Here is a 45,342-nt window from a genome sequence, read left to right as displayed (position 1 = left end):
TGGAGTCGACGGCGCGGTCGGTGAGGATGACCGGGATGCCGGCGTCTTTGGCTTCTTCGAGGACGGTGTCCCAGCCGGACTCGACGACGGGGGAGAAGGCGATGACGTCGACTTTTTGTTGGATGAACGAGCGGATCGCCTTGATCTGGTTTTCTTGTTTTTGTTGGGCGTCGGAGAACTTCAGTTCGATCCCGGCGGCTTTGGCCGAGTCCTGGACTGATTTGGTGTTGGCGGTGCGCCAGCCGCTTTCGGCGCCGACCTGGGAGAACCCGAGGGTGATCGTCCCGTCGTCGGAGCCGCTGCCGGAGCCGGCACCGTCACCGCCGCCGCAGGCGGCCAGGGGGCCGGCGAGTATGCCGGCCATGAGCACTATCGACAGCTTCCTGAGCATCCAAACTCCCGATCATCGCTGTTAGCGCTAACATCACCGCGACCGTGACGGGTCGAGGGGACGGGGATGGTCGTGTTTGCGAGAGTGTTAACGCTCACGTCGCCTGGCGTCAAGACCTTCACACAATCGTGACGTCGCTGGCATGGATAGGTGCAGATCGACTTAAGTCAACCCCTTGACAGCGCTGGTGTGAGCGCTAACACTGCGTCTCACGGTCCGGCCGGAGGGAGGTCCCCATGCGCGGTGCGCGGCGGCTGCGATGCCGACCGGTGCTCACGGGTGTCGCCCGGCTGACCGTCATCCCGCGCCGCACCGCCCCGCCGGCGCAGGTCGACGGCGAGGCGCACGTGTTGGGGCTGGTCGCGTTCGACACCGCGCTGCTCGGTCCGACCTGGACGGTCCGCGCGATCGAGCGGGCCGCCCGCCACGCCGGCCACTCCCTGGCCGTCGCCCGCGCCAGCTCGCTTGATGGCGGCTCGGTCACCGGCGCCATCGCGAGCCTGCGCGCCCGGGGCGTCGAGGGCATCCTCGCCGTGACGCCGACCGACTCGGCGCTCGCCGCGCTGGAGCGGGTCGCGCCGGACGCGCCACTGGTGGCCGTGGGCGTCGGCGACGCGGATGGCGTGCCGATGGTGGGGGTCGACAACATCGCCGGCGCGGCGATGGTGACCCGGCACCTGCTCGACCTCGGGCACGACACCGTGCACCACATCTCCGGTCCGGTCGGTTGGCCGGAGGCGCGCGAGCGGCTGGCCGGCTGGCGGGCCGCACTGCGCCAGGTGGGCGCGGTGGAGGGGCGGCTGCTGCCCGGTGACTGGGGCGTGCGCTCCGGCTTCGAGGCGGGTCGCCGCATCGCCGCCGACCGCGACGTCACCGCGATCTTCTGTGCCAACGACCAGATGGCCCTCGGCGCGCTGCGCGCGCTGCACCTCGCCGGCCGCGCCGTGCCCGGTGAGGTCAGCGTCGTGGGCTTCGACGACATCCCGGAGGCGCCGTTTCTGCGGCCGCCGTTGACCACCGTGCGGCAAGACTTCGCGGCGGTTGGCCGCGCCGGTGTCGACCTGCTGGTGCGGCGGATCGTCGCCGACTCGGCGGCCACGCCGCCTGGCGGCGCCGCGCCGCGGGGGCGCGTGCGGTTCGTGCCCGCGCTGGTGGTGCGGGACAGCAGCGCGCCGGCTATGTGAACGCTAACAATGCTAACCTTCGATGAAGGAAGGTGGGTCGCGATGGACCATCCCCGGGCCGGCACCGGCTGGCGCTCGCAACACTCGCGCGCCGGCCACAACACCGGCCAAGACACCCCACGAAGCTCCGCCTCCCGAGCCGGCAGTGCGACTCGCGCCGCGCGGGTCGGGCGTCACAAGCGTCGCGGCGACCGCGGCCGTGCGAGGTTCTGGCTCGCCGCTCTCACCGCCGTGCTCACGGTCTTCGCCGTCGGCGTGGCACAGCCCGCCCAGGCGGCCCCCGGCCGGCCGTACAGCAATCCGATCAAGTCGCAGAAGGGCGCCGATCCCTGGCTCCAGTACCACAACGGCAGCTACTACCTCATCACGACCTCGTTCACCAACACGTTCACGATGCGCAAGTCGCCGACCCTCGCCGGGCTCGCCACCGCCCCGAGCGTGCAAATCTGGCAGGACACCACCGCCTCCCGGGGCACCAACTTCTGGGCACCGGAAATCCACTTCCTCAATGGACGGTGGTACCTCTACTACTCGGCCGGTGCGGTCGGCGCCGCCTGTTGCGACACTCAGCGGACGCACGTGCTGGAGAGCGCCGGCTCAGACCCGCTCGGGCCGTACACGTACCGCAACATCCTCACCGGCTCCAACCTCCAGCCCAGCGGATGGCTCATCGACGCCAGCGTGCTCCAGCGGGGCGGATCGCTCTACCTGATGGGCAGCGGCTCCATCGGCGGGAGCACGCAGAGCCTGGTCATCGCGCCGATGAGCAACCCGTACACGGTCAGCGGCTCGTTCAGCCTCATCTCCTCGCCCACGCTCTCCTGGGAGCGGCAGGAGGGCAACGTCAACGAGGGGCCGGAAGCGTTGCAGCGCAACGGGCGCACCTTCATCGTGTACTCGGCGAGCGCCTGCTGGGGCCCCAACTACAAGCTCGGCCGGCTCACGCTCACCGGTACCAACCCGCTCAGCGCCTCGTCCTGGACCAAGAACGCCAACCCGGTCTTCCAGCGCAACGACGCCAACGGGGTCTACGCGCCGGGCCACAACGGCTTCTTCACCTCGCCTGACGGCACCGAGAACTGGATCGTCTACCACGCCAACAACTCGTCCTCCGGCGGCTGCGACAACAACCGTACGACGCGGGCGCAGAAGTTCACCTGGAACTCCGACGGCACGCCCAACTTCGGCGTGCCCATGCGGCTGGGCACCACGGCCGACGGGCCAGCGGGGGAGACGGCGAACACGCCCACGTCGTACACGATCGTCAACCGCAACAGCGGCAAGTGCCTCGAGGTGGCCGGTGGGTCCACAGCGGACGGAGCCAACATCCAGCAGTGGACCTGCAACGGCGGCAACAACCAGCGGTGGCGCATCGAGGACCAGGCCGACGACACCAGCCGGTTGGTCAACGTGGGCACCGGCAAGGTGGCCGACGTGACCAACTGCGCCTCGGCCGACGGCACCGACATCCGCCAGTGGTCGTGGCTCAACAACACCTGCCAGCGCTTCCGCCTCGTGCTGAGCGCCGCGGGCGGATGGGTACGGCTTACCAACCAGGCCACCGGCAAGGTCGCCGACGTCGCCAACTGCGGCACCGGCGACGGTGCCGACGTGCGGCTGTGGTCGTGGCTCAACAACAACTGCCAGCAGTGGCAGCTCCAGCCGGTCTGAGAGAGGAAGCCATGCGCAGAGTCGCCACCATCGCGGTGCTCGTCGTGGCCGCGAGCCTGCTCGTCGCCACGCCGGCGACGGCCGCGCCCGCCGTGCAGTACACCAACTCGCTCGTCGCGCAGCGGGCCGATCCGCACATCGTCAAACACACCGACGGCTACTACTACATGACCGCGACCGCCCCGGAGTACGACCGCGTCGTGCTCCGCCGCGCCACCACGCTCCAGGGGCTCGCCACCGCCTCCGAGTCGGTCATCTGGCGCCGCCACACGAGCGGCGAGATGGCCGCGCACATCTGGGCGCCGGAGATCCACTACATCAACGGCCGCTGGTACATCTACTTCGCCGCCGGCCGCAGCGACGACGTCTGGGCGATCCGGATGTACGTGCTGGAGAACGCCTCCGCCAACCCGCTCACCGGCTCGTGGACCGAACGAGGGCGGATCGTCACGCCCCTCAACACGTTCTCGCTCGACGCCACCACGTTCGTCCACAACGGAACGCGCTACCTCGCCTGGGCGCAGAACGATCCGGCCGTCGGCAGCGGCACCAACCTCTACCTGGCCCCCATGTCGAACCCATGGACCATCTCGGGCACGCCGGCGCGGATCAGCGTGCCCACGTACTCATGGGAGACGGTGGGCCACCGGGTCAACGAGGGGGCCGCGGTGATCCAGCGCAACGGCCGGGTCTTCATGGCTTTCTCGGCGAGCGCCACCGATGCCAACTACTGCATCGGCCTGCTGACCGCCTCGGCGACAAGCAACCTCATGAACCCCTCGTCGTGGACGAAGAGCCCTCAGCCGGTCTTCCGCAGCAACGACGCGACGAGCCAGTACGGCCCGGGGCACAACTCGTTCACCGTCTCCGAGGACGGCCAGAGCGACATCCTCGTGTACCACGACCGCAGCTACCGGAACATCAACGGTGACCCGCTCAACGACCCCAACCGCCGTACGCGCGTCCAGAAGCTCTACTGGAACGCCGACGGTACGCCCAACTTCGGCATCCCGGTCGCGGACGGCATCACGCCGGTCCGGCTGCGCTCGCACAACTTCGCCGACCGGTACATCCGCCACTGGGACTACCGGGCGCGGGTCGAAGCCAACGTCACCAACCTCGCCGACTCGCAGTTCCGGATTGTGACCGGGCTCAACGGCGGCGGCTCGGTCTCGCTGGAGTCGACCAACTTCCCCGGGTACTACCTGCGGCACCGCAACTTCGAGATGTGGGTCGAGCGCAACGACGGCACGGCGACCTTCCGCGCCGACGCGAGCTTCCAGCGGCGGGCCGGGCTCGCCGACTCCGCGGGAGTGTCGTTCGAGTCCGTCAACTTCCCCGGCAGGTACATCCGGCACTCGTCGAATCTGCTGTACGTGCAGGCGGTCAGCACGGCGACCGACCGCGCCGACGCCACGTACCACCTGGAGTAGGACGAAAATGGAGGCCTGACGGGGACCACCATCCCCGTCAGACCTCCACGTCGAGTGGGGCTCAGCGTCGAGTGGGGCTCAGCGCTGGCCGTACACGTTCTGGTAGCGGTCGTAGAGCTTGTCTATGTCGGACTGTGCGATGGGGAGCGGGTCGCCGAGCTGGCGGGCGATGTGGACGGTGCGCGCCACGTCTTCGCACATGACCGCCGCCTTCACCGCCGCCCGTGCGGTCTTGCCGATGGTGAAGACGCCGTGATTCCGCATCAGCACCGCCGGCGAGCGGTGCCCGCTCAGCGTCGCCACGATGCCCTTACCGATGTCGTCGTTTCCGATGAGCGCGAACGGCCCCACCGGGATCTCCGCGCCGAACTCGTCGGCCATCGCGGTGAGCACGCACGGCACCGCCTCGCCGCGGGCGGCCCACGCGGTCGCGTACGTCGAGTGCGTGTGCACGACGCCACCGACCTCGGGCATCTCGCGGTAGACGTACGCGTGCGCGGCGGTGTCGCTGGACGGGGAGTACACGCCGTCGACCAGCTTGCCGTCCAGGTCGCAGACCACCATCGACTCCGGCGTCAGCTCGTCGTACGAGACGCCGCTGGGCTTGATGACGAAGAGATCCTCGCCGGATACGCGCGCGGAGACGTTGCCGGCGGTCCACACCACCAGCCCCCATCGGATCAGGTCCTCGTGCAGCCCCACGAGGTCCTTCCGCAACTGGTCTACATTGGTCACGGCTTTCCTTTCGTTGGCGACCGCGGGGCTCGCCGGCGGACCTCCGCGAGCGGTGCGGGCCGTCGAAGCCGACTCCTCGCGCTCACAGCCCGCTAGCCTCGTTTCGGATCCGCCGCAGCCGGTGCAGCACGTCGTTCTCCCCGCGCCCGAAGTAGTCGTGCAGGCGGCGGTACTCCTCGTAGAGCGCCTCGTAAGCCTTGGTGCGCGCGGCATCCGGCTCGTACACGCGGCGCTCCACACGCCCCATCGCCTCGGCGGCGGCGGGCACGTCGGGGTAGGCGCCGGCGGCCACCGCCGCGTGGATCGCCGAGCCGAGCGCCGGGCCCTGCTCCGAGCCGATCACCGAGATCGGGCGGCCGGTGACGTCCGCGTACACCTGCATGAGGAACGTGTTCCTCAGGAGGCCGCCGGCCGCGACCAGCTCGCGCACCGGCACGCCCGATCCCTCGAACGCGTCGATGATCGTGCGCGTGCCGAACGCGGTGGCCTCGACCAGCGCGCGGTAGACGTCTTCCGGGCGCGTGGCGAGAGTCTGGCCCACGATCACGCCGGAGAGCTCGTGGTCGACCAGCACCGAACGGTTGCCGTTGTGCCAGTCGAGCGCGACCAGCCCGTGCTGCCCGACGCGCTGGGCGGCGGCGAGCTCGGTGAGGTACTCGTGCGCCCCGAGGCCACGCCGCTCCGCCTCCGCGCGGTACTCCGCCGGCAGCGACGAGTCGACGAACCAGGCGAAGATGTCGCCGACCCCGCTCTGGCCGGCCTCGTAGCCGTAGCCGCCGGCCACGATGCCGCCCTCGACCACGCCGCACATGCCGGGCACCTCGGCGAGGCTCTCGCCGTTCATGACGTGGCAGGTCGAGGTACCCATGATCATGACGAGCTGGCCGGGGGAGATGGCCTGTGCCGCCGGAGCGGTGACGTGCGCGTCGACGTTGCCCGCGGCGACCGCGATGCCCTCGGGGAGGCCGGTCCAGGCGGCGGCCTGTTCGGTCAGCCCGCCGGCCCGCGCGCCGAGCGGCAGCAGTGGATGCTCCAGCTTGGCGACGAAGCCGGCGAAGTCGAGGTGCAGGGCGGCCAGGAAGTCGGCGCTGGGGTAGGAGCCGTCCTGGTAGATGCCCTTGTAGCCGGCCGTGCAGACGTTGCGCGTCTCCTCGCCGCAGAGCTGCCACACGATCCAGTCGGCCGCCTCGATCCACCGCTCGGCACGCGCATAGATCTCCGGGTCTTCCTCGAGCAGTTGGAGGCCCTTGGCGAACTGCCACTCCGAGGAGATCTTGCCGCCGTACCGGTTGATCCACGGCTCGCCGCGCTCGTGTGCCAGCGCGTTGATGCGGTCGGCCTGGGCCTGGGCGGCGTGGTGCTTCCACAGCTTCGCGTACGCGTGCGGCCGCCCGGCCAGCTCCGGCAGCCGGCACAGCGGCGTGCCGTCGGCGAGCGTCGGGATGACCGTGCACGCGGTGAAGTCGGTGGAGATGCCGATCACCAACGCCGGGTCGATGCCGGCGTCGGCGATCGCCGCGGGCACGGCGGTACGCAGGACGTCGAGATAGTCCTCGGGCTCCTGGAGCGCCCAGTCGGGCGGGAGCGCGGCACCGGTCGCGGGCAGGGCACGGTCGATGACACCGTGCCGGTACTCGTGCACGGCGGTGCCCATCTCGGCGCCGTCTTCGACCCGGACGACAAGTGCCCGTCCGGACAGGGTGCCGAAGTCGACGCCGACGACGTACCGAGGGGGTTCGTTAGCGTTAACAGCGGGGGGCATGGGCTACCTCAGCGGGGGGCGCGGGTACTTTCACGGACAATGAACTCCGGTGGGATGACAATACGTCGGCGCGACCGGGGCGCCCCTTCGACCTGCTCCATCAGCAGGGCGAGGCTCTGCCGGCCGACCTCGCCGAACTCCTGGCGCAGCGTGGTCAGCGGTGGGGTGAAGAACTCGGCCTCCGGGATGTCGTCGAAGCCGACGATGCTCACCTGATCGGGCACGCGGATGCCGGCCTCGGAGAGGGCTCGCAGCGCGCCGATCGCCATCTGGTCGTTGGCCACGAAGATCGCGGTGAGGTCGGGCGTGCCGATCAGCTTGCGGGCGGCCTCGTAGCCGGAGCGAGGGCTCCAGTCGCCGCGGACGACATCGGGGGCCTCGCGCTCGGCGTCGGCGAGCGCGTCACGCCAGCCGCGCTCGCGCTCCTGGGCCTCGTGCCAGTCGCCGGGGCCGGCGATGTGCGCGACCATGGCGTGGCCGAGCGAGAGCAGGTGCTCGGTGGCGGTGCGGGCGCCGAGCCGCTGGTCGACCGCGACGGTGGGCACCGGCGCGCGGCCACCTTCGACGGCCACGACCGGCACGTCCTTGGGCACGTGGCGCAGCGCTGTGGTGGTCGAGGTGTGCGGCGTGATCGCGATGATGCCCTCGACCGCCTGCGCCATCAACGCCTCGAACGCCTCGCCGAACGAGCGGCGGTCGACATTGGGCAGGCTCGCGATGCTGATCGCGTATCCGATGTCGCGGGCGGCCCGCTCGATGGCGAGCAACATGGAGGCCGGGCCGTAGAGCGTGGTGTCGATGCTGATCACGCCGAGCGTGCGGGTGCGGCCGGTGACCAGCGCGCGGGCGGCCACATTGGGCCGGTAGCCGAGCTCGGTCATCGCGGCGAGCACGCGCTGGCGGGTCACCTGACTGACGGTCGGCTGATCGTTGATTACGCGCGAGACCGTCATGTGGGAGACTCCAGCGAGGCGGGCCACATCGACCATGCCGACCTGCCGTCGCGGGCCACGCCCCGATGGGGTCACCGCGTCTGGACGCCGCTGCGGCATATGTCTGGGCCCCGTTTCTCACCCCGGCGATCCAACTCGCCTGTTCACGTTAACAGGCATATTCCGGCCTACACCGGTTGCGTGTCAAGGGCTACGAAAACCTTTCGACACCGTGTTTCGACAGCAGCGGTCCCGATTCGGGCTCAGGCGCCGTGGTTTTTCGCCCGCCCCGCCCTGTGTGTTTCGGATACCGCCGCCGCGACGCAAACGCATCAGATCTCCGCATTCCGAGGCGGCGACACTCCTCGGCGGCGATACCGAGGTTTGTTCCGACGCGCCGGCCCGGCGCGGTGCGCCGCTCGGCCCGCTCGCTCGCGTGGTGTCCCAGGTCACGCCCCACGCCGACGTGACCGCCGGGCGCCAGCGGCGGATACTCCGAGATGTCCCGGAAGTCCTCGTCGTCGAGATCCTCCTCGACGTGGAGTGAGATTCCGTAACGTCCCTCAGGCGGCCCGACCGACACTCACCGGATCGCGGCCACGCCGTCCACTTCGACCGCACCAAGAAAATGCTCGATTTCTTTACGGCGTCGCAATGCCCCCACCGCGAACGAACGAGGCCGAGCCGTACCTTTCCGCTGTGCGATAGCCGCGCGCCATTTCGGAGTGGACGCGGGCCGCGCCAATACGGACCGGCTCCGGCGTCAACCGGTCGCGAGTTTCAGGCCGAAGCCCACGAACAGTGTCCCGGCCACCGACGTCGCACCGGCGGCCAGTCGGCGGCGCCGGCGGAACTGGGCGGCCAGGTAGGTGCCGGCGAAGATGAGCAGGGTCAGGTACAGCGTGCTGGCCAACTGCGCGATCAGGCCGAGCAGCAGGAACGACAGGGCCGGATACGCGTACGCCGGGTCGACGAACTGGATGAAGAACGAGATGAAGAACAGGATCGCCTTCGGATTGAGCAGGCTGATCACCGCGGCCCGCCGGAAGGGGTGGAACGCCTGCTCGTCCGCGGCCGGGGCCGGCGCCGGGGCGGGGGAGCGCCACCGCCGCCAGGCGCCGCGGATCATCGCCAGGCCGACGTAGCCGAGGTAGAGCGCGCCGGCCCACTTGATGGCGAGAAAGACCGGCGGGTACGCCGACAGGAGCGAGGCGACGCCGGCGGCCGAGAGCACCATCAGCACCGTGTCGCCGACGAAGACCCCCGCCGCGGCCCGGTAGCCGGACGGCACACCGCGCCGGGCCGCCGTGGAGAGCACGAAGAGCGAGTTGGGCCCGGGCAGCAGGACGATGGCGACCGTGCCCAGCACATAGGTCCAGATGTCGGTGATCCCCAGCACCGGGCCATCCTCACCCCACAGCCGCGGGCGCGCGAAGCTTTTCCCGCAGCCGGTTTTGTGCCGCTGGCCACTCGTCGACGGTCATCGCGTACTGCACCGTGTCGCGCCAGGTGCCGTCGGGCCGGAGGCGGTGCATCCGCAGCACGCCCTCGCGCCGCGCGCCGAGCCGCTCGATCGCCTTCTGCGAACGGTCGTTGCGGATGTCGGTGTGCCACACGACCCGCACCGCGCCCAGCTCCTCGAAGGCGCGGGTGAGCAGCAGCAGCTTGGCTTCGGTGTTGACCCCTGTGCGCCAGTGTCGGCGGTTGAGGAACGTGTGGCCGATGGCGACCGCGCGCCGCCCCTCGTCGACCTCGTAGTAGGAGGTCGTGCCGATCACCTCGCCGGTGGCCGCGTCGCGCTGGACCCACGGCACGCGCTCGCCCGCGTGGTGCGCGTGCAGCGCGTCGGCGACGATCTCGGCCATCTCGTCGCGATGGGCGGGCTGGCGCACCGACAGGTGGGTCCACACCTCCGGGTCGCGAGTGGCGGCGAAGAGCTCGTCTACGTGTGCCATGTCGAGCGGCTCGAGGATGACGTGGTCGCCGCCCATCGGCTCGGGCGTGACCCAGGGTGAGCGGGGCGGCCGCAGGTAGTGGGGGAGCGGCACGGTCACGCCGAGGTCGGGCTCGGGCAGGCCCGGCACGAGGCGGAGCGGCACCACGCCCGCCCAGTAGGGCAGGTCGAGGTCTTCCTCGTCCTCGGAGACGCCGCCGGCGCGTGCCTTGACCGACACCTCGCGCAGCGGCAGCGCCAGGAACGTGGTCTCGGCCAGCTCCTTGCGGCTCGGCGGGCGGGTCTGCGCGGCCCGGCCGCGTCCCACCTTCTCCACCAGGGCGGTGCAGACGGCCAGCTTCTCCTCCTCGGAGGTGACCAGCCGGGCCACGCCGTACGCGATCACCGAGCGGAAGTTGGCACTGTGGTGGAACTGCGAGCGGGCCAGCACAAGGCCGTCGAGCTGCGTCACGGTCAGGCACACGGGCAGGCCGGCGTCGCCCCGCGCGGCGAGCAGCGGCCGGCTGCCGGTGGAGCCGTGCACGTAAACCGTGTCGTCGATCCGCACGTGGAGCGTGGGCAGGACCCGCGGCTCACCGTCCACAGTGAACCCGAGTGCGCAGTGGTATGCCTCGTCGAGGATCGCGTGAGCGGTGGCGCGCTCATAGGCCATCCGGCTCCGGTTGCGGCTGGCCGTCGTCCGCGCGGTCTGGTCGTACATCACGCGCCCTCCCCCGAGGTTTGTTATAGTACAAAGCTATGACTGTGCCAGCACATTATCAGGTCAGTGGTGCCACGTCAGCCGAGATTTCGGCGAGTGTGGAGTCCGGCGTGCGCACCGGCGAGCTGCCCTCCGGGGCGCCGCTGCCGGCCGTGCGGGCGCTCGCCGACGAGCTCGGGGTGAGCCCTGGCACGGTCGCGAAGGCATACCAGGTGCTGCGGCAGCGCGGCGTGATCGAGACCGCGGGGCGCAACGGCACGCGGATCCGCCCCCGCCCGCCGGTCACCGCCTCCCGCGCCGACCTGCGCCCGCCGGTCCCGCCGGGCGCGCTCGACCTCTCCGCCGGAGAGCCGGACCGCAGCCTGCTGCCACCGCTCGGTCCGCACCTCGCCGCACTCGCCGCCGAGACCGGCCGCCCGATCGGGTACGCGGAGGCGGGTGTCCTGCCCGAGCTGGCCGACCTGCTTCGCGAGCGCCTGGCGGCCGACGGCGTGGCGGCTCCGGCGGTCATCGTGACGTGCGGGGCGCTCGACGGTGCCGAGCGCCTCCTCACCGCCCACCTGCGACCCGGCGACGCGGTGGCGGTCGAGGACCCGGGTTGGGCCAACTTCCTCGATCTGGTCGCCGCGCTGGGGCTGCGGGCCGTGCCCGTACCCGTGGATGGTGCCGGACCCACGCCGCACGGCCTGCGGGCCGCACTCGCTGCGGGCGCCCGGGCGGTGGTGGTGACCAGTCGGGCGCACAATCCCACCGGCGCCTACGTCACCGCCGAGCGCGCCGCCGAGCTGCGCGAGGTGCTCGCCGGCCAGGATGGCGTGCTGCTGATCGAGGACGACCACGCTGGCGAGCTGGCCGCCGTACCGCTGCATCCGCTGGCTGGCGCGACGCGGACCTGGGCCTTCCTCCGTTCGGCCAGCAAACCCTACGGTCCGGACCTGCGGCTCGCCGCCCTCGGCGGCGATGAGGCCACGGTGGCCCGCGTCGCCGGACGGATGCGCCTCGGCGCCGGATGGGTCTCCACGCTGCTCCAGCGCCTGGCGATGGGGCTGTGGCAGGACCCTGCGGTCGCGGCCGGAGTGGCCGCGGCGGGGCGGAGCTACGATCATCGCCGCGACGCCCTCCGCGCGGCGCTCACCGAGCGCGGGGTCACCGCACACGGGCAGACCGGCATCAACGTCTGGGTCCCGGTCCCCGACGAGACGCGCGCGGTCACGGCGCTCCGCGACGAGGGGTACGCGGTGGCGCCCGGCGCGCTCTACCGGCAGGCCACGCCGCCCGGCATCCGGATCACGATCAGCCCGCTGGCGGAGTCGGACATACCGCCACTCGCGGACGCGGTGGTGGCCGCCGCATCGTCGACGCCCGGATGGGGTAGAACAGTGCGGTGACGACAGCCCCGGAGTTCGTGCCGGCTGGGCGAGACACATTCGCCCGCTGCGCCGGATCCGTAGCTTGGTCGTTCCTTACCTGCCGGCGACCACCGACGTACGGCTCGGACGCGACGGCCGCCTCAGCGACCTGATCCGGGTACCCCCGGGCGGCGGCGACCACCCGGCACGCGTACGCCAGCTGACCCAGGACAACCCGATTCCCGACCGCCGCACACCTGATCTCCTGGGCCAAGTTCGTCCCCGGCGTCAATGAATCAGCCGGCCGGACCAAGGGCAACAGCGCCACCGGCCACGGGAACCGCTACCTCGCCCGGGCTCTGGGCGAGGCCGCCGTCGCCGCGTCACGCACACCGACGTTGCTCGGCGAACGCTACCGGCGCATCGCCCGCCGCCCCGGCAAGAAGATAGCCGTCGTCGCCGTCGGGCGATCCATCCCCGTCATCATCTGGCACCAACTCGCCGGCGAACACGCCGAATTCACCGACCTCGGCATCGATCACCACAGCACCCGCACCGGCACACAACGCGCCATTCGCGGCCACGTCAAAGCCCTCGGCTACCACGTCGACCTACGACCAGTCGCATAACCACACACAACCATCCCGGCTCCGCCGAGAGCTACCACCTGCCACACACCGTTCATTTCGGATTATTGGTGGGGCGGAGAGGCCGCCGGTGGGGCTGAAGGTTCCCGGCGGGCCGTGTCGGTGACGGCGGCCACAGGCCGGCACCCCGAACGGTGTTTGCTAGTTGAAGAACTCTTCAATTGGTTATGTTGATACTTCGTCAGATTGGAGGCTCGGTGCCGGTACCGCTGTACCAAGCGAAGGCGGAATTTTTCCGGATGCTGGGGCATCCGACGCGGATCCGGGTGCTGGAGTTGCTGGGGGATGGGCCGAGGCAGGTCAAGGACCTGCTCGCCGACCTCGGTATTGAGGCGTCGAATCTCTCCCATCAACTGGCGGTGCTACGCCGCGCGGGCATCGTCGTGTCCGCCCGGGAGGGTTCCACGGCGACATACGCGCTGGCCGGACCGGACGTGGCGGACCTGATGAGGGCCGCCCGCCGAATACTGACCGAGATGCTGGCCGGGCAGGTCGAGCTTCTTGACACGTTGCAGGACGCCCAGACGGCCGCCGAACCGGAGCGATTGTGACCGTCGATGGGTCGGGGTCGTGGTGGACCCGTGTCGGTGACCTGCTGCCGGGCCGCGCCGACCTGGCGGCGATGCGTCGTCAGCCGGGCCGGGACCTGATCGCGGGGCTGACGGTCGCCGTGGTCGCCCTGCCGCTCGCGCTCGGGTTCGGGGTGGCGTCTGGCTTGGGCGCCGCTGCTGGACTGGCCACCGCTATCGTGGCCGGCGCCGTCGCCGCGGTATTCGGCGGCTCGAACCTGCAGGTGTCCGGTCCGACCGGGGCGATGACCGTCGTACTCGTGCCGATCGTGCACCAGCATGGCCCGAGCGGTGTCCTGACCGTGGGCCTGCTGGCCGGGCTCATCCTGATCGCGCTCGCCGTGGCACGCGCCGGCAGCTTCGTCCGGTACGTGCCGGCGCCGGTGGTCGAGGGTTTCACCGCCGGCATCGCGGCTGTCATCCTCCTTCAGCAGTTCCCAGCCGCTCTTGGCGTGTCGGCAGAGGGGGAGAAGGTCACCACAGCCGCCTGGCGAGCTGTAGTCGACTTCGCCTACGACCCGAACTGGGCGGCCATCGGCCTCGCCACCGGGGTTGCCGCCGTGATGCTGGCCGGTGCCCGGTGGCGGCCCACCATCCCGTTCTCCCTGCTCGCCGTCGCCGCGGCGACCGTGCTCACCTGGCTCACGGACCTCGACGTCGCCGTGATCGGGACCCTGCCGGCCATGCTTCCCGCCCCATCACTGGGCTTTGTCGACCTGGGGGCGGTCCCGAGCCTGGCCACCGCGGCGGTGGCAGTAGCCGCGCTCGCCGCGCTGGAGAGCCTGCTGTCGGCCACCGTCGCGGACGGCATGACCGTCGGGCAGCGGCACGACCCGGACCGGGAGCTGTTCGGCCAGGGCTTGGCCAACCTCGCCACGCCGCTTTTCGGCGGTGTCCCGGCCACCGCGGCGATCGCCCGCACCGCCGTCAACGTCCGCTCCGGGGCCGCCTCCCGCCTGGCCGCCCTCACCCACGCCATCGCGCTCGCCGCCGTGATGCTCGCCGCCGCACCACTGGTCGCCCACGTCCCGCTCGCTGGGCTGGCCGGCGTGCTGCTGGCCACCGCGGTCCGGATGGTCGAGGTTTCGTCGCTGGCCGCTCTCGGCCGCGCGTCTCGCTCCGACGCGCTGGTCATGACACTCACCGCCGCCGCGACCCTGGCCCTCGATCTTGTCGCCGCGGTGATACTCGGGCTCGTCGTGGCTGGCGCCTTGGCTCTACGCAAGATCGTCCAGGCCGCACGGGTCGAGGAAGTACCGCTGGACACCAGCGACCACCACGCCGAGGAACACGCCCTGCTCGCCGAGCACATCGTGGCGTACCGGATCGACGGGCCGCTGTTCTTCGCCGCCGCACACCGCTTCCTGCTCGAACTCACCGAAGTCGCCGACGTCCGCGTCATCATCCTGCGGCTGTCCCGCATCAGCGCCATCGATGCCACCGGCGCGCTCGTCCTACGCGACGCCATCGACCGCCTGGAACACCGCGGCATCACCGTCTACGCCTCCGGGCTCCGCCCCGAACACGCCAAGACCCTGACCGCCGTCGGCAGCCTACGCCGCCTCCAGGACGCCGGCCGCCTCTTCGACACCACCCCACAAGCCATCGCCGCCGCCCGCGACCACCTACACACCGCCGGCCTCCTACCCACCACCCGACCTGCCTCCGAACCCGCCTAACCAGGCCAGGCAGGGTGGCCCAGGTCGTCGGCCCGTACGAGTGTGCGATCGTTGTTGGTCGCTACCGGCCGGTCGCAGCCGACCGCCAGGACGTATCCGATCCCGCGGGCCTCCAGATCCGTGCGTAGGCCCGGGTCGGCGCCGTAGACCTCGTCCCCGGTGAACCAACCGGCCTCACACGCGTTGACACTTGGCGTGGGCGAGCGCTGAGACTTCCGCTTCGTTTAGCCTCGTCGGGTGGTTGAGCGGTGGTCGGTTGTGACGGATGCCGAGGCGCTGTCCCAGGCGGGGACGCCGGCGCAGACGCTGTCCGCGGGCGATGTCACTTACGTGGTCGGGCCGTTAGCGATGCTTGTCATCGTCGAGGCTGGTGACCGGCCCGACGGGAGCGCAGTGCAAGCCTTCGACAGGTTGGCGCTACGCGAGCCGTTCCCCGAACTCGTCGAAGCGCAGCTGCAGAATTCCGGGACTCCACGTCTGGGATTCGTTCGGTGTGGTGGCGGTTGGCGGCGGCGATGTATCGATTGACCAGTGACCGGGGGCCCAGCGGGCCGGGTTACGCGGCGAGCTGTTGTGGTGGCTCGGTGGCCGGGGTGTCGGGTTGCCCGTCGATGAGGGGTCAGGCGGCGATGGTCGGCGCGCGCAGCGGCTCGGTACTGCAACGTGGCGGACGACAGCACACGTCAACACGGCATGAGGGAACTGATGGGCCGGCGGAACGTACGGATCTGGATCGCGGTAGCCGCGGGCGTGGTGGTCATCGCGGCGCTCGGCGGTCTGGCCGTGTACAAGCGGCCTGGTGGGGACTGCACGGTCGAACGCCTGGCGTTGCCGTCGCCCGACGCGTACAGCGTCGTGTTTGCCATGGAGCCGGGCGGGCGCCATATCGTCGGCCGGACCGGCAGCATTGGCCGGACCGGCAGCGTTGATCTCGATCTGCTGATCTGGACCGACGGCCGGCCGCGCCTGGTCGACCTGCCGGGTGAGAGTCAGCTGCCGCACGACGTCAACGCGGCCGGGGTCGTGGTCGGTTCGACGGTCTTTGGGGCGATGGGCGGTCCGCAGGAGATTCGGGCGTGGGTGTACCGGGACGGCGCCGTGGCGATTCTGCCCGGCACGCGGGGCACCGAGGCGTTCGCGGTCAGCGACGACGGCACGGTGGTCGGCACGGTCGAGGGTCGTCCGGTGCTCTGGGATCCGTCGGCGAACAAACCGTCGAGTCTGCGCATGCCCGAGGCCGGGTGGAAGGGGAAGGCCATCGACATCTCGGCCGACGGGCAGACGATCGTGGGCCAGTTGACTCCCGATGTCAAGTCTCGGCCGTACGTGTGGTCGGCCGACGGGACACCGCGGGAGTTGCCCCTGCCGACAATTGATGGTGAAACCGCGATGACGGCCAGTGCGAAGTCGATCACCGGAGAGTGGGTCGCCGGATTGGCCACGTCACGTCATGACGACGGCGGCGTGCCCGTGCGGTGGAACCTGCGTACGGGCGAGGTGAGGGTCTTTCCCAAGTACGGCCTCGTCGGCGCCTCGGTCAGTACCGACGGCCGGATCACCGCCAAGGGTGACGGTGGACGTGCGGTGGTGCTCGGCGGACGGAACACGCTGACGCTGCGCCGTCTCGATGACAACACCGGTCTGCACGACACGACCTACGGGATCAGCTACGACGGACGGACCATCGCCGGCAACGCGGCATCGGCGCGGTCCGGGACCGCACCGGTTGTCTGGCACTGCACCTGAACAGCGGACCGTTCGGCTCGTGGGCATGATGGTTCGCCGCTGAAGGCGCCCAAGCGGCGCTATGAAATGTTCGGGACGCCGCGCACACCGTCCCGGGGGTACCGCATAAGCCGCTCATGACCTCTACCGGCAATTCACGGCTGTCGCTGTGGTCCACCGACTCCTCGCTGCACCGCCCGCGGACGGCGACCGGCATCGACGCCACGCCTCGCGCGCTGTTGATCGCGTCGGGTGCGAACGGTAGGCCGACTAAAGCCTCGGCGCTAGCGATGAGCAGGCCGTCTTGTTGGGTTGCTGTCCGCTGATCTGTCACTCTGTGCGGGGCCAGGCGGTGACAATGCGGTTCGTGGATTGCTGGCCGGCGATCCGTTCGAAGGTGGCGTTGGGGACGGGTGACTCGGGTGCGACGATCTTGTATCCGACGGTCGAGAGCCCACAGTGTTAGGCGCGCCGAGGATGATCTCCCCGCCGCGTACCGCCACTGGTCGGCCTCCCTAACGGCGCCAACCGTAGGGTAACCGACTCGACACCGGCGATCTCGAGCGCCAGATCGTCGATGTCGATGGATCCCCGATTGGACATACGCCGGTACCGGCCTTGCTGAAGTTGTGGCTGAACGGCCTCCCGGCTGCGTCGGCCTGCCTCAACGATACGTTCACCTGCTCATAGCTGGTGTCGAGGCTCGAGGTCCGCTGGTCGGCGTCGCGGTAGGTTCGGACCCCGAGCCGTCAGTGGCCGGGGCGGTGGGCGTGGATTGTGAGGGATCGGGTAGAACGGCGGTATGGCGACAGGGCAGGCGCCGGTAGGGGCGCAGGAGTTCGTTCCGGCGAGGGCGCGCAGTCTTGACCAGTTGAAGGCCGCGGCTGCCGGGTGTCGTGGGTGTGAGCTGTTCGCGGATGCGACGCAGGTGGTGTTTGGTCGTGGTGCGGCGCATGCTCGGTTGGTGTTGGTGGGGGAGCAGCCGGGGGATGTGGAGGATCGGAAGGGTCTTCCGTTCGTGGGTCCGGCTGGCCGTCTGCTGCGTGGAGCGGTTGATGATGCGGGTATCGATCCGTCGATCATTTTCTTGACCAACGCTGTGAAGCATTTCCGCTTTGAGGTGCGGGGTAAGCGGCGAATCCATCAGACGCCGGATCGGGTGCATATTGAGGCGTGTCGGCCGTGGTTGGTGGCGGAGTTCGCCCAGCTGAAGCCCGAGCTGATCGTCGCGTTGGGGGCAACCGCGGCGAAGGCGTTGTTCGGGCCGGCGTTTCGGGTGACCCGTTCGCGTGGCCGGTTGTTGCCGTGGCCGGCGTCGGCGCAGCGTCCGGAGGATTTCCCGGTGGCGGAGATTCAGGCCCTCGCCACGATCCATCCGTCGGCGGTGCTGCGCGCTGATGACCAGGACGCGGCGTACGCGGGCTTGGTCACCGACCTGAAGATCGCCGCCGACGCGCTCGCACGGTGAGGCAAGGGCGGCCTGCGGCGGGCGGTGGTCCTGGTTTCACAAGGCGTTGGTGTGCTTTGGCGGCGGTAGGTTGGGTCAGGTGGCGGCGTGGTCGTTCATCCCGCAAACGCGGCCACGTCGCCCCACGAGGATCGCGACGGATTGAACCTACACGTTAGTGCAGCGGCAGGATCCGCTGTTAATTCCGTAGTTCAGCCGCGCAAAGGCGTTGCCCTCCCGGAGTGAACGCTCGGTGATCGAGGCGTCGTGCACGCCGTCGATTTCGTCGCCGCCCGCCAGCCACCGGGCCAGAAACTCGCCGACGACCTGGCTCACCTCGCGCCGCGATCAAGAGGTCGTACTGGATCGGTGGTTACCCCGCCGTCGGCGAGGTGAGCAGGGTCAGCCCGAGCGCGGAGAGCGGCACCGTGACCGGTTGGAAGAAGGTCACGCCGCCGACGCTGCAGTTGCCGGATCCGCCGGATGTCGTGCCCTGCGCCTGGTAGCCGGCCATGAACGGGCCGCCTGAGTCGCCTGGCTCGGAGCAGACGTTGGTCCTGGTCAGCCCGTAGATGACGCCGTCGGCGTAGTAGACGGTCACGTTCTTGGCCAGTACGGTGCCGCAGTGCCAGCCGGTGGTGTTGCCAAACCGGCAGACGGCGGCGCCGACCGGGGCGGAGGTCGCGCCGGCCACCGGGATGAGCGACGCCCCCACGCGGATCTTGCCCACCGGGGTCCAGCCGGGGTCGAGCCGCACGAAGGCGTAGTCGGAGGTGACCGGGCCGATCGCGGCGACCTGGCCCATCCGCTGGCCGCCGAGCGTGTACACCGGCTCGCCGACCCGGCCGACGCAGTGCCGTGCGGTGAGGAAACCGCCGACCACGGTGAAGGAGGCCGAACACCGGATGCCCAGCGACGTGCGGAACGGGTCTCCACCGTGGACGTTGGCGCGCGGAGCGGGTCGCTCGTACTCGGTGACGACCTTGACCACGGCGGGGGCGGCGCCGGCGGCGGTGGCGAAGTCGTGTGCGGCGGTGGCCGTGCCGGGTAGCGCGGTCACGACGACCCGGTTGGTGGTCAGGTCGGCGTACCAGCCGGTGACGGTCTCCGGCGCGGTGCGGGCGGCGCGGTCGAGCCGGGCGGCGGTGGCCGTGAGTTCCACCTCGGTGTACCGGACGAGCCGGGCCCGGGCGCCGGTGGCTCGGGCGGTGGCGAGGTCGGCCGGATCGGTGACCGCGGCGACCGGATGGCCGGCCGGGTCGACCCAGGCACCGCCGAACCGGTCGTCGAGGGCGGGGCGCAGGACAGCCTCGGCGCGTGCGGTGACCGTGGCGGCGGTGAGGTGCCGGTGGGCCTGGGCGGCGTCGAGCCCCAGGTCGCGCGCCATCGCGGCGAGCAGCCCGCGCGCTTCGGCCGGGTCGGGGGTCGCGGAGCCGGATGACGGGCCGGCTGGGCCGAGCAGGCCGGCGGTGGCCAGTAGAGACGCGGCGGCGACGTGAGCGAGCCTGCGCAGCATCACCTCCGGATAGGCGTAACGCATCGAAGTAAATACATAAAGGATTTGTCATATCACCGTGCCACGCTCAGCAGGTCGAGTGAAAGAGCCCCGCGACGGCGGCTTCTGTGCTGGCGATGTTGTTGTAGATCTGGACGGCTTCGGTCGTCTCCGCCACGTGTACGGTGATGCCGCGCTCGTCGAGCAGGTCGAGCGTGCGTGGGTCCACCTCGAGTTGCAACTGCATCCCGCGCGACAGTACGACGGTCGTGGCGCCGTGGGCGAGGAGTTCCTCGACGTCGTCGGGCTGGATGCCTGGGCTGTGGCCGGTGCCGGTCTCGGACCAGTCCCACGCTCGGCCACCGCCTGGATAGAGCTTGAAGTCCTTGCCGGATCCCAGGTCTTCGACGTCCATTTGACCCCACGAGATCGACAGGATGCGCGGCGATCGGTTCGCGTCGCTGGTCACGGCATCCTCCACTTGAGTCGGGCTTTCGCAAAGGCCTCCAGAACTTACTACCGCCGCTACCCGGCGCGGGCGCACTTCGCGTCCCGGTGTGCGAAAGGTGGATCCCGCTGGAGCGCCTACCCCGACACGCACGCCGCCGCGTAGGGGGCGCGGCGGCCGGTGCGGGTCACGTGCCGTCGACGTAGTACCAGCGGCCGCCCTCACGCACGAACCTCGACCGCTCCTGCCGCACGCGTGAGGCGCCGTCGACGAGGTACGACGCGCGAAACTCCACGACGCCCTCGGCGTCGTCCGGCCCGCCGTCGACGGTGTCGACGATCTGGAGCCGCCGCCAGGTCGGGTTGTCGGCCAGGTCGAGTCGCGCCGGCCGGGTCGACGGATGCCAGCTCGCGAGCAGCCACGCCGCGTCGCCGTCGCGGAACGCCTCGAACCGTGAACGCATGAGCCCTTCGGCGGTGGCCGGCCACTCGCGGTCGTCCGGCGCGCTGGCGGCAGGGTTCTCACGCATCCGCCAACGCTACCCAGCGGCGCGGACGCCGGCGGACACCGGCCCGTGCCCGTCGCCGCCGGCAGGGGGCATGATCTATGATATTGGTTATCCTGAAAAGGGGTTGCCAATGATCATCGATGTGCACTGTCACGTCTGGCCCGACCACATCGCCCCGCAGGTGCTGGCCAGCCGGCCGGCCGCGCTCGATCCGGTCTTCGACGGCACCGTCGGCGGGCTGCTCCGCACCATGGACACGGCCGGCATCGACCGCGGGGTCTGCCTGGGCATCGCCAACACGGCCCGGCACGTCCGCCGCGCCAACGAGTTCATCGGCTCGATCGACCGCACGCGGCTGATCCCGTTCGGCACCGTGCATCCGGACCTCCCGGTCGAGGAGAACCTGCGTTCGCTGGCCGACAACGGCATCGGCGGCGTCAAGCTGCATCCGCTCTTCCAGGACCTGTCGCTGGCCGACCCGCGGGTCATCGAGATCGCGCGCGGGCTGGCCGAGGCCGGCGTCGTGGTCATCACGCACGCCGGTGCTGGCGGCGACGCGGACGCCAACGAGCGCGGCGCGCCGCGAAACCTCCGCATCCTGCGCGACGCGGTGCCCGACCTGGTGCTGATCGCCTGCCACTACGGCGGTTACCACCGGCTCGACGAGGCCGAGGCGGAGGTGCTCGGTTCGCCGATCGTGCTGGAGACCTCCTGGCCGCCGCGGCTGGCCGAACTGGACCCGGACCGCCTGCGCGCCATCGTCCGCCAGCACGGCGCGGACCGGATGGTCTTCGGCTCCGACTGGCCCATGGCCGACCCGGCCGCCGAGATCGCCACGATCCGTTCCCTGGGCCTGGAGCCCGCCGAGGAGGAGGCGATCCTCGGCGGCACGCTGGCCCGCCTGCTCGGCCTCGCCTAGCCTCAGGTCTAAGCGCCTCGCCAGTCGGGGGCGCGCTTTTCGGTGAAGGCCCGCGCGCCTTCGACCGCGTCCTGGGAGGAGCGCACCGGCTCGTAGATCTCCGCCTGCCGGGCGAACGCCTCCTCCGGTGGCCACGCGGGCGACTCCACCACGATCCGCTTCGCCGCGCGGATGGCCAGCGGTGCGTTGCGCGCGATCTCCTGTGCCAGCCCGAGCGCGGACTCCAGCGCCGAGCCGGTCTCGGTGAGGCGGTTGACCAGGCCGGCGGCGTGTGCCTCGCGGGCGGTCACCAGCTTGCCGGTCAGGATCCATTCGAGCGCGATGGCGTACGGGATGCGGGTCGGCAACCGCAGCAGCCCACCGCCGCCGGGCAGCAGTCCGCGGCGTACCTCGGGGAGGCCGAACTTCGCGTCCTCGGCGGCCACGATGAGGTCGCAGGCCAGCGCGATCTCGAAGCCGCCGGCGACCGCGAAGCCCTCCACCGCGGCGATCAGTGGCTTGGCGGGGGGCCGTTCCACGATGCCGGCGAAGCCGCGGCCCTCCGCGGCCGGACGTTCGCCGGCCAGGAACGCCTTGAGGTCCATACCGGCGCAGAAGCCCTTGCCGGCACCGGTGAGCACGCCGACGCTCAGGTCGTCGCGCTGGTCGAGTTCGGTGAGCGCGGCGGCGATGCCCTCGGCCGCCGCCGTGTTGATCGCGTTTCGCGCCTCGGGGCGGTCGATGGTGACCAGCAGGATCCGGCCGTGCTCTTCGGTGCGTACGGCGCTCATCGGGGCTGCATCCGTACCGCGCCGTCGAGCCGGATGGTCTCGCCGTTGATCATCGGGTTGTCCACGATGTGCGCGGCCAGCCGGGCGAACTCGTCGGGGTGACCAAGCCGGGCCGGATGCGGGATCGAGCGGGCCAGCCCGTCCTTGATCGTGTCGGAGAACCGGTCGAGGATCGGCGTGTCGAAGATGCCGGGCGCGATGGTGGCGACCCGGATCAGCCGGCTGGCCAGGTCGCGGGCGGCCACGAGGGTCATGCCGACCACGCCGGCCTTGGCGGACGCGTACGGGATCTGGCCGATCTGCCCCTCCCACGCCGCGACCGAAGCGGTGAGCACGCACACGCCGCGCTCGCCCTCCAGCGGCTCGTTGCCCGCCATCCGCGCCGCGGTCAGCCGCAGCACGTTGAACGTGCCGACCAGGTTGATCCGCACCAGCTTCTCGTACAGCTCCAGGTCGCCGGGGCTGCCGTCGCGGCCGACCAGCCGTACCGTGCCGCCGCGGCCGGCGCAGTGCACCAGCGCGCGGATCGGCCCCGCCGACTCGGCGGCGTCCAGTGCCGCGTCCACCGCGCCCGGGTCGGTGACGTCGGCCGGTGCGAAGACCGCGCCGATCTCCTTGGCCACCGCCTCGCCGGCGGATGTGGGCAGGTCGACGATCACCACCGACGCGCCCTCCGCGAGCAGGCGTTTGGCGGTGGCGAGGCCGAGCCCCGAGGCGCCACCGGTGACGACCGCACTGGCCTGGTCGATCTTCAAGGAAGCCTCCCCGAGAGTCAGAGCCGCTCGATGATGGTTGCGTTGGCCATGCCGCCGGCCTCGCACATGGTCTGCAGGCCGTACCGGCCGCCGGTCTGTTCGAGATGGTTGATGAGCGTGGTCATCAGCCGGGCGCCGGACGCGCCGAGCGGATGGCCGAGCGCGATCGCCCCGCCGCGCGGGTTGAGCCGCTCGGGGTCCAGGTCGAACTCGGCGAGCCAGGCCAGCGGTACCGACGCGAACGCCTCGTTCACCTCGACCGCGTCGATGTCCGAAATGGAGAGTCCGGCCTTGGCCAGCACCTTGTGCGTGGCCGGGATCGGGCCGGTCAGCATCAGTACCGGGTCGTCCGCGCAGACCGCCGAGGCGACGATCCGGGCGCGCGGGCGCAGTCCCAGCGCGGCGGCCCGTTCCTCGCTCGCCAGCAGCAGCACGGACGCACCGTCGGTGAGCTGGGAGCTGTTGCCGGCGGTGATCTTCCAGTCCAGCGCGGGGAACATCGCCCGGTACCGTTCGCTGTCGAACGTCGTGCGGAGCCCGCCCAGCACCTCCGCCGACGTACCCGGACGGATGGTCTCGTCGGCGGTCACGCCGGCGACCGCCACGATTTCGTCCCGGAAGCCGCCCCGCTCGGCGGCGCGGGCGGCGAGCAGGTGGGAGCGGGCCGCGAAGGCGTCGAGCTCGTGGCGGGGGAGCTTCCACTTCTCGGCGACCAGCTCGGCGGAGACGCCCTGCGGCACGAGGCCCGGATAGCGGCCGCGCACGGCGGGGCCGAACGGGTCGGCGTCGCCCCTGGCCGAGCCCATCGGCACGCGGCTCATCGACTCGACACCGCCCGCGATGGCCAGGTCGTACGCGCCGGCGACGATGCCCCAGTGGGCGAAGTCGATCGCCTGCTGCCCGGAGCCGCACTTGCGCTCGACCGTCACTGACGGCACGTGCTCCGGGTAGCCAGCGGCGAGCCACGCCTGGCGGCCCGGGGTCGCGGACTGCTCGAGGTTCTGGCCGACGCAGCCGACGAGTACGTCGTCGACCGTGGCCGGGTCGACGCCGGTCCGTTCCACCAGCGCGGTGAGTACGCCAGCCAGCAGGTCGACCGGATGCGTGCCGGACAGTGCCCCTCCCGGCTTGCCCCGCCCCATCGGTGACCGGACCGCGTCGACGATCACGCTTCGCGTCTGCATGGCTCCCATGCTTGACAAACTATCTCTGCATACGAATAGCATCAATAGCAGGGAGGCGCATGTGACGAATCTTGACGGCACGTCCTGGCACGAGGGGCGTGAGGAGATCCAGGACGCGGCCCGCCAGCTGGCGCGCGAGCGATACGCACCCAAGGCGGAGGCATGGGATCGCGAGCGCACCCGGTTTCCGATCGAGGAGCGCCGGTTCCTCGGCTCGCTCGGGTTGCTCGGTATCGCCCACTCCGAGCGGTACGGCGGCTCCGGCCGGCCGGTCCTCGACGCCCTGGTGGTGATCGAGGAGTTGGCCAAGGAGTGCCGCCCGGCCGCGTTCCAGGTCTTCGAGGCGAATACCGGACCGGCGCAGGTGGTTGCCCAGCTCGGCACCGAGGAGCAGCGGCAGCGGTTCCTGCCGTCGATCATCAGCGGCGAGACGACCATGGCCGTGGCGATCTCGGAGCCGGACGCTGGCTCCGCCGCCACCGACATGACCACGCGGGCCAAGCTCGCCGGCGGCCGGTACACGGTGAACGGCGCCAAGCGCTGGATCTCCAACGGCAGCGAGGCGGACAGCTACCTGGTGTACGCGCGGATCTCCGACGCGCCCGGCGCCAAGGGCATCGGTGCGATCATCGTGGAGGCCGACCGCCCGGGCGTCAGCTTCGGCCCGCCGGAGCGGCTGATGGGCTTCCGCGGCATCCCCAGCGCCGACGTGATCTTCGACGACGTCGAGGTGCCCGAGGAGAACCTGCTGATCGGCGCCGGCGGCTTCCGCAAGCTGTTCACCGCGTTCTCGATCGAGCGGCTCGGCAACGCGACGATGAGTCTGGCTATCGGTCAGGCGGCACTCGACCGCAGCCTGCGGTATGCCCAGGACCGGATCCAGTTCGGCAAGCCGCTGGTCGAGTTCCAGAACATCCAGCTCACCCTCGCCGACATGATGATGCAGGTGGAGGCGGCTCGACAGCTGCTGCTGCGGGCGGCGCACCACGCCGGCACCGGCATGCCCGTACCGCTTGAGGTGTCGCTGGCCAAGTGCACCGCCAACGAGATGGCCAAGCGCGTCTCCGACCTGGCGATGCAGTTGCACGGCGGCAACGGCTACACCGAGGAGTACGGCATCGAGCGGCTGCACCGCGACGCGCACGGCTGGGCGCTGGCCGGCGGTACGCCGACGATGCAGCGGATCAGGATCGTCTCGGAGATGCTCGGACGCTCGTTCGACCAGCGGCGCTAGAGGGGTCGAGACATGGTCAGGGAGTACACCGGCACAGTCCCCAACTTCCCGCAGGACGAGTGGTCGCTCGCCGCCGTGCTGCGCGCGCAGGCCGAGGCCCGCCCGCACGCCACCGTGCTGGTCTGCCCGGACGAGGAGACACAGTGGACGTACGCGGAGGCGCTCGCCGACGCCGAGGCCGTCGCGGGCTCCTGGTACGCGGCCGGCGCGGAGTCCGGCGACCGGGTCCTCGTCATGGCCGCCAACTCGTCGCAGTTCGTCCGGAGCTGGTTCGCCACCGCGGTCGGCGGGCTGGTCGAGGTGCCGATCAACACCGCGTACGAGGGTGAGTTCCTGCGCCACCAGAGCCAGACGGTGCGGCCGCGCTGGGCGGTGGTCGACGACGTGTTCGCCGAGCGGTTCGTGGCCATCGCCGAGCACGCCCGCGACATCGAGCACTTCTGGGTCATCGATACCGGGCAGGCCGACAAGGCGATCGAGCTGCTGCGTACCAACGGCTGGCGGGCCGACCGCTGGGAGCGGCTGCTGGACGGCGAGCGGCTGGAGCTGCCCGCCCCGTCGCCGACCAGCCTCGCCTCGATCTTCTTCACCTCCGGCACGACCGGCCCCTCCAAGGGCGTGGCGATGCCGCACGCGCAGATGTACTTCTTCGGCCAGGAGGTCGTCTGGCTGACCCGGCTCACCGCCGACGACACGTACCTGACCACCACGCCGCTCTTCCACGGCAACGCACAGTTCATGGCGGCGTACCCGGCGATCGTGGCGGGCGCGCGCGTCGTGGTGCGGCGCAAGTTCAGCGCCCGGCGGTGGATCGACCACGTGCGCGACGACGCGGTGACGGTCACCAACCTCATCGGCGTGATGATGGACTTCGTCTGGAAGACCGAACCCCGCTGGGACGACGCCGACAACCGGCTGCGCTGCGTGTACGCCGCGCCGACCGCGAGTTCGATCCTGCGGCCGTTCATGGAGCGCTTCGGTGTCGAGGCGTTCGTCGACGCGTTCGGGCTCACCGAGACCAGCGCGCCGATCCTGTCGCCGTACGGCGAGATCCGCCCGCCGGGCGCGGCCGGGCTGCTGGCCAGCGAGTGGTTCGAGGCCCGGCTGGTCGACCCGGACACCGACCGCGAGGTGCCGGTCGGCGAGGTGGGCGAGCTGGTGGTCCGCTACAAGCATCCGTGGACGTGCAGCCTCGGCTACTACAACATGCCGGAGAAGACCGCCGAGGCGTGGCGCAACCTGTGGTTCCACACCGGCGACGCGCTGCGCCGCGACGAGGAGGGCTGGTACTACTTCGTCGACCGGTACAAGGACGCGCTGCGCCGGCGCGGCGAGAACATCAGCTCGTACGAGGTGGAGCAGGCGATCCTCCAGCATCCGGCCGTGCGCGAGTGCGCGGTGATCGGCGTACCGGCCGGCGTGGAGGCGGGGGAGGACGAGGTGATGGCGGTCGTGGTCACCGACGCGCCGGTCACCGCGGGCGAGCTGTGGGAGTTCTGCGCCGGCAAGATCCCGACGTTCGCCACGCCCCGGTTCGTGCGGTTCGTCGACGCGCTGCCCAAGACGCCGAGCGAGAAGGTACGCAAGGCCGCGCTTCGCGAGGAGGGCATCACCCCGGACACCGGCGACCGGACCACCTGGGCGAAGGGATGACGATGCGCCCGTACCGCTCGATCCTGTTCGTGCCAGGCCACCGGACGACCTGGGCGGAGAAGGCGGCCGCCTCCGGTGCCGACGCGGTCGTACTCGACCTGGAGGACTCCGTCCCCGACGGCGAGAAGGCCGCGGCGCGCGCGGTGGTCGCCGCATCCGTGGCGCGGTTGCGCGCCGCCGACGCCAAGATCGGCATCGGGGTACGCGTGAACCCGCTCGCCACCGGCCTCGCCGGCGCCGATCTGGAAGAGGTCGTGGTGCCCGGCCTCGACTTCGTCTTCGCGCCCAAGGTGGCCGACGCCTCCGACGTGATCCGGTTCGACGCGCTGCTCGACCACTTCGAGCGGCGCAACGGCGTCACCGGCCTGGAGCTGCTGGTGCCGGTCGAGACGGTGGCGGCGATCCAGCGCTGCGAGGCGATCGCCGCCGGCCTGCGGGTCGGCGCGATGGTGGGGCCGACCGCCGAGCACGCCGACATCACGCGCGCGGTGGGCTTCGAGTGGACGCCCGGCGGCGACGAGACGCTCTACCTGCGCAGCCGCGTACTGCTGGCCTGCCGGGGCGCGGGCATCCATCCGGTGACCGGCCTGTGGGAGCGCCTGGACGACCTGGACGGCCTGCGCGACTTCGCCACGCGCGGCCGCCGGCTCGGCTTCCGTGGCATGATCGCGATTCATCCGCGCCACGTACCGGTGATCAACGAGGTCTTCGGTCCCAGCGCCGAGGGGATCGAGTTCCACCGCGGCCTGGTCGAGGCGTACGAGAAGGCGGTCGCCGAGGGCGCCGGCGCGGCCCGCTACGCCGGCGTACACATCGACCGCGCCCACTACGAGACCGCGCTGGAGTGGCTCGCCCTGCATGGAGGTGACCGGTGAGGGAAGCACCGCTCGCCGGTGTCCGGGTCCTCGAACTCGGCACAATGTACGCCGCGCCGACCGCCGGCCGCATGCTGCGCGACTTCGGCGCCGAGGTGATCAAGGTGGAGCCGCCCGGCACCGGCGACTACGCCCGCCAGTGGACCCCGCGCAAGGACGGCCTGTCGCTCGGCTTCAGCCGGCTCAACGCGGGCAAGCGGTCGGTCGCCATCGACCTGCGCCGGCCGGAGGGGCGCGCTCTGGTACGCCGCCTCGCCGCCCGCTGCGACGTCGTGATCGAGTCGTTCCGCCCCGGCCGGCTGGAGAGCTGGGGGCTCGGCTACGACGTACTCGCCGCGGACAACCCCGGCCTCGTGCTCACCAGGGTCTCCGGCTTCGGGCAGACCGGCCCCTACCGGGAGCGGCCCGGCTTCGGCACGGTGGCCGAGACCGGCAGCGGCTTCGCGTACATCAACGGCTGGCCGGAGACGCCCCCGACGTCACCGCCCTTCGGCTTCGCCGACTCGATCGCGGGCATCGCCGCCGCGATGGGCACCGCCATGTCGCTCTTCCGCCGCGAGCGCACCGGCACCGGCGACGTGGTGGACGTGGCGCTCTACGAGCCGCTGATGTTCATCGTCGGCGACATGCTCCTCAAGTACCAGGCCAGCGGCGAGATCCAGGGCCGGGTCGGCAACGGCACCGGCTCGGCCTCACCGCGCGGCATCTACCAGGCGGCCGACGGCGGATGGCTCTCCATCGCGGCCTCCAACCAGACCATCGCCGAACGCCTCTTCGCCGCCATGGGCCGCCCCGACATCCTGGCCGACCCGCGGTTCGCCACCAACGTCGCCCGGATGGCCAACAACGACGCGATCCAGTCCGAGGTGAGCGCGTGGGTCGCCAGCCGCCCGCGGGACGAGATCCTGGCGATCCTGGAGAAGCACGAGGTGGTCGCGTCGGCCGTCAACGACGCCCGCGACATCCTGGCCGACCCCCACTTCCGGGAGCGCACGCTGGTCGAGCTGACCGGCAACGACGTGCTCGGCAAGGTGCTCATGCCCGGCCCCGTGCTGCACCTGGCCAGCTCGGCCGGCCCCGCGTACGACGGCGTCCCGGAAATCGGCCAACACACCGACGAGGTTCTGGAAGAGCTGCTCGACCTGTCCGTCGCCGACCGCGCCGCACTGCGCGCCGCCAGCGCCCTGGCCTGAGCCGTGACCGGCCTGGACCGCGACGGGCGTCGCGGTAGGTCAGGGTTGGCCGCCGTCGACCGTGATCAGGGCGCCGGTGGTGAAGCTGGACGCGTCTGAGGCGAGGTAGAGGACGGTGCCCACGATCTCGTCGGGCTGGCCGCCCCGGCGCAGCGCGAAGGTGGCGGCCCGGGCGGCGAACGCCTCGGCGTCCCAGTGCCGGCTCACGTCGGTGAGGAACGTGCCGCAGACGATCGCGTTGCAGCGCACCGACGGGCCGTATGTGTGGGCGAGCCCGACCGTGAGGTTGTTGAGCCCCGCCTTGGCCGCCGCGTACGGCAGCACGCCGGCCCGCGGGCGCAGGGCGACGCCGCTGGAGATGTTGACGACGCTGCCGCCCTCGCCGGCCGCCATCCGCGCGCCGACCAGGGCGGAGAGGCGGAACGGGCCCTTGAGGTTGACCCCGATCACCTTGTCGAACAGGGCCTCGCTGACCGAATCGAGAGTGTCGTAGAGCGGGGACATGCCGGCGTTGTTGACCAGCACGTCGACGTGGCCGAAGCGCTCGTACGCGGCGTCGACCAGGCCGGGCAGCTCGTCCCAGTGTCCGACGTGGACGCCGTACGGCAGCGCCGCCCGGCCGGTCTCCGCCGTGATCAGGTCGGCCTGGCGGCGGCACGACTCCAGGTCGCGGCTGGCCACCACGATGTCCGCGCCGGCCCGGGCCAGGCCGAGCCCGATCCGCGCGCCCAGCCCGCGGCTGCCGCCGGTGACCAGCGCGACCTTTCCGGTGAGGTCGAAGGGGGTACCGGCGTAAGGCGAGGACATTGGGGCTCCTTCCAGAGCGGTATTCCTTGTTATGGTAATCATGGATCATGGCGAAAGGGGATGCGGTGCTCTTCGAGTTGCCGGAGTCGTACCTCGCACTGCGGGCCGAGGCCCGGGCCCTCGCCGACTCGGTGCGTGACCGGGCCGCCGAGGCGGACGAGCGGGACGACATCGACCCACACATGCGTGCCGCCCTCGCGAGGAGCGGCCTGACGGCGCTGACCGTGCCCGGCCAGTACGGCGGCCGCGGCGAGCGGGTCGACTCGCTCGCCGTCACCGTGGTCCGCGAGCAGCTCGCCGCGACCAGCGCCCACCTGGACTCGCTCTTCGCCATGCAGGGCATCGGCAGCCACGCGATCGGCGTCGGCGGCTCGCCCGCGGTGCGGGAGCGGTGGCTCGGCCCGATCGGGCGGCTGGAGGCGATCGCCGCGCTCGGGCTGACCGAGCCGGACGTGGGGTCGGACCTGCGCGCCATCACCACCACACTCACCCGGGACGGCGGCGACCTGGTGCTCGACGGGCGCAAGTCGTTCATCACGAACGCCGGTGACGCCGACGTTTACACGATGCTGGCCCGGGACGGCGACGGGTACTCGCTGGTGCTGGTGCCCGCCGACACGCCGGGCGTGACGGTGCTGAAGCCGTACCAGATCATCGCCCCACACGTGCTCGGCGACGTCGTCCTCGACGGCGTACGCGTGCCGGCGGACCACCTGGTCGGCGTGGCGGGGAAGGGCTTCCGGCCGGTGCTGGACACGCTCGCGACGTTCCGCGTATCGGTGGCCGGCGCCGCGGTCGGGATGGCCGAGGCGGCGCTGCGGGAGGCGGTACGCCACGCGACCGGCCGCGAGCAGTTCGGGACGACGCTGGCGCGGCTCGGCCCGGTACCCGCGATGCTGGCCACCTGCTGGACGGAGATCGAGATGGCCCGCGCGCTCGTCTACCGCGCCGCCGCGGCGGCCGCGCGCGACCCGGGCGAAGGGCTGCACCTCTCCACCATGGCCAAGATCGGCGCGACCGAGACCGCCGGTCGGGTCGTGGATCGCTGCGTACAGGTGATGGGGCGCTTCGGCCTGGTCCGCGGCTCGGCGATCGAGCGGCTCTACCGCGAGGCGCGGCCGATGCGGATCTACGAGGGCTCGACCGAGGTGCTGCTCGACGCGCTCGCCAAGCAGTTGGTGCGGCGCTTCTCCGACTAGGGCGTGTCTCACAGGAGCATGCCCGGCCCGCGGCCCGACCGACCCTTATGAAATACGCCTAGACCTTATGAAATACGCCTAGACCGGAGGTGTGACGTGCGCTTCGGGCTCGCGATCCAGAACGACTTCCCGCCGTCCCCGCGCCCGGCCGACCTCATCGCCCCGATGCGCGAGCAGGTGGCGGCGGCCGCCGAGGCCGGCTTCTCCTCGGTGTGGATGTTGCAGCACTACCTGGGCAACATGCCGACGCTCCAGCCGATCCCGGTGCTCGCCGCGCTCGCCGCCGACGCCGGTGAGATGACCGTCGGCACCAACATGCTGATCCTGCCACTGCACCATCCCGTCGAGGTGGCCGAGACGTACGCGACGCTCGACCACATCAGCGGCGGTCGCGCGGTCGCCGGCTTCGGGATGGGGTACCGGGAGAACGAGTTCGAGTCGTTCGGCGTGCCGCTGGGCGAGCGGGTCTCCCGGTACGAGGAGTCGGTGGCGATCGTCCGTGCACTGTGGACAGGCGAGCCGGTCGACTTCGCCGGGCGGCACTACGCGCTGAGGAGCCAGCGGATCAGCCTGCCGCCGGTACGCCCGGGCGGGCCGCCGATCTGGGTCGGCGCGGGCGCGCACCGCGCCGGGGCCCGGCGGGCGGCCCGGCTCGGCGACGCGTGGATCATCCCGCCGCACGTCACGCCGGACCGGCTGAAGACGGTGCTGCGCTGGTACCGGGCCGAACTGGAGGCGGCCGGCGCGACCGGCGAGCGGGACGTGGTCGTACGCCGGGAGCTGGTGCTCGACCCCGACCCGGAGCGGGCGATGGCGACCGGCCGGCGGGCGCGCGGCGCGCTGACCCAGGCGTACAGCGCGTTCAACGCCCCGGACGCGACCGAGAGCTACCGGCAGTTGACCGACGCGCGGGCGGCCGACGACGTGGCGGCCCACTCGTACCTGTTCACCACGCCGGAGGAGTGCGTGCGCCGGCTGAAGGAGCTGGCCGGTCTCGGCGTGACGTACGTGATCCTGCGCATGCAGTGGTACGACCTGCCCCAGGAGCGGGTCCTGCGCACTCTCGCCCTCTTCAAGGACGAGGTGCTGCCCCACTTCCAGAAGACCGGAGGAGAGTGACGTGGCGGACGTCGAGGTCGAGCGGCGCGGCTCGACGGTGTGGATCCGGCTCAACCGGCCGGAGCGGCGCAACGCGTACGACGCGCCGATGGCCCACGCGATAGCGGACGCGCTGGAGGCGGCGTCGAGCGCGCGCTCGGTGGTGATCACCGGCTCGGGCGGCAGCTTCTGCGCCGGCGGCGCGCTCACCGGCCTGGCCCGGCCGACCGTCGAGGCGATGCGCGGGCTGTACCGGGCCTCGCTGCGCCTCTTCGACGCGGTGCGGCAGTGCCCGCGCCCGGTGATCGCCGCGATCGGCGGGGCGGCGGCCGGCGGCGGCAACGAACTCGTGGTCGCCTGCGACCTGGCGGTGGCGACCCGCTCGGCGACGTTCGGGCAGACCGGACCCCGGGTCGGGAGCGCGCCGGTCACCGGGGCGACCAACGTGCTCTCGATCCAGATCGGCGAGAAGCGGGCCAAGGAGATGGCCATGCTGTGCCGCCGGTACAGCGCGGACCAGGCCCTGGCGCTGGGCCTGGTCAACGAGGTCGTGGACGACGGCGCGCTGGAGGAGCGGGTCGGCGAGATCTGCGCCGAGATCGAGGCGCTCAGCCCGCGCTACCTGGAGATCACCAAGACCAGCTCGAACATCTGGTGGAACGCGGCCCGCGACTCCTTCAGCACCGGCGTGGGCATGCTGGTGCAGGCGGTCGGCAGCCCCGACATGGTGGAGGGCGCCAACGCCTTCCTGGAGAAGCGCCCCCCACGCTTCCCCGATCCGGCCTGAAACAAGAGATTTTGGGCTACCGCGACGCCCGCCGTGGTCAAGACCGCCGCTCCCGCGGCCGCATTCTCCGCCGCCACGCACGGGCTGAGCTAGGGCATCCGCTCGTACGCGGGGATGGTCAGGAACTCCGCGAAGTCGTCGGAGAGCGCCATCTCGGTGAAGAGCGCGCGGGCGTCCGCCCACCGGCCGCCGTCCTGCGGGATGGTGGCCAGCTCCTCGTCGAGCAGCCGCTCGACCAGCTCGCGGGTCACCACCTGGCCGCTGTCCAGCCGCACCCCGTTGTGCAGCCACTGCCACACCTGGGAGCGGGAGATCTCGGCGGTGGCGGCGTCCTCCATGAGGTTGTTGATGCCGACCGCCCCGGTGCCGCGCAGCCAGGACTCCAGGTAGCGCACGCCGACGCCGATGTTGCCGCGCAGGCCGGCCTCGGTCACCGCGCCCGGAGTCGCGCGCACGTCGAGCAACTGCCCGGCGGTCACGCGCACCTCGTCGCGCGTGTTGTCGACCTGGTGCGGGCGGTCGCCGAGCACCGCGTCGAAGACCTCGGTGCAGAGCCCCACCATCGCCGGATGCGCGACCCACGAGCCGTCGAAGCCGTCGCCCGCCTCGCGGGTCTTGTCGCCGCGCACCTTCTCGAACGCGGCCGTGTTGATCGCCTCGTCGCGGCTGGGGATGAACGCCGCCATGCCGCCGATCGCGTGCGCGCCGCGCCGGTGGCAGGTGCGCACGAGCAGCTCGGTGTACGCGCGCATGAACGGCACGGTCATGGTCACCGAATTGCGGTCGGGGAGCAGGAAGTCGTCGCCGCGCGTGCGGAACTTCTTGATGACCGAGAACATGTAGTCCCACCGGCCCGCGTTGAGGCCGGCGGAGTGGTCGCGCAGCTCGTACAGGATCTCGTCCATCTCGAACGCGGCCGGGTAGGTCTCGATCAGCACGGTGGCCCGGATCGTGCCGTGCGGGATGCCCAAAGTGGACTGTGCGTGCGTGAAGACGTCGTTCCACAGCCGGGCCTCGCGGTGCCCCTCCAGCTTGGGCAGGTAGAAGTACGGCCCGACACCGGCGTCGATCAGCCGCCGCGCGCAGTGGAAGAAGTAGAGCCCGAAGTCGACCAGCGCGCCGGCCATCCGCTCGCCGTCGACCAGGATGTGCTTCTCGGTGAGGTGCAAGCCGCGCGGGCGTACGACGATCGTGGCCGACTCGCCGCGCAGCTCGTACACCTTGCCGTCGGGCGAGGTGAAGCTGATCGTGCGGTCGATGGCGTCGCGCAGGTTGAGCTGGCCCTCGACCATGTTCTCCCAGAGCGGCGTGTTCGCGTCCTCGAAGTCGGCGAGCCACACGCGAGCGCCGGAGTTGAGCGCGTTGATCGTCATCTTCCGGTCGGTCGGGCCGGTGATCTCGGCGCGGCGGTCGACCAGGCCGGGGGCGTGCGGCGCGACGCGCCACGAGTCGTCCTCGCGGATGTCCTTGGTCTCGGGGAGGAAGTCGAGCGTGCCGCCGGCGGCCAGCTCCGCGTACCGCCGGTCGCGCTCGGCCAGCAGCTCGCGCCGCCTCGCCTCGAAGCGCCGGTGCAGGTCGGCCAGGAACGCCAGCGCGTCGGCCGTGAGGATCTCGTCGTAGCGGTCATGCAGAGGGGCGACAACCTGAGCGGACATGGCCCCCATCCTGAGGTACCCGCCGCTTTTCCGCAACGAGGATCGATTTTTCCATTAGGTGGAAAACTCGGCTGCCAATGTGGACGCCGCCGCGGCCAGTACCGGTACGGCGGAGCGGACCAGGTCGTCCGTCATCCGGGTCACCGGGCCGGAGATCGACACCGCCATGGGCACGGCAAGGTCGACCGGGGGGAGCGCCACCGCGACGCACTTGACGCCGGGCTCCTCTTCCTCGTCGTCGATCGCGTAGCCGTCGCCGCGTACCCGGTCGAGCTCGGCCCGCAGCGACTCGGGCGACCTCGGCCCGTGCTCGACCAGCGTGCGCGCCCGGCGCTCGGGCAGTTGGGCCAGCATCGCCTTGCCCACCGCGGTCGTGTGTACGCCGGCCCGGCGGCCGACCTCGGTGAACATCCGCATCGAGTGGCGGCCGGGCACCTGCGCCACGTACACCACGTGCTGGCCGTCGAGCTTGGCCAGGTTGGCGCTCTCGTCGAGCCGGTCCACGACCCGCTGGAGGTGCGGGGTGGCCCAGCGGGCGACCAGGTGGCCGGTGGCCTCGCCGAGCCGGGCGACCTTCATGCCCAGCGCGTACGTCCGGTTTGCCTCCTGCCGCACGTATCCGGCGGCGACCAGCGTCCGAAGCAGACGGTGGATCGTGGACACCGGTAGCTTCGACGCGTCGCGCAGCTCGGTCACCGACGCCGTACCGCCGGCCGCCGCGAGCGCCTCCAGCAACTGGAACGCGCGCAGGATCGACTGCACCGGCGCGGCCTCGTCAGGCATCGGCCACGCTGGGGTCGAGGTGGGCGTGCGGGACGCGCCGGGGCGGCAGCAGCTCGTCGGGTACGCCGAGCCCGACGAGGACGAACCGCGCGATGCGCCGCCAGTCGTTCTGAGTGGTCGCGCGGTCGGTGGCCAGCCGCCAGGACATGCCGCCACAGAAGAACGCGACGTCCTCGTCGGTCACCTCGGGGCGGATCACGCCGGCCATGCGGGCCTCGTCGGTCAGCTCGGCGATCGTGCGCCGCGACGCGCTGTGCACCTCGACCATCTCCGGCGTCGGGCGCCCCGCGAACAGCTCGAGGTAGAGCCGGTTGGCCTGGTTGTACTCGAACGCGCCGAAGACGAAGTCGACCAGCCCGACCCCGCTGCCGGCGGACCGCTGCTGCGCGTCCAGCGCGATCCGGTGGATCTGCGCGAACTGGCTTGTCGCGACCGCGATCTGCAACGCCTGTCGGGTCGGGAAGCTGCGGTAGACCGTGGTGCGGCTGACCCCGGCGCGGGTCGCGATCTGCTCGACGGTGCCGAGCATCCCGTTTTCGGCGAAGATCTCCAGTGCGGCGTGGACCACCAGGTCGCGGTTGCGTCGGCCGTCGCTGCGCAGGAGGCGGCCGTCCGCGCTCGCGATGCTGCGCATGACGCCCTCAGCCGTGGCGCTCCGTTTCATGCCGCCGAGTATGGCTCACCGGCCGCCGGCCGCGCTCCCACCGGCGTACCTATTGCCCCGAACGGATCTTCCTCGTAGTCTCCGAAACGTACGGTCGTGTTCGTTTATTGGAGGACGCCCGTGAGAGTCCACGTGGAAACCGAGCGTTGTCAGGGCCACGGCGTCTGCGTCGTGACGGCCCCCGCTCTCTTCGAGTTCCAGGACGACGGCAAGGCGGTGGCCGCGGCACGCGAGCTGGCGCCCGCCGATCTCGACGGGGCGCGGGCGGCCGAGGCGAGCTGCCCGGAGTTGGCGATCGTCATCGAAGGAAAGCTTTCGGCAGCGAGGGAAAGCTGAGGACGCCATGACACAGGCCATCGAGGAACACGCCGGGATGACCCGCGTCGCCGCGTACCACGAGGTGCAGGAGGTGCTGCGCTCGTACGGGTTCTGGCCGTCGATGTTCGTCCGGGTCAGCGGTCCGCTGCTGGAGGGCACGCTGATGACGCTCAGCGTCGAGGAGCACCTCAAGCGGCGGCGCACCGAGGTGGTGATGTTCTCCCGGGCCCAGCTGATGGACTACGAGCTGCGCACCGTGGTGCCGTCCCTGCGCCAGCAGCTCGACGCGGCGCTCGCCGGCCCCGACCCGATCCCCAAGGTCGACATCATGGACGTGATGCGCACGGCGCTGCTGCGCGTGACCGCGAAGGTGGTCGGCGTCGACGGCCTCGACGACCCGGCCGAGGTCGAGGAGGTGCGCGAGCTGGCCGAGCACTTCGGCGAGGGCTCCTCCGCCGAGTGGGCCATCCACGACCGGGAGGCGGTGGTCGCCGCCGCCGTGGCCGCGAAGGACCGGTTCGGCGAGCGCTTCTTCGGGCCGGCCCGCCGCCGCCGTGCGGCCATGCTGGCGGCCGCCGCGCGAGGCGAGATCGACGAGGCCGCCGTGCCCAACGACCTCATCACGCTGCTGTTGCGCAACTACGGCGACTGGGAGGACGAGAAGCTGCTGCGCGAGGTGGTCTTCTACGTCACCGCGTCGGCCAACACCACCACGCACCTCGCGCCGCACGTGCTCCAGGAGGTGCTGCGGCACTTCGCGCGCCATCCCGGCGACCGGGCCAAGGCGGGCGACCTGTCGTTCCTGCAACGGGCGGTGAGCGAAGGGCTGCGGCTGCATCCGACCGTACCGGCGCTGCTGCGGCTGGCTCTGGAGGACGTCACGCTGCCCAGCGGGCGTACGTACGCGGCGGGGGAGCAGCTCCTGCTCGACCTCAACGCGGCCAACCGCGACGAGAGCGTGTTCGGGCCGACCGCGGGGGAGTTCGACCCGTACCGGCCGCTTCCGCCGCGCACCACCGCGTACGGGCTGGCCTTCGGCGACGGGGCGCACACCTGCCTGGGCCGGCAGGTGGCGGTCGGCGCGGGCAACGGCTCGGTCGACCGCGACGACATCCCGGCCGGCGTACTGACCCGGCTGCTGCACGAGGTGCTGCGGTACGCGCCCGCCATCGACCCCACCGACCCGCCGATCTTCCGCGACAACACCGCGACCATGCGGTTCGCCCGCTTCCCGGTCGTGCTGCACGGGCGCCCGTCCGACTCGGGCGCCGCCAGCCGCTGCCCCGTACGCGTTTAGGAGGTACGCAATGGTCGAGATGTACCGGATGCCGATCGGGTTCGGCCCGTCGCTGGGTCCCCGGCAGGGCCCCGACGGACGCCGGTTCACCGGCGAGCCGAGCCGCACCAACCTGGTCACCTGCGCGTACCGGACCGACCCTGAGCGCCTGGCCGCCGTGCTGCCGCCGCCGTTCGTGCCCGCGCCCGACCCGGTGGTGACCGTACGGGTACTGCACAACCTGGGCTTCCCGTGGCTGGCCGGCCGCGCCTACAACTACTTCGAGGTGCTCTTCCGCGCGGTGCACCGCGGCTCGGCCGGCGAGACCGAGGGCGACTTCGTCGCGGTGATGTGGGAGAGCAAGGCCGACCCGATCATCGTGGGCCGCGACGAGGCCGGGCATCCCAAGCTCTTCGCCGACGTGCCCGAACCCGCCAGCGTGGACGGTGACCTGATCTGCACGGCGAGCTGGGAGGGGTTCGAGTTCGGTCGCCTGCGGGCCGAGGGCGTGACGCTCGGCGACTGGCCGTACGACCGGGAGGAGAGCACCGACTTCGCCGACTCGTCGACCGGCATCGCGCAGCGGCCGAGGTTCAACTACAAGTACATCCCGAGCACGGCCGAGGTCGGCAAGGCCTCGGTCGAAGAAGTGATCATGATCCCGGCCGGCGTGTACCAGCAGAAGATCCTCGACCGCTGGAGCGGTGCCGGGCGGGTCGACTGGACCCGGGCCCGCTGGGAGGACCTGCCGACCTTCGCCCAGGTGGTCAACGGCCTGGCCGACCTGCCACAGGTCGAGCAGCTCGGCGCGACGCTGACGCGTTTCGTCAAGCTGACCAACGACCTCCGCGACGACATGCGCGTACTCGACTGACCAGCGGCCCGTAGGTCGGCGGGCGCCGCGGCGTCCGCTGGGTCGCGGCTTGTCCGGGGAAGATCCTTGACCCAATTCTATGTGCATCATTAACCTGATCTAACGGCGAAGGGAGGGGTAGGCGATGAGTTTCGTCATCGACGCCGACCGCAGCGCGGCCAACCTCGAGGGCAACGTGCTTGCCCGGTTCGACCTGGCGCTCGACCACGCGAAGGACCCGTTCCCGCTGTTCGCCGAGTACCGGGCGCACGACCCGGTGCACTGGGGGCTCCCCAGCGACCCGCGACTGCCCGGCCTCTGGTACCTCTTCCGGCACGCCGACTGCTCGGCGCTGTTCCGGCTCAGCGTGGACCGGCCGGAGGCGCTCGGCGCCACGCCAGCCGGGCTCGGCTGGGACTTCGGGGCCGGCGCGCCGCCCGAGACGCAGTCCTACTTCGCGCTGCGCAGGTCGTTCCTGACCGCGATGAACGACCCGGACCACGCCCGCGTCCGTGCGGTCATCGCCGGCTACTTCACACCGCAGCGCGTGGCGGCCTTCCGCCCGCGCCTGGAGGAGATCGTCTCCGGGCTCTTCGACGAGATGGAGGCCGAGGCGTCCGGCACCGGGCGGTTCGACTTCGCCGCGATGCTCGCCCACCGGCTGCCGCTGATCGTGATGTCCGAGCTGATGGGCGTGCCGCCGGAGGACCGCGAGCACGTGCTCGGCCTCTCCGACCGGCTGATGCAGGGCTTCGACGTTGACGGCTCGTTCGACCGCGTGATCGTGGCGGCCGAGGGCGCCGAGGGGTTCGCTGGCTACCTCGACGGGCTCTTCGCGGCGCGCCGGCGCGGCGAGGTGGACGACGTCATCGGCGCGATCGTGGCCGCCGCCGACGAGGAGCGGATGTCCGAGCCGGAGCTGTACGGCACCATCTCCACGCTGCTTCAGGCCGGGCAGTCCCCGGCGATGGGGCTGCTCGGCGTCGGCGCGCTCGGCCTGCTCCAGCAACGCGACCGCTTCGACGAGCTGGCCGCCGACCCGGACCGGCTGGTCGTACCGGCGACCGAGGAGCTGCTGCGCTGGGTCAGCCCGGCGCAGGCCCCGCCGCCGCGCTGGATCTACGAGGACGTGGAGATCGGCGGCCGGCTGCTGCGCCGGGGCGAGGCTGCGGTGGCCCTGATCGGCGCGGCCAACCGTGACCCCGCGGTCTTCCCCGACCCGGACCGCATCGACTTCACCCGGCGACCCAACCCGCACCTGGCCTTCGGCGGCGGCATCCACCGGTGCCTCGGCTCGACGCTGGCCCGGCTGGAGGGACAGGTCGTCCTCAAGCAACTGGTGACCCGCTTCCCGACCGTCGACCTGGACCCCTCCGGCGAGCTGGTGTTCCAGGACCGGCACATCGCGCGGGCCCTGATCCACCTGCCGCTGGTGATCCGTTAGGCATGGAAGGTAGGAACGTCGTGACCTCCACCGAACCGCTCGGCTGCCCGGTCAGCCACACCGACTACCGCCACGACGGCCCGATCCTCTCGCATTACGCCACGGCGTCCGCCGAGCGCGAGGCGGCGCCCTTCTACTTCAACGACTCCACCAACCGTCCATTCTGGATGATCACTCGGTACGAGCATGTGCTGGAGGCCATCCAGATGCCGGAGTACTTCTCCAACGCGGTCTCCAACGCGCTCAGCCCGGACCGCAAGATGCGCTTCATGCCCAACAACCTGGACGGCGAGGAGCACGTGCGGCTGCGGCGGGTACTCAACCGCTGGTTCTCGCCGGCCGCCGTGCGCGGTCTGGACGCCCTGGCCCGGCAGCGCGCGCGGGAGCTGGTCGAGGAGGTGGCGCCGCTGGGCGGGACCGACCTGGTCGAGGGTTTCGCGCTGCGGTACCCCACCGAGATGTTCCTGGCCACGATCGGCATGCCGGTCGAGGACGGCCCGAAGTTCCTGGGCTGGGTCGACGCGCTCTTCAGCAACCTCTACAAAGGACCGGAGGCCGAGGCGGCGGTCGCGTCGATCCTCGACTACTTCGACGGGGCGATCGAAGACCGGCGGAGCGGCCCACGCGACCCGGAGACCGACTTCCTCAGCCGGATGCTGCACCCCGAGCACGGGCCGGGGTGGCTGAGCAAGGATGACCTCAAGACGGTCTGCCTGTCGCTCGTCACGGCCGGGCTGGACACGACCCGCAGCGGCCTCGGCTACGTCTTCGCCCACCTCGCCACGCACCCCGAGGACCGGCGGCGGCTCGTCGACGACCCGGGCCTGGTGCCCCGGGCCATCGAGGAGTTCATGCGCCTCTACTCGCTGATCCTCCAGGAGGGGCGGCTGGTGGTGAAGGACATCGACTTCCACGGCCTGCCGATGAAGGCCGGCGACATCGTCTGGCTCGGCGTCGCCTCGGCCAACCGCGACCCGCGCAAGTTCGAGTGCCCGGACGAGTTCCGGCTGGACCGCGAGAACACCGGCCACCACCTCGGCTTCGGCGCCGGCGTACACCGCTGCCTCGGCATGCACCTGGCCCGTCACGAGATCGAGGTCGTGGTGCGCGAGTGGCACCGGCAGATCCCGGAGTACGAGCTGGCGCCCGGCACCGAGCTGATCGAGCGTGGCCACCAGCTGAGCCTGCGTTCGCTGCCGCTGGTCTGGTCGGCGTGACCGGGGAGCGGATCGTCGTCGTCGGCGGTGGGCTGGGCGGGCTGCGTACCGTCGAGGCCCTGCGCCGCCTCGGCCACCGCGGCGCGATCACGCTGGTCAGCGACGAGCAGGTGGTCCCGTACGACCGGCCGCCGCTCTCCAAGCAGCTGCTCGACCAGCATCGGCTGCTGGAGCCGCCGTACCTGCGCGCGCCTGACGCGTACGCGGACCTGTGCGACCTGGTCCTCGGTCGCCGCGCGGCCCGGCTCGACGTGGCCGGCCGGGCGGTGGTCCTGGACGACGGCACCGAGGTCCCGTACACCTCGGCGGTGCTCGCCACCGGCACCACGCCGCGGCACCTGCCGCTGTTCGCCGACGTCGGGCACACCGTCCGCACGTATACGGACGCCGTGCGGCTGCGCCAGGCGATCCTCAAGCACGAGAAGCTGGCGATCGTCGGCGGCGGCTTCATGGGGTGCGAGATCGCCTCGGCCGCCGCCGCGACCGGCACTCCGGTGACGCTGGTCGAGACCGCGCCGACCCCGCTGCACGGGGTGCTCGGTCCGGCGGTCGGCGGCCACGTCCGCGACCTCCAGGCCGCCGACGGTGTCGACGTGCGCTGCGGCGTCGCGGTCTCCGACGTCCAGCGACTCGGCGACGAGTACCGGCTGGTGCTCTCCGCCGCGGAGACCGTCGAGGCCGCCGTGGTGGCGGTCTGCGTCGGGGTACGGCCGGCCGTGGACTGGCTGGCCGACTCCGGCCTGGAACTGGCCGACGGCATCGTGTGCGACGCGTTCGGCGAGACCTCGGCCCGGGGCGTGTACGCGGTGGGCGACGCGGCCGCCTGGCGCTACCCAAGCTCGGCGGCGCCGGCGCGGGTCGAGCACTGGACCACCACCGCGGCCCAGGCGCTCGCCGTGGCCGGCAACCTGCTCGCCGCGCGGGAGGCCCGGCAGCCGCTCGACCCGCTGCACTACTTCTGGAGCGACCAGTGCCGCACCAAGTTGCAGTGCTTCGGCCTGCCCCGGCCCGGCGACGAGGTCGAGACGCGCGTCTGCGCCGACGGCCGGTCGCTGCTGGCCGCGTACGGCGACGGTAAGCGGACCACCGCCGTGCTCGGCATCGGCCGGCCCAAGCAGGTGCTGGCCCTGCGCGGCCGGCTGATGTCCGGTGACTCGTTCGCCGAGGTGGCCGGCGCCGTCCGCGAACTCGCGGCTGCCTAATGATCCGGATCGGAGGGAAGCGACCATGACGACAGGTGCCGGCGACGAGGGCTTCACGGTGGAGGTCGACCGGGTCGCCTGCGAGGGCCACGCGCTCTGCCTCATCTACGCCGCGGAGGTCTTCGACGTGGACGACGAGGAGCGCGCGGTCGTGCTGCTCGACCCGGTGCCGGCCACGTTGCGCGGCGCGGTCGAGGAGTCCGCCAACAACTGCCCGGTACAGGCCATCCACGTGCGCGACCGCACCGCCGCGGCATCATGAGTGACCGGCGTAATGGGGATGTCGCGGTCGTCACCGGGGCGGCGAGCGGCATCGGGGCGGCGACCGCGCGGCTGCTCGCCGACCGCGGCTGGCGGGTCGTGCTCGCCGACGTGCAGGGCGAGCAGGTGGAGGAGCTGGCGTGGCGGATCGGGCCGGCGGCCCGGGCGCTCCGCGTCGACGTGGCGCGGGAGGAGGACGTCTCGGCCGCGGTGGACCTGGCCGTCGAGGCGTTCGGGCGGCTCGACCTGATGTTCGCCAACGCGGGCGTCTTCGGCGCGTACGGGCCGGTCCACACCGCCGACATGGCCGCCGTGGACACCACCTGGGCGATCAACCTGCGCGGGGTGTTCCTGTCGATGAAGCACGCCGCCCGGGTCATGCGGCCCCGGGGCAGCGGCGTCATCGTGGCGACCACGAGCCCGGCCGCGGTGGTCGGCGGCGTGGGCAACCACGCGTACAGCGCGGCGAAGGCCGGCATCCTCGGGCTGATGCGCTCGGTCGCCGGCGAGCTGCGCCCGCACGGCATCCGGGTCAACGCGGTCATGCCCGGCCCGACCGCCACGCCGATGAACGCCGACCTCGCCACCGGCGACGCCACCGCGATCGAGCGCACCGTGGAGCTGCTCAAGTCGCGTACCGACGGCAAGCGGCCGGCGTTCGCCGAGGACATCGCTGAGGCGGTGGCATTCCTGGCGAGCCCGGCCGCCGAGATGATCACGGCGCACACGCTGGTGGTGGACGGGGGCTTCACCGCGATACCGGGCGACTCGCGCTGGACCAAGGGTGAGAACGCCGCCGGCGGCGCGATATTCGAGGCCGGCCGGCGGGCGACCTGATGGCGGCCCGCGTGCGGGTCGCGGTGGTGGGCGCGGTCTCGAACGCCGTCTCCGGCGCGCTGTTCCTGCCGGTCCGGACGATCACGCGCAGCGCCGCGGCGCGGGGCGTACCCACGCCGGTGCTGTCCACGCTCCGTCTGCTCGTAGCCGCCCGGGAGGAGTTGCCGGAGGTGTAGACGCCGCCTCGTACGTCTCCGACGAGTCGATCGAGGTCGGTGGCGGCCTGCCCCAGGCGTTCTTCGCGCGGTGCCGCGCCAGGGATCGGCAAGGCCGACCGGCGCGGCTCAGGGCTGTGCGCGACCGAACAGGTGAGCTCGATCCGGCGTTCTGTTCACGGGTGCTACGGGATTGTTTCGGTTCCTTGACAGCCACTTCCCTTCCTACCATTATCAGTGATTACAAGATCGCCCCCGATCAACGTCGCGAGGGGAGCCGAATGACCCAGCAGATGATCAACGGCGCGGTGCTCTGCGCGGTCTACGTGCTATTCAGCCTGGGTCTCACCCTGTCCTGGGGTGCGCTCGACGTGCTGAACCTGGCGCACGGGGCACTGATGATGTTCAGTGCCTTCACCGCGTACGTCGTGACCGAGTTCGTAGACCTGCCACTTCCACTGCTGTTCGTGGTCGGCGTCGGTACCGCCGGCGTCTGCACACTGTTGCTCGACGTCATCGTTTTTCGACATATCCGTGCGAAGGTCGCCGACAAGCGACAAGCCGAGCTGCTCACGCTGATCGCGGGCGTGGGCGCGGCGGGCATCCCGGTGACGCTCGCGGTGGCGTACACACACGACAGTCCGTTCGGCATCGGGCACCTGGACTGGACCGCGTACCGCCTCGGCGAGCACACGCAGATCTCCACCATCCAGATCATGATCATCCTGCTCGGTGCCGCGCTCTGCACCGCTCTGGCGATGTGGGTCTCCCGCACACGCACCGGGCGGGCGCTGCGAGCGGTCGCGTACGACGGGGAGACCGCCGAGCTGATGGGCGTCAACACGCGGGCCCTGTCCGCGGTGACCATGCTGATCGCCGGGTCGCTCGCCGGGCTGGCCGGCATGCTGCTGGTGATCTACCTCGGGGCGCTCACCCCGGCCAGCGGCGAGCCGTTCATGCTCAAGGGCTTCGCGATCATCATCCTCGGCTCGGTCGGCAGCGTCTGGGGTACGGCGATCGGCGCGGTCGTACTGGCCGCCACCGAGACCGTCGTCATCTCGCAGACGTCCGGGACCTGGGTCGACGCGATCTCCTTCGCGATCATCCTCCTGGTCATCCTGCTGCGTCCCCAGGGCGTGGTGGGCAAGGGATTGGCGGAGCGGGTATGACGAGCTGGTACTTCAGCCATCTCACGCTGATCCAGGGCATGCTGATCAGCATCCCGCTGGCGTTGAGCGTGCAGATCGCGTTGCGCTCGGGCGTTTTCAGCTTCGCCAGCATCGGCTTCTACGGCGTCGGCGCGTACGGCACCGGCATCCTGACCATGCGCGGCTGGCCGGTCCTTCCGGCGATGCTGCTGATGATCCTCATCTCCGGGCTCGTCGCGTACCTGATGTCCGCGCCGCTGATCCGGCTGCGCGGCCTCTACCTCGGCATGGTCACCTTCGCGTTCGACCTGATCCTCACCGTGGTGGCGACCAACGGCGGGTCGCTGACCGGCGGCGCGCTCGGCCTGCTCGGCGTACCCCTCGGGGTCGGCACCGGCGGCCTGCTCGCCGCCGCGGTCGTCGCGA

The 45,342-nt window shown here is 71.2% G+C and carries 46 protein-coding genes and 2 pseudogenes (1 of these 48 only partly in view); 29 read left to right on the top strand and 19 right to left on the bottom strand.

What is annotated here, in order from left to right:
• Nucleotides 1-391: substrate-binding domain-containing protein (locus ACFFIA_RS26715; protein WP_377255278.1), on the bottom strand; the 391-nt coding region annotated here is incomplete at its 3' end.
• 269 nt (nucleotides 392-660) lie between these two features.
• Here ACFFIA_RS26715 and ACFFIA_RS26710 point away from each other — a divergent pair.
• The 3 genes from ACFFIA_RS26710 (at nucleotide 661) to ACFFIA_RS26700 (ending at nucleotide 4,679) form a co-directional block, all read left to right on the top strand.
• Nucleotides 661-1,575, top strand: a complete 915-nt coding sequence (locus tag ACFFIA_RS26710) for a substrate-binding domain-containing protein (protein WP_377255275.1) — start codon at nucleotides 661-663, stop codon at nucleotides 1,573-1,575.
• Nucleotides 1,576-1,806: 231 nt separating this feature from the next.
• Nucleotides 1,807-3,246 carry a family 43 glycosylhydrolase gene (locus ACFFIA_RS26705; RefSeq protein ID WP_377255272.1) on the top strand — a complete coding sequence of 480 codons (1,440 nt, stop codon included), beginning with the start codon at nucleotides 1,807-1,809 and terminating at the stop codon, nucleotides 3,244-3,246.
• 11 nt (nucleotides 3,247-3,257) lie between these two features.
• Nucleotides 3,258-4,679 carry a family 43 glycosylhydrolase gene (locus ACFFIA_RS26700; protein ID WP_377255268.1) on the top strand — a complete coding sequence of 474 codons (1,422 nt, stop codon included), beginning with the start codon at nucleotides 3,258-3,260 and terminating at the stop codon, nucleotides 4,677-4,679.
• A 78-nt stretch (nucleotides 4,680-4,757) separates the two neighbouring features.
• Here the strand turns inward: ACFFIA_RS26700 and ACFFIA_RS26695 are convergent, their stop codons facing one another.
• The 5 genes from ACFFIA_RS26695 to ACFFIA_RS26675 form a co-directional block, all read right to left on the bottom strand.
• Nucleotides 4,758-5,414 (bottom strand): L-ribulose-5-phosphate 4-epimerase, encoded by a 657-nt coding sequence (locus ACFFIA_RS26695; RefSeq protein ID WP_377255265.1) that lies wholly within the window; start codon nucleotides 5,412-5,414, stop codon nucleotides 4,758-4,760.
• Between the two features lie 82 nt (nucleotides 5,415-5,496).
• Nucleotides 5,497-7,176, bottom strand: a complete 1,680-nt coding sequence (araB, locus tag ACFFIA_RS26690; protein WP_377255263.1) for a ribulokinase — start codon at nucleotides 7,174-7,176, stop codon at nucleotides 5,497-5,499.
• Between the two features lie 8 nt (nucleotides 7,177-7,184).
• Nucleotides 7,185-8,129, bottom strand: a complete 945-nt coding sequence (locus ACFFIA_RS26685) for a LacI family DNA-binding transcriptional regulator (protein WP_377255260.1) — start codon at nucleotides 8,127-8,129, stop codon at nucleotides 7,185-7,187.
• A 742-nt stretch (nucleotides 8,130-8,871) separates the two neighbouring features.
• Nucleotides 8,872-9,507, bottom strand: coding sequence for a leucine efflux protein LeuE (gene leuE, locus ACFFIA_RS26680; protein ID WP_377255258.1), 636 nt, complete (start codon nucleotides 9,505-9,507; stop codon nucleotides 8,872-8,874).
• Between the two features lie 10 nt (nucleotides 9,508-9,517).
• On the bottom strand, nucleotides 9,518-10,762 hold the full coding sequence (locus ACFFIA_RS26675) for a bifunctional pyridoxamine 5'-phosphate oxidase family protein/GNAT family N-acetyltransferase (protein WP_377255315.1): 1,245 nt from the start codon (nucleotides 10,760-10,762) through the stop codon (nucleotides 9,518-9,520).
• A gap of 44 nt (nucleotides 10,763-10,806) precedes the next feature.
• On the opposite strand from ACFFIA_RS26675, the gene ACFFIA_RS26670 reads away from it, so the two are divergent.
• Nucleotides 10,807-12,150 carry an aminotransferase class I/II-fold pyridoxal phosphate-dependent enzyme gene (locus ACFFIA_RS26670; protein WP_377255312.1) on the top strand — a complete coding sequence of 448 codons (1,344 nt, stop codon included), beginning with the start codon at nucleotides 10,807-10,809 and terminating at the stop codon, nucleotides 12,148-12,150.
• 218 nt (nucleotides 12,151-12,368) lie between these two features.
• Nucleotides 12,369-12,467, top strand: a pseudogene (locus ACFFIA_RS26665) (hypothetical protein); the annotation flags it as partial.
• A 27-nt stretch (nucleotides 12,468-12,494) separates the two neighbouring features.
• On the opposite strand, the gene ACFFIA_RS26660 reads toward ACFFIA_RS26665, so the two are convergent.
• Nucleotides 12,495-12,653 (bottom strand): hypothetical protein, encoded by a 159-nt coding sequence (locus ACFFIA_RS26660; RefSeq protein ID WP_377255256.1) that lies wholly within the window; start codon nucleotides 12,651-12,653, stop codon nucleotides 12,495-12,497.
• Nucleotides 12,654-12,955: 302 nt separating this feature from the next.
• Here ACFFIA_RS26660 and ACFFIA_RS26655 point away from each other — a divergent pair, with 302 nt between their 5' ends.
• The gene (locus ACFFIA_RS26655; RefSeq protein WP_377255253.1) at nucleotides 12,956-13,309 is read left to right on the top strand and encodes an ArsR/SmtB family transcription factor; all 354 of its coding nucleotides are present in this window, start codon (nucleotides 12,956-12,958) and stop codon (nucleotides 13,307-13,309) included.
• Between the two features lie 71 nt (nucleotides 13,310-13,380).
• Entirely contained in the window at nucleotides 13,381-15,006 is a 1,626-nt protein-coding gene (locus ACFFIA_RS26650; protein WP_377255309.1) for a SulP family inorganic anion transporter, read from the top strand.
• A gap of 20 nt (nucleotides 15,007-15,026) precedes the next feature.
• On the opposite strand, the pseudogene ACFFIA_RS42545 reads toward ACFFIA_RS26650, so the two are convergent.
• Nucleotides 15,027-15,179: pseudogene (locus ACFFIA_RS42545) on the bottom strand (IS701 family transposase); the annotation flags it as partial.
• Between the two features lie 64 nt (nucleotides 15,180-15,243).
• On the opposite strand from ACFFIA_RS42545, the gene ACFFIA_RS26645 reads away from it, so the two are divergent.
• The 3 genes from ACFFIA_RS26645 (at nucleotide 15,244) to ACFFIA_RS26635 (ending at nucleotide 18,199) form a co-directional block, all read left to right on the top strand.
• Nucleotides 15,244-15,534 carry a hypothetical protein gene (locus ACFFIA_RS26645; protein WP_377255250.1) on the top strand — a complete coding sequence of 97 codons (291 nt, stop codon included), beginning with the start codon at nucleotides 15,244-15,246 and terminating at the stop codon, nucleotides 15,532-15,534.
• Between the two features lie 135 nt (nucleotides 15,535-15,669).
• A complete protein-coding gene (locus ACFFIA_RS26640) occupies nucleotides 15,670-16,752 on the top strand; it encodes a hypothetical protein (protein WP_377255247.1) in 1,083 nt (360 codons plus the stop codon).
• A 781-nt stretch (nucleotides 16,753-17,533) separates the two neighbouring features.
• Nucleotides 17,534-18,199: a UdgX family uracil-DNA binding protein gene (locus ACFFIA_RS26635; RefSeq protein ID WP_377255245.1), complete on the top strand. Its 666-nt coding sequence runs from the start codon at nucleotides 17,534-17,536 to the stop codon at nucleotides 18,197-18,199.
• Nucleotides 18,200-18,346: 147 nt separating this feature from the next.
• On the opposite strand, the gene ACFFIA_RS26630 is transcribed toward ACFFIA_RS26635, so the two are convergent.
• From ACFFIA_RS26630 to ACFFIA_RS26615, 4 genes are all read right to left on the bottom strand, one after another.
• Complete coding sequence (locus tag ACFFIA_RS26630; protein WP_377255242.1) at nucleotides 18,347-18,514, bottom strand: hypothetical protein; 168 nt, start codon at nucleotides 18,512-18,514, stop codon at nucleotides 18,347-18,349.
• Nucleotides 18,515-18,551: 37 nt separating this feature from the next.
• Nucleotides 18,552-19,718, bottom strand: coding sequence for a S1 family peptidase (locus tag ACFFIA_RS26625; RefSeq protein ID WP_377255239.1), 1,167 nt, complete (start codon nucleotides 19,716-19,718; stop codon nucleotides 18,552-18,554).
• 43 nt (nucleotides 19,719-19,761) lie between these two features.
• Nucleotides 19,762-20,142 carry an Mth938-like domain-containing protein gene (locus tag ACFFIA_RS26620; RefSeq protein WP_377255236.1) on the bottom strand — a complete coding sequence of 127 codons (381 nt, stop codon included), beginning with the start codon at nucleotides 20,140-20,142 and terminating at the stop codon, nucleotides 19,762-19,764.
• Between the two features lie 166 nt (nucleotides 20,143-20,308).
• On the bottom strand, nucleotides 20,309-20,650 hold the full coding sequence (locus tag ACFFIA_RS26615; protein ID WP_377255234.1) for a YchJ family protein: 342 nt from the start codon (nucleotides 20,648-20,650) through the stop codon (nucleotides 20,309-20,311).
• Between the two features lie 109 nt (nucleotides 20,651-20,759).
• Here ACFFIA_RS26615 and ACFFIA_RS26610 point away from each other — a divergent pair, with 109 nt between their 5' ends.
• Nucleotides 20,760-21,548: an amidohydrolase family protein gene (locus ACFFIA_RS26610; RefSeq protein ID WP_377255232.1), complete on the top strand. Its 789-nt coding sequence runs from the start codon at nucleotides 20,760-20,762 to the stop codon at nucleotides 21,546-21,548.
• A gap of 8 nt (nucleotides 21,549-21,556) precedes the next feature.
• On the opposite strand, the gene ACFFIA_RS26605 is transcribed toward ACFFIA_RS26610, so the two are convergent.
• From ACFFIA_RS26605 to ACFFIA_RS26595, 3 genes are read right to left on the bottom strand one after another with little or no spacing between them, the layout of a single operon-like run.
• The gene (locus ACFFIA_RS26605; RefSeq protein ID WP_377255229.1) at nucleotides 21,557-22,318 is read right to left on the bottom strand and encodes a crotonase/enoyl-CoA hydratase family protein; all 762 of its coding nucleotides are present in this window, start codon (nucleotides 22,316-22,318) and stop codon (nucleotides 21,557-21,559) included.
• Nucleotides 22,315-23,073 carry an SDR family NAD(P)-dependent oxidoreductase gene (locus ACFFIA_RS26600; RefSeq protein WP_377255226.1) on the bottom strand — a complete coding sequence of 253 codons (759 nt, stop codon included), beginning with the start codon at nucleotides 23,071-23,073 and terminating at the stop codon, nucleotides 22,315-22,317. The genes ACFFIA_RS26605 and ACFFIA_RS26600 overlap by 4 nt, the downstream gene beginning before the upstream one ends.
• 17 nt (nucleotides 23,074-23,090) lie before the next feature.
• Nucleotides 23,091-24,257, bottom strand: a complete 1,167-nt coding sequence (locus ACFFIA_RS26595) for a thiolase family protein (RefSeq protein ID WP_377255223.1) — start codon at nucleotides 24,255-24,257, stop codon at nucleotides 23,091-23,093.
• A 61-nt stretch (nucleotides 24,258-24,318) separates the two neighbouring features.
• Between ACFFIA_RS26595 and ACFFIA_RS26590 the strand changes: the two genes are divergently transcribed.
• Genes ACFFIA_RS26590 through ACFFIA_RS26575 form a run of 4 tightly spaced genes read left to right on the top strand, consistent with a single transcriptional unit; the run spans nucleotide 24,319 to nucleotide 29,212 of the window.
• Nucleotides 24,319-25,491 carry an acyl-CoA dehydrogenase family protein gene (locus ACFFIA_RS26590; protein WP_377255220.1) on the top strand — a complete coding sequence of 391 codons (1,173 nt, stop codon included), beginning with the start codon at nucleotides 24,319-24,321 and terminating at the stop codon, nucleotides 25,489-25,491.
• A 12-nt stretch (nucleotides 25,492-25,503) separates the two neighbouring features.
• Nucleotides 25,504-27,144: an ATP-dependent acyl-CoA ligase gene (locus ACFFIA_RS26585; protein WP_377255217.1), complete on the top strand. Its 1,641-nt coding sequence runs from the start codon at nucleotides 25,504-25,506 to the stop codon at nucleotides 27,142-27,144.
• Entirely contained in the window at nucleotides 27,141-28,019 is an 879-nt protein-coding gene (locus ACFFIA_RS26580; RefSeq protein WP_377255214.1) for an HpcH/HpaI aldolase/citrate lyase family protein, read from the top strand. The genes ACFFIA_RS26585 and ACFFIA_RS26580 overlap by 4 nt, the downstream gene beginning before the upstream one ends.
• Nucleotides 28,016-29,212, top strand: coding sequence for a CaiB/BaiF CoA transferase family protein (locus ACFFIA_RS26575; RefSeq protein ID WP_377255211.1), 1,197 nt, complete (start codon nucleotides 28,016-28,018; stop codon nucleotides 29,210-29,212). The genes ACFFIA_RS26580 and ACFFIA_RS26575 overlap by 4 nt, the downstream gene beginning before the upstream one ends.
• A gap of 39 nt (nucleotides 29,213-29,251) precedes the next feature.
• Here ACFFIA_RS26575 and ACFFIA_RS26570 read toward each other — a convergent pair whose 3' ends face one another.
• A complete protein-coding gene (locus ACFFIA_RS26570) occupies nucleotides 29,252-30,019 on the bottom strand; it encodes an SDR family NAD(P)-dependent oxidoreductase (protein WP_377255209.1) in 768 nt (255 codons plus the stop codon).
• A 47-nt stretch (nucleotides 30,020-30,066) separates the two neighbouring features.
• On the opposite strand from ACFFIA_RS26570, the gene ACFFIA_RS26565 reads away from it, so the two are divergent.
• From ACFFIA_RS26565 to ACFFIA_RS26555, 3 genes are all read left to right on the top strand, one after another.
• Nucleotides 30,067-31,218, top strand: coding sequence for an acyl-CoA dehydrogenase family protein (locus ACFFIA_RS26565; protein ID WP_377255206.1), 1,152 nt, complete (start codon nucleotides 30,067-30,069; stop codon nucleotides 31,216-31,218).
• 96 nt (nucleotides 31,219-31,314) lie between these two features.
• Nucleotides 31,315-32,337, top strand: a complete 1,023-nt coding sequence (locus ACFFIA_RS26560) for an LLM class flavin-dependent oxidoreductase (RefSeq protein ID WP_377255203.1) — start codon at nucleotides 31,315-31,317, stop codon at nucleotides 32,335-32,337.
• A 1-nt stretch (nucleotide 32,338) separates the two neighbouring features.
• Entirely contained in the window at nucleotides 32,339-33,103 is a 765-nt protein-coding gene (locus tag ACFFIA_RS26555; RefSeq protein WP_377255200.1) for an enoyl-CoA hydratase/isomerase family protein, read from the top strand.
• A gap of 89 nt (nucleotides 33,104-33,192) precedes the next feature.
• On the opposite strand, the gene aceB is transcribed toward ACFFIA_RS26555, so the two are convergent.
• The 3 genes from aceB to ACFFIA_RS26540 are packed head-to-tail and all read right to left on the bottom strand — an operon-like array spanning nucleotide 33,193 to nucleotide 36,205.
• A complete protein-coding gene (aceB, locus tag ACFFIA_RS26550; RefSeq protein WP_377255198.1) occupies nucleotides 33,193-34,758 on the bottom strand; it encodes a malate synthase A in 1,566 nt (521 codons plus the stop codon).
• Nucleotides 34,759-34,812: 54 nt separating this feature from the next.
• The gene (locus ACFFIA_RS26545; RefSeq protein WP_377255195.1) at nucleotides 34,813-35,541 is read right to left on the bottom strand and encodes an IclR family transcriptional regulator; all 729 of its coding nucleotides are present in this window, start codon (nucleotides 35,539-35,541) and stop codon (nucleotides 34,813-34,815) included.
• Entirely contained in the window at nucleotides 35,534-36,205 is a 672-nt protein-coding gene (locus ACFFIA_RS26540) for a TetR/AcrR family transcriptional regulator (protein ID WP_377255193.1), read from the bottom strand. The genes ACFFIA_RS26545 and ACFFIA_RS26540 overlap by 8 nt, the downstream gene beginning before the upstream one ends.
• A 96-nt stretch (nucleotides 36,206-36,301) precedes the next feature.
• Between ACFFIA_RS26540 and ACFFIA_RS26535 the strand changes: the two genes are divergently transcribed.
• The 11 genes from ACFFIA_RS26535 to ACFFIA_RS26485 form a co-directional block, all read left to right on the top strand.
• On the top strand, nucleotides 36,302-36,541 hold the full coding sequence (locus tag ACFFIA_RS26535) for a ferredoxin (RefSeq protein WP_377255191.1): 240 nt from the start codon (nucleotides 36,302-36,304) through the stop codon (nucleotides 36,539-36,541).
• A 7-nt stretch (nucleotides 36,542-36,548) separates the two neighbouring features.
• On the top strand, nucleotides 36,549-37,820 hold the full coding sequence (locus tag ACFFIA_RS26530) for a cytochrome P450 (protein ID WP_377255189.1): 1,272 nt from the start codon (nucleotides 36,549-36,551) through the stop codon (nucleotides 37,818-37,820).
• Between the two features lie 10 nt (nucleotides 37,821-37,830).
• Entirely contained in the window at nucleotides 37,831-38,673 is an 843-nt protein-coding gene (locus tag ACFFIA_RS26525) for an acetoacetate decarboxylase family protein (protein WP_377255187.1), read from the top strand.
• Nucleotides 38,674-38,797: 124 nt separating this feature from the next.
• Nucleotides 38,798-40,096, top strand: a complete 1,299-nt coding sequence (locus ACFFIA_RS26520; RefSeq protein ID WP_377255184.1) for a cytochrome P450 — start codon at nucleotides 38,798-38,800, stop codon at nucleotides 40,094-40,096.
• Nucleotides 40,097-40,116: 20 nt separating this feature from the next.
• Nucleotides 40,117-41,313: a cytochrome P450 gene (locus tag ACFFIA_RS26515; RefSeq protein WP_377255181.1), complete on the top strand. Its 1,197-nt coding sequence runs from the start codon at nucleotides 40,117-40,119 to the stop codon at nucleotides 41,311-41,313.
• Nucleotides 41,310-42,515 (top strand): NAD(P)/FAD-dependent oxidoreductase, encoded by a 1,206-nt coding sequence (locus ACFFIA_RS26510; protein WP_377255179.1) that lies wholly within the window; start codon nucleotides 41,310-41,312, stop codon nucleotides 42,513-42,515. The genes ACFFIA_RS26515 and ACFFIA_RS26510 overlap by 4 nt, the downstream gene beginning before the upstream one ends.
• Before the next feature lie 25 nt (nucleotides 42,516-42,540).
• Nucleotides 42,541-42,777, top strand: a complete 237-nt coding sequence (locus ACFFIA_RS26505) for a ferredoxin (protein WP_377255176.1) — start codon at nucleotides 42,541-42,543, stop codon at nucleotides 42,775-42,777.
• On the top strand, nucleotides 42,774-43,613 hold the full coding sequence (locus ACFFIA_RS26500) for an SDR family NAD(P)-dependent oxidoreductase (protein WP_377255173.1): 840 nt from the start codon (nucleotides 42,774-42,776) through the stop codon (nucleotides 43,611-43,613). The genes ACFFIA_RS26505 and ACFFIA_RS26500 overlap by 4 nt, the downstream gene beginning before the upstream one ends.
• Nucleotides 43,613-43,789, top strand: a complete 177-nt coding sequence (locus ACFFIA_RS26495) for a hypothetical protein (RefSeq protein ID WP_377255170.1) — start codon at nucleotides 43,613-43,615, stop codon at nucleotides 43,787-43,789. Before ACFFIA_RS26500 ends, ACFFIA_RS26495 begins: the two co-directional genes overlap by 1 nt.
• A gap of 260 nt (nucleotides 43,790-44,049) precedes the next feature.
• On the top strand, nucleotides 44,050-44,937 hold the full coding sequence (locus ACFFIA_RS26490) for a branched-chain amino acid ABC transporter permease (protein WP_377255167.1): 888 nt from the start codon (nucleotides 44,050-44,052) through the stop codon (nucleotides 44,935-44,937).
• A protein-coding gene (locus ACFFIA_RS26485; RefSeq protein ID WP_377255164.1) for a branched-chain amino acid ABC transporter permease crosses the window boundary here: on the top strand, nucleotides 44,934-45,342 show its 5' portion. Its footprint extends 557 nt past the window's final position; 409 of the gene's 966 nt are visible here — the first part of the coding sequence; it begins with the start codon at nucleotides 44,934-44,936; its stop codon lies beyond the right edge, outside the window. Before ACFFIA_RS26490 ends, ACFFIA_RS26485 begins: the two co-directional genes overlap by 4 nt.

It is taken from the genome of Phytohabitans kaempferiae, assembly GCF_042433955.1.
GTDB classification, from domain to species: Bacteria; Actinomycetota; Actinomycetes; order Mycobacteriales; family Micromonosporaceae; genus Phytohabitans; species Phytohabitans kaempferiae.
The sequence above is the reverse complement of the archived record's forward strand: the minus strand, read 5'-3'. Positions and strand labels throughout refer to the sequence as shown.

Coding starts and splice junctions, on each gene's coding strand:
- ACFFIA_RS26520 (WP_377255184.1), top strand. CDS start 38,798: ATGAGTTTCGTCATCGACGCCGACCGCAGCGCGGCCAACCTCGAGGGC.
- ACFFIA_RS26625 (WP_377255239.1), bottom strand. CDS start 19,718: ATGCGTTACGCCTATCCGGAGGTGATGCTGCGCAGGCTCGCTCACGTC.
- ACFFIA_RS26530 (WP_377255189.1), top strand. CDS start 36,549: ATGACACAGGCCATCGAGGAACACGCCGGGATGACCCGCGTCGCCGCG.
- araB (WP_377255263.1), bottom strand. CDS start 7,176: ATGCCCCCCGCTGTTAACGCTAACGAACCCCCTCGGTACGTCGTCGGC.
- ACFFIA_RS26580 (WP_377255214.1), top strand. CDS start 27,141: ATGACGATGCGCCCGTACCGCTCGATCCTGTTCGTGCCAGGCCACCGG.
- ACFFIA_RS26490 (WP_377255167.1), top strand. CDS start 44,050: ATGACCCAGCAGATGATCAACGGCGCGGTGCTCTGCGCGGTCTACGTG.
- ACFFIA_RS26500 (WP_377255173.1), top strand. CDS start 42,774: ATGAGTGACCGGCGTAATGGGGATGTCGCGGTCGTCACCGGGGCGGCG.
- ACFFIA_RS26650 (WP_377255309.1), top strand. CDS start 13,381: ATGCGTCGTCAGCCGGGCCGGGACCTGATCGCGGGGCTGACGGTCGCC.
- ACFFIA_RS26540 (WP_377255193.1), bottom strand. CDS start 36,205: ATGAAACGGAGCGCCACGGCTGAGGGCGTCATGCGCAGCATCGCGAGC.
- ACFFIA_RS26610 (WP_377255232.1), top strand. CDS start 20,760: ATGATCATCGATGTGCACTGTCACGTCTGGCCCGACCACATCGCCCCG.
- ACFFIA_RS26505 (WP_377255176.1), top strand. CDS start 42,541: ATGACGACAGGTGCCGGCGACGAGGGCTTCACGGTGGAGGTCGACCGG.
- ACFFIA_RS26685 (WP_377255260.1), bottom strand. CDS start 8,129: ATGACGGTCTCGCGCGTAATCAACGATCAGCCGACCGTCAGTCAGGTG.
- ACFFIA_RS26545 (WP_377255195.1), bottom strand. CDS start 35,541: ATGCCTGACGAGGCCGCGCCGGTGCAGTCGATCCTGCGCGCGTTCCAG.
- ACFFIA_RS26585 (WP_377255217.1), top strand. CDS start 25,504: ATGGTCAGGGAGTACACCGGCACAGTCCCCAACTTCCCGCAGGACGAG.
- ACFFIA_RS26565 (WP_377255206.1), top strand. CDS start 30,067: ATGGCGAAAGGGGATGCGGTGCTCTTCGAGTTGCCGGAGTCGTACCTC.
- ACFFIA_RS26700 (WP_377255268.1), top strand. CDS start 3,258: ATGCGCAGAGTCGCCACCATCGCGGTGCTCGTCGTGGCCGCGAGCCTG.
- ACFFIA_RS26675 (WP_377255315.1), bottom strand. CDS start 10,762: ATGTACGACCAGACCGCGCGGACGACGGCCAGCCGCAACCGGAGCCGG.
- ACFFIA_RS26495 (WP_377255170.1), top strand. CDS start 43,613: ATGGCGGCCCGCGTGCGGGTCGCGGTGGTGGGCGCGGTCTCGAACGCC.
- ACFFIA_RS26605 (WP_377255229.1), bottom strand. CDS start 22,318: ATGAGCGCCGTACGCACCGAAGAGCACGGCCGGATCCTGCTGGTCACC.
- ACFFIA_RS26525 (WP_377255187.1), top strand. CDS start 37,831: ATGGTCGAGATGTACCGGATGCCGATCGGGTTCGGCCCGTCGCTGGGT.
- ACFFIA_RS26595 (WP_377255223.1), bottom strand. CDS start 24,257: ATGCAGACGCGAAGCGTGATCGTCGACGCGGTCCGGTCACCGATGGGG.
- ACFFIA_RS26635 (WP_377255245.1), top strand. CDS start 17,534: ATGGCGACAGGGCAGGCGCCGGTAGGGGCGCAGGAGTTCGTTCCGGCG.
- ACFFIA_RS26570 (WP_377255209.1), bottom strand. CDS start 30,019: ATGTCCTCGCCTTACGCCGGTACCCCCTTCGACCTCACCGGAAAGGTC.
- aceB (WP_377255198.1), bottom strand. CDS start 34,758: ATGTCCGCTCAGGTTGTCGCCCCTCTGCATGACCGCTACGACGAGATC.
- ACFFIA_RS26615 (WP_377255234.1), bottom strand. CDS start 20,650: ATGCGTGAGAACCCTGCCGCCAGCGCGCCGGACGACCGCGAGTGGCCG.